The sequence below is a fragment of the Mesorhizobium sp. IMUNJ 23232 genome (assembly GCF_044326205.1).
Classification (GTDB): domain Bacteria; phylum Pseudomonadota; class Alphaproteobacteria; order Rhizobiales; family Rhizobiaceae; genus Kumtagia.
Window position 1 is genome coordinate 1 of record NZ_JBIRCY010000063.1, and the last position, 44,195, is coordinate 44,195.

At 57.5% G+C, this 44,195-nt stretch carries 32 protein-coding genes and 6 pseudogenes; 17 read left to right on the plus strand and 21 right to left on the minus strand.

Annotated elements, in window-relative coordinates; genetic code table 11:
• Nucleotides 1-409: 409 nt before the first annotated feature.
• Nucleotides 410-1,132: an SDR family oxidoreductase gene (locus ACH196_RS30825; RefSeq protein WP_396650673.1), complete on the minus strand. Its 723-nt coding sequence runs from the start codon at nucleotides 1,130-1,132 to the stop codon at nucleotides 410-412.
• Between the two features lie 693 nt (nucleotides 1,133-1,825).
• Here ACH196_RS30825 and ACH196_RS30830 point away from each other — a divergent pair.
• Entirely contained in the window at nucleotides 1,826-2,320 is a 495-nt protein-coding gene (locus tag ACH196_RS30830; protein WP_396650674.1) for a MarR family transcriptional regulator, read from the plus strand.
• 112 nt (nucleotides 2,321-2,432) lie between these two features.
• Here ACH196_RS30830 and ACH196_RS30835 read toward each other — a convergent pair whose 3' ends face one another.
• Entirely contained in the window at nucleotides 2,433-3,134 is a 702-nt protein-coding gene (locus ACH196_RS30835; protein WP_396650675.1) for a GntR family transcriptional regulator, read from the minus strand.
• Nucleotides 3,135-3,597: 463 nt separating this feature from the next.
• On the opposite strand from ACH196_RS30835, the gene ACH196_RS30840 reads away from it, so the two are divergent.
• The 5 genes from ACH196_RS30840 to ACH196_RS30860 all read left to right on the plus strand — a co-directional run bounded on the left by ACH196_RS30840 (nucleotide 3,598) and on the right by ACH196_RS30860 (nucleotide 10,853).
• The gene (locus ACH196_RS30840; RefSeq protein ID WP_396650676.1) at nucleotides 3,598-5,700 is read left to right on the plus strand and encodes a hydantoinase/oxoprolinase family protein; all 2,103 of its coding nucleotides are present in this window, start codon (nucleotides 3,598-3,600) and stop codon (nucleotides 5,698-5,700) included.
• A gap of 111 nt (nucleotides 5,701-5,811) precedes the next feature.
• The gene (locus ACH196_RS30845) at nucleotides 5,812-7,701 is read left to right on the plus strand and encodes a hydantoinase B/oxoprolinase family protein (protein WP_396650677.1); all 1,890 of its coding nucleotides are present in this window, start codon (nucleotides 5,812-5,814) and stop codon (nucleotides 7,699-7,701) included.
• A gap of 5 nt (nucleotides 7,702-7,706) precedes the next feature.
• Entirely contained in the window at nucleotides 7,707-7,997 is a 291-nt protein-coding gene (locus ACH196_RS30850; RefSeq protein WP_396650678.1) for a hypothetical protein, read from the plus strand.
• A 177-nt stretch (nucleotides 7,998-8,174) separates the two neighbouring features.
• Nucleotides 8,175-9,479, plus strand: a complete 1,305-nt coding sequence (gene argE, locus ACH196_RS30855; RefSeq protein ID WP_396650679.1) for an acetylornithine deacetylase — start codon at nucleotides 8,175-8,177, stop codon at nucleotides 9,477-9,479.
• Nucleotides 9,480-9,539: 60 nt separating this feature from the next.
• Nucleotides 9,540-10,853 (plus strand): MFS transporter, encoded by a 1,314-nt coding sequence (locus tag ACH196_RS30860; RefSeq protein ID WP_396650680.1) that lies wholly within the window; start codon nucleotides 9,540-9,542, stop codon nucleotides 10,851-10,853.
• A 434-nt stretch (nucleotides 10,854-11,287) separates the two neighbouring features.
• On the opposite strand, the gene ACH196_RS30865 is transcribed toward ACH196_RS30860, so the two are convergent.
• Nucleotides 11,288-11,740, minus strand: a complete 453-nt coding sequence (locus tag ACH196_RS30865) for a MarR family winged helix-turn-helix transcriptional regulator (RefSeq protein ID WP_396650681.1) — start codon at nucleotides 11,738-11,740, stop codon at nucleotides 11,288-11,290.
• A gap of 540 nt (nucleotides 11,741-12,280) precedes the next feature.
• Here ACH196_RS30865 and ACH196_RS30870 point away from each other — a divergent pair.
• Entirely contained in the window at nucleotides 12,281-13,423 is a 1,143-nt protein-coding gene (locus ACH196_RS30870; protein WP_396650682.1) for an aminotransferase class V-fold PLP-dependent enzyme, read from the plus strand.
• 124 nt (nucleotides 13,424-13,547) lie between these two features.
• Nucleotides 13,548-14,762 (plus strand): tryptophan synthase subunit beta, encoded by a 1,215-nt coding sequence (gene trpB / locus ACH196_RS30875; protein ID WP_396650683.1) that lies wholly within the window; start codon nucleotides 13,548-13,550, stop codon nucleotides 14,760-14,762.
• Nucleotides 14,763-15,060: 298 nt separating this feature from the next.
• Here the strand turns inward: trpB and ACH196_RS30880 are convergent.
• The 4 genes and pseudogenes from ACH196_RS30880 to ACH196_RS30895 all read right to left on the minus strand — a co-directional run.
• Nucleotides 15,061-15,235 (minus strand): annotated as a pseudogene (locus tag ACH196_RS30880) (LLM class flavin-dependent oxidoreductase); the annotation flags it as partial.
• A 570-nt stretch (nucleotides 15,236-15,805) separates the two neighbouring features.
• Nucleotides 15,806-16,006: pseudogene (locus tag ACH196_RS30885) on the minus strand (GntR family transcriptional regulator); the annotation flags it as partial.
• A 62-nt stretch (nucleotides 16,007-16,068) separates the two neighbouring features.
• Complete coding sequence (locus ACH196_RS30890; RefSeq protein WP_396650703.1) at nucleotides 16,069-17,136, minus strand: PLP-dependent aminotransferase family protein; 1,068 nt, start codon at nucleotides 17,134-17,136, stop codon at nucleotides 16,069-16,071.
• Between the two features lie 147 nt (nucleotides 17,137-17,283).
• Nucleotides 17,284-17,472 (minus strand): annotated as a pseudogene (locus ACH196_RS30895) (GntR family transcriptional regulator); the annotation flags it as partial.
• On the opposite strand from ACH196_RS30895, the gene ACH196_RS30900 reads away from it, so the two are divergent.
• From ACH196_RS30900 to ACH196_RS30910, 3 genes and pseudogenes are all read left to right on the plus strand, one after another.
• Nucleotides 17,471-18,736: an MFS transporter gene (locus tag ACH196_RS30900; protein WP_396650684.1), complete on the plus strand. Its 1,266-nt coding sequence runs from the start codon at nucleotides 17,471-17,473 to the stop codon at nucleotides 18,734-18,736. The pseudogene ACH196_RS30895 and the gene ACH196_RS30900 overlap by 2 nt on opposite strands.
• Nucleotides 18,737-19,231: 495 nt before the next feature.
• Nucleotides 19,232-19,520 (plus strand): annotated as a pseudogene (locus tag ACH196_RS30905) (IS6 family transposase); the annotation flags it as partial.
• Nucleotides 19,507-20,009: pseudogene (locus ACH196_RS30910) on the plus strand (bile acid:sodium symporter); the annotation flags it as partial. The pseudogenes ACH196_RS30905 and ACH196_RS30910, both read left to right, overlap by 14 nt.
• A 321-nt stretch (nucleotides 20,010-20,330) precedes the next feature.
• Here ACH196_RS30910 and ACH196_RS30915 read toward each other — a convergent pair.
• Together ACH196_RS30915 and ACH196_RS30920 are read right to left on the minus strand one after the other, a co-directional pair.
• Nucleotides 20,331-21,368, minus strand: coding sequence for a tyrosine-type recombinase/integrase (locus ACH196_RS30915; RefSeq protein ID WP_396650685.1), 1,038 nt, complete (start codon nucleotides 21,366-21,368; stop codon nucleotides 20,331-20,333).
• The gene (locus ACH196_RS30920) at nucleotides 21,365-21,580 is read right to left on the minus strand and encodes a hypothetical protein (protein ID WP_396650686.1); all 216 of its coding nucleotides are present in this window, start codon (nucleotides 21,578-21,580) and stop codon (nucleotides 21,365-21,367) included. Before ACH196_RS30920 ends, ACH196_RS30915 begins: the two co-directional genes overlap by 4 nt.
• A gap of 279 nt (nucleotides 21,581-21,859) precedes the next feature.
• On the opposite strand from ACH196_RS30920, the gene ACH196_RS30925 reads away from it, so the two are divergent.
• Complete coding sequence (locus tag ACH196_RS30925; protein WP_396650687.1) at nucleotides 21,860-22,186, plus strand: Arc family DNA-binding protein; 327 nt, start codon at nucleotides 21,860-21,862, stop codon at nucleotides 22,184-22,186.
• Nucleotides 22,187-22,211: 25 nt separating this feature from the next.
• Here ACH196_RS30925 and ACH196_RS30930 read toward each other — a convergent pair whose 3' ends face one another.
• A complete protein-coding gene (locus ACH196_RS30930; protein ID WP_396650688.1) occupies nucleotides 22,212-22,631 on the minus strand; it encodes a hypothetical protein in 420 nt (139 codons plus the stop codon).
• Between the two features lie 161 nt (nucleotides 22,632-22,792).
• On the opposite strand from ACH196_RS30930, the gene ACH196_RS30935 reads away from it, so the two are divergent.
• The 5 genes from ACH196_RS30935 (at nucleotide 22,793) to ACH196_RS30955 (ending at nucleotide 34,603) form a co-directional block, all read left to right on the plus strand.
• Entirely contained in the window at nucleotides 22,793-23,125 is a 333-nt protein-coding gene (locus ACH196_RS30935; protein ID WP_396650689.1) for a helix-turn-helix domain-containing protein, read from the plus strand.
• Between the two features lie 167 nt (nucleotides 23,126-23,292).
• Complete coding sequence (locus tag ACH196_RS30940) at nucleotides 23,293-24,618, plus strand: reverse transcriptase domain-containing protein (protein ID WP_396650690.1); 1,326 nt, start codon at nucleotides 23,293-23,295, stop codon at nucleotides 24,616-24,618.
• A gap of 236 nt (nucleotides 24,619-24,854) precedes the next feature.
• A complete protein-coding gene (locus tag ACH196_RS30945; RefSeq protein WP_396650691.1) occupies nucleotides 24,855-28,334 on the plus strand; it encodes a helicase-related protein in 3,480 nt (1,159 codons plus the stop codon).
• Nucleotides 28,331-31,282 carry a DUF1156 domain-containing protein gene (locus ACH196_RS30950; protein WP_396650692.1) on the plus strand — a complete coding sequence of 984 codons (2,952 nt, stop codon included), beginning with the start codon at nucleotides 28,331-28,333 and terminating at the stop codon, nucleotides 31,280-31,282. The genes ACH196_RS30945 and ACH196_RS30950 overlap by 4 nt, the downstream gene beginning before the upstream one ends.
• A 12-nt stretch (nucleotides 31,283-31,294) precedes the next feature.
• Nucleotides 31,295-34,603: a DUF499 domain-containing protein gene (locus ACH196_RS30955; RefSeq protein ID WP_396650693.1), complete on the plus strand. Its 3,309-nt coding sequence runs from the start codon at nucleotides 31,295-31,297 to the stop codon at nucleotides 34,601-34,603.
• Nucleotides 34,604-34,724: 121 nt separating this feature from the next.
• Here the strand turns inward: ACH196_RS30955 and ACH196_RS30960 are convergent, their stop codons facing one another.
• The 11 genes and pseudogenes from ACH196_RS30960 to ACH196_RS31010 form a co-directional block, all read right to left on the minus strand.
• Nucleotides 34,725-35,387 carry a protein NO VEIN domain-containing protein gene (locus tag ACH196_RS30960; RefSeq protein WP_396650704.1) on the minus strand — a complete coding sequence of 221 codons (663 nt, stop codon included), beginning with the start codon at nucleotides 35,385-35,387 and terminating at the stop codon, nucleotides 34,725-34,727.
• Between the two features lie 39 nt (nucleotides 35,388-35,426).
• A pseudogene (locus ACH196_RS30965) lies at nucleotides 35,427-35,750 on the minus strand (MrcB family domain-containing protein); the annotation flags it as partial.
• Nucleotides 35,751-35,894: 144 nt separating this feature from the next.
• On the minus strand, nucleotides 35,895-36,281 hold the full coding sequence (locus tag ACH196_RS30970; protein WP_396650694.1) for a GIY-YIG nuclease family protein: 387 nt from the start codon (nucleotides 36,279-36,281) through the stop codon (nucleotides 35,895-35,897).
• 524 nt (nucleotides 36,282-36,805) lie between these two features.
• A complete protein-coding gene (locus tag ACH196_RS30975) occupies nucleotides 36,806-37,468 on the minus strand; it encodes a DUF6946 family protein (protein WP_396650695.1) in 663 nt (220 codons plus the stop codon).
• 429 nt (nucleotides 37,469-37,897) lie between these two features.
• The gene (locus ACH196_RS30980) at nucleotides 37,898-39,310 is read right to left on the minus strand and encodes an ImmA/IrrE family metallo-endopeptidase (protein WP_396650696.1); all 1,413 of its coding nucleotides are present in this window, start codon (nucleotides 39,308-39,310) and stop codon (nucleotides 37,898-37,900) included.
• Entirely contained in the window at nucleotides 39,307-39,855 is a 549-nt protein-coding gene (locus tag ACH196_RS30985; RefSeq protein WP_396650697.1) for a hypothetical protein, read from the minus strand. Before ACH196_RS30985 ends, ACH196_RS30980 begins: the two co-directional genes overlap by 4 nt.
• A gap of 172 nt (nucleotides 39,856-40,027) precedes the next feature.
• On the minus strand, nucleotides 40,028-41,053 hold the full coding sequence (locus ACH196_RS30990; protein ID WP_396650698.1) for a site-specific integrase: 1,026 nt from the start codon (nucleotides 41,051-41,053) through the stop codon (nucleotides 40,028-40,030).
• Nucleotides 41,043-42,134, minus strand: a complete 1,092-nt coding sequence (locus ACH196_RS30995) for a hypothetical protein (RefSeq protein WP_396650699.1) — start codon at nucleotides 42,132-42,134, stop codon at nucleotides 41,043-41,045. Before ACH196_RS30995 ends, ACH196_RS30990 begins: the two co-directional genes overlap by 11 nt.
• A 398-nt stretch (nucleotides 42,135-42,532) precedes the next feature.
• The gene (locus ACH196_RS31000) at nucleotides 42,533-42,814 is read right to left on the minus strand and encodes a hypothetical protein (RefSeq protein ID WP_396650700.1); all 282 of its coding nucleotides are present in this window, start codon (nucleotides 42,812-42,814) and stop codon (nucleotides 42,533-42,535) included.
• Nucleotides 42,815-43,092: 278 nt separating this feature from the next.
• Nucleotides 43,093-43,350: a hypothetical protein gene (locus ACH196_RS31005; RefSeq protein WP_396650701.1), complete on the minus strand. Its 258-nt coding sequence runs from the start codon at nucleotides 43,348-43,350 to the stop codon at nucleotides 43,093-43,095.
• Nucleotides 43,351-43,644: 294 nt separating this feature from the next.
• Nucleotides 43,645-44,130 (minus strand): tyrosine-type recombinase/integrase, encoded by a 486-nt coding sequence (locus ACH196_RS31010; protein ID WP_396650702.1) that lies wholly within the window; start codon nucleotides 44,128-44,130, stop codon nucleotides 43,645-43,647.
• Nucleotides 44,131-44,195: the final 65 nt, after the last annotated feature.

A 44,195-nucleotide genomic window follows, 5' to 3' on the forward strand; every position in this document is an offset into this window, starting at 1 on the left:
GCCTCACTATAATCTGCCACGGCTCGTCCTCCTGTGATGAGGATCGGCTCGGCCCGTCCGAGCAACCCTCGGACGCGCAGTGTAGGGCGAGCCACCTCACCTACAGAGGCGGACATACGGTCTTACAATCAAGTGACAGACGCTTCTGGCTATCGGACAGTTGACCTCGGCGCGTTTCGTCCATGCGTATGGGCGTGGCGCCGGCGCTATCCCGCTCACCATGACTTTCACGGAGCGGGCGCTGCGGCCTCCAATGCCTGACCAATCCTGATCAGGTGCCTCCCACTGGATCAGTGATTATCGCCGCGCCGCTGAAAATTGCAGAGGGCAGCCTGGCTCGAGCGCTAGCCCTTGTGCCGCTAACCGTTCGTTTCTAACCCGAACTGGTCGATCTGCCAGCTAGATGATCCTAGAGCAGTCCGGATGCTAGCTCACGTTCGACTGCTTTTGCGTCGCTCGCAAGACGCTCTGCGAGGCTGCGCGCCATCTCGCCGACATAGATTTCCTCTTCCCCAGCCTCGAACCCATCAAGGATGCCCGCGGCAGCCTCGGCCGGCGTCATTTTCGGTATGTCAAGGTCCGCCGTCAAACGGGTGTCGATGGCGCCCGGCAGGGCCGCGACAACGCGAACGCCTTTCGGTGCGAGTTCAGCGCGCAGGCCTTGAGTGAGACTAAGAGCTGCCGCTTTGGATGCGCAATACGACCCCATAAGCGGAAAGTTGACTCTTGCCAGCAATGCCAAAACGTTGAGCACGGCGCCACGGTTTTTGATCAGAGCGGGTGCAAAGGCTCGGGTCATGCGTAGCGGTGCGAGATAATTGACTTCAATTTCCTCGCGCGCGATTTGCAGATTTGGGGTGCGCATGAAGGTCGCGTTGTGGTTTACACCGGCATTGTTGATTAATAGCGTGACGTCAGCGGCAATCGATGCGGCTTGGTCAACCTCTAAGTCGCTGGTGACATCTAGCCTAATCGGTATGACGCCAGGCGTGTTTGCCAGCGCGGAAACGTTGCGACCCGCAGCGTAGATTTTGGCCGCACCGCGCGTAGCTACGGCCGCGGTCAGCGCCTGCCCAACGCCCCCCGTAGCCCCCGTTATGAAGATGATGGATCCTTTGATGGGTAGCGTCATGCGACCGCCTCTAGCTTGAAAAATGACAACAACCTGACGACAGCGACCTACTCCGGCCCGAGGTCAGCTGGGAGAAACGCCGCGACCAGATGCTGCACCGGGGAGCATCGTGGGCGGAGATGTTGACATGCGGTATTCCACAAACATCTCCATACAGAATCAGCGTAAAGTGGTCGCAAAACATGTGGAGAGATCGCCTCGGACAATCCGACAACGAGACACACTCAAAGACTGACAGCAGATCCTGCGACGAACATCGGCACGAGCACTTGTGCCGAAATAACTTCAGCCGACTTCCAATTACCGAAAAGATGCTGAAGCACCAACACTCTCGGTGCAAAACCCACGGGCCTTTTTCGGCTTCCGAATCGGGGCTAGCAAGCCCCTTCCAGAGCCATGTGAGAACGAGCGACTAATCCATTCTTCTGTTATCCTGCCCCGCCAAACCGCTCATCCAACGAACCTATCCCCATTGCACGACAAATCCTCTTACGCATAGTGCGTTCCTCATTGAATTTTTTAATATAAGATCGATATCATGTAAATGGGAAGAGTCGGCAGTACCGTCATGCGCAACTGCGAATCGGGGAGATCCCTTTGAAACCAGTCCGAAACAGCGCTCCCAACGAAAGGGACGATTCTTTAGTGCAGCGAGAGCCGGCCCCCCTTGCCGCAAGGCCGGGAATTTCGCACTTGGCGAGCTCCGATGTCGAATCTCGGCTGTCCGATTTTGAGTTTAGGTTGGAGCGGCTAACTCAGGCGTATTATCGCTGGAAAGCCGCATGTTTTGCCGCGGTCTGCGAGGTGCCCCTTACTGGTGACGATGTCGCTCTCATTAACGTCGTCAACATCGGAAGCGAGCCGAAGCGGCTCTCGGAAGTTGGGCAGTTGCTTAACCGTGTCGACATTCCCAATCTTCAGTATGCCACGCGAAAGCTCGTACGGGCGGGCCTCATCGAGACTGAAGGCAGTTCATCTCGCAAGGAAACACGGTATAGGACAACCGCAAAGGGACAAGCCGCCGCCGCTGCGTATGCCGCCCTCCGTGGAGAGACGCTGCCTCCGATGCTTGACGCCCTCGATGAGTGGGTGGCCAATCTCGAAAAGACAGGCAAGCGCATGGATTTGCTCGCGAGCCTTTACGGTCAAGCAGCTCAAATTGCGATTAGTCGACGCCATCAATCTTGAACGATTGCGGTTGGCGAACGCAGGAAAACATTGGCGCGTGACAAGCCATGGGCGGCCAAGCAACAGCTAGGCGGACCGTCAATCGGCCACGCTATGTCCATGCCGGCTGCGGTTACAGCCTCCCGCTGGTTGCCACCTTTTTGAAAGTCCGTTCCAGATGCTGATCAATCAGCGGCGCGAGCGCTTGCATGTCGCGCCTGAGTGCCGCGGTTCGGATCTGATCGTGCTCCTGCTTGACGTTTCGCTCGACACTCTTGGTGGACAGGCAAATCCGGCGATACCGCTCGGCGCAAACATAAACCTGCTCGCGGAGCCGGAGAAGCCAGCTGGACGGGCAGGCAGAGACTAGGGCATCGTGATACGCCTTGTTCAGGGCTTCCCATTCAGTGATAGCTGTGGCGTCGCCGCGATCAATACGCTCCTGAACCCGTTCCAGCCGGTAAAGCGCGGCCACCAATGCCGCTTCCCATTTCTCGTCGCCATGTTTGAGCGACTGTTCGAGGGCCTGCTTTTCAAGCATTTTGCGCATGTCCGTAAGGTCGCGGAAATCCGCAAGCGACATCGGCACAACCATGAATCCGCGCCGGTCAAGGCTGACGACGAGGTTATCGGAGACCAGCCGCGAAAGCGCTTCGCGAAGAGGGCTTGGCCCGATCTTATACTTCCTGTTGAGCATCCCAATTCGCAACCGAGTCTGGGGCGCAAGCTCGCCGGACAATATGTCTTCGCGCAGGATCTGCCACGCGGCCACGGCCTGGGATGAGCCTTCATTCTCATCCTCAACGTCGACAATTGGTCTTTCGAGTTTGTTCATCTTCGTGACAGCCATTTTCCACGGTGTGTCATTGACGGCCTGAAAAATCAACGAGAAAGTCGGCTTTTACCGACATTTTTCACGAGAATGTGGTTTCTGACAAGGGGCACTGTCACAACCTCACTTTGGCATCCAACACATTCTCGGATCCAAAACGATCGAGTCGGACCGTGGGGTAAAACAAGCACGCACGAGCTGGCTCCGCCAAAGATGCCAAGGTCCGTTCGCGACGGATTGCCAATTGCACGGCGCCTCCTCCTCGCTCTGCGAGCGCCGATCTACATCAAGGTCATTTTTACCGATAAAATAATTGACATACGACAAAAACATCATTTATCGTCTGTTTTCTGAGGAGGATGCGGCCTTGCCGCAATCAGGCTCGATGTATCGATGACCATGCGAGCGGCGAGTACGCCCGCATGAGGGCATGTGTTTGTCCAAAGACATCGCAATGGGAGGTTCTATGGCATATGCAATCGGCGTAGATACGGGTGGCACCTTCACGGACGGATTTCTCGCCAGCACAGACGGCATGCTGGTGTCCGCAAAGGCCCACTCGACGCCCCCCGATTTCTCGCGCGGCTTCATCAATGTGCTGGTGGAGCTGGCGAACTCCATCGGGAGCAGCGTGGAAGAGTTGCTGTCGAAGACGGAATACATTGTCCACGGTACGACTTCGACGCTCAACGCCGTCATCACCGGCGATGTGGCGCGTGTGGGGTTCCTGACCACCCGCGGGCATGGCGATTCTATCCGGATCATGAATCTGGAGGGGCGCTATGCCGGCCTCGATCCGAGCGCCGTTCAGAATATCTCGCGCACGAACAAACCTGCACCGCTGGTGCCGCATCGGGATGTGATCGAGATTGACGAGCGTATCGACCACAAAGGAGCGGTCATCGTTCCCCTTGACGAGCAGGGCGTGCGCGCCGCAGTGAGAAAGCTCTACGATGACGGTGTTCGGGCGATTGCCGTTTCGCTGCTCTGGGCGTTTCGCAACCCGGTACACGAACGACGCATTCGCGAAATTGTCGAGGAAGAGGCGGCCGAGCTCTATGTAGCTCTCTCGCATGAGACGAGCCCCCGCATACGAGAATATACCCGCAGCGCCACGACCATCATCAACACGCAGATCGGACCGGTGTTGAAGGGATATCTAGCGCCGCTCGAAGAAGAATTGCGCGCCAAGAAATTCGACGGCTCGTTGTTGATCATGCAGGGCTCTGGCGGATGTGTACAGGCTGCCGACGCCTCGAAACACGCCGTCGGCACTCTGGGATCCGTTCTCACCGGTGGCGTTGTTGGCTGCCTGCGTCTAGCCGAGCGTCTCGGGCACAAGAATATCATTTCCACTGACATGGGTGGAACCACCTTCCTTGCGGGGTTGGTGCGCGATGGCAAACCGAGTACCACGACAACCACCGTGCTGCATCAGCATCAGATCAATACGGCGATGGTCGACGTTCGCACCATCGGCGCCGGCGGTGGTGCGATCGCCTGGATCGATGGGGGAGGTAATTTGCGCGTCGGACCGCGTAGCGCCGGAGCCCGTCCTGGTCCGGTCTGCTACGGCGAAGGCGGTCACGAACCAACTGTCACCGATGCTGACCTCGTCCTTGGCATCATCAACGGCGACAATTTTCTCGGCGGTCGCAAGAAGCTGTCCAAGGAACTCGCGGCCGAAGCGATCCGCACCCAAATCTCCGAGCCACTCGGCCTGACCGTGGAGCAGGGAGCGGCCGCGATCTACGCCATCCAAAATGCCCAGACAGCCGACCTGGTTCGCAGCGTCGTCGTCAATGGCGGACACGATCCGCGGGACTTCGTGCTCTATTCGTTCGGCGGAGCCGGTCCGGTCCATGCCGTCAATTACTCCGCCGATCTCGGGGTGTCCGAAGTGGTCGTTCCGCTCGGCTCGACCGCGGCGGTGTTCTCGGCCTACGGGCTCGCGTCCTCGGATATCGTGCTAACCGCGGAAATGTCCGACCCGAGCAACTTCCCCGTCGATCCAATCACGCTCAACGGCAACTTCGAGAAGCTTGAGGCCGAACTCGCCGAGCGCCTGATCCAGCAGAAGCTGCGCCTTGCAAACGTGGTCTTCGAGCGGGAAGCCGAACTGCGTTACACGATGCAGATGGCGGAAGTGACGACTCCTGTCCCGGGCGGCGCGCTTGAGGAAGCGGAGATTGCCGGCATTGGCGCCAGTTTCGAACAGCTCTACGAGCGCATCTACGGCAAGGGCGCGGGATTCAGCGACGCGGGCCTGCAGATCATCACGTACAGGGTGCGCGCTGTCGGCATCCTTCCAATCCGGCCCGATCTCGCCGCGCACGAGCGCGCGATTGCCGATCCGGTTCCATCATCGAGCCGCAAGGTTTTTCTCGACACACGCAAGGGATGGCAGGACACGGCGATCTACGATTACCGCGCCTTGGGCTCCGGGTCGAAGCTGTCTGGACCCGCTGTGATCGAGACGCCGACTACTACCGTCGCGCTGCCGGAAGGCTTCGCCGGCGTCGTGGACACCTACGGCAATCTCATCATTCGCGTCGCGAATTCGGCCTGAGGGGAGGAAAACATGCCGCTCATTCAAATCGCAGGATCGGAGCGTTTTGCATATCAGCCGAAACCGGCTGAGCAGACGAGGAAGCTCGCCTCCGGCGTCAGGTTGCACACCGTGTCCGACGGGGACATCGATATAATCGATCCGTTGACCTATGAGGTTATCCGCCACCGTCTTGCCGCGATCGCCGGAGAGATGGGGGACGGCCTGAAGCGCATGTCGGGTTCCGTCGTGGTGACGGACTGCAACGACTTCGGCGCGACCATTCTCGACGAATGTGGAGATTCGGTCGTCGTCGGCCTCTACAATACGCAGCTTGCAGCTTCGGTCGATATGGCCGTGAAGTGGACGCTGGAAAATCGCTCCAGACAAACCGGTTTCCAGGCCGGCGACATGTTCTTGTGCAACGATCCCTGGGTCGGCGGCGGGCTGCATCAGAACGACGTGACGGTCTTTGCGCCGCTCATTCATGATAGCGAGGTCTTCGCCTGGACCGCGGTCGTGTGCCATCAGGTCGATCTCGGAGGCGTTTCGCCGGGAAGCTGGTCGGTCGAGGGGCGCGACGTCTTCTGGGAGTCGACGCCGATCCCGCCTGTGAAAATCGTCGAGGCTGGCAGCATCCGGTCAGACATCGAAGACATGTATCTTCGCCGCTCCCGGGTGCCGCGTCTCATCGCGCTGGATCTTCGCGCCAAGATCGGCGCCAACAACATCGCCCAGGAGCGCCTGACCGCCCTGATCGCAAAATACAGTGCGCGAACTGTCAAGGCGGTCATGAAGCGGATGATGAACGATGCCGAGGCAAGACTTCGCGCCAAGCTGCAATCGCTCCCGGACGGGGTGTGGAGCGGGGTCGCCCATCAGGATTCGTTTCGCCACAGCGACCGCAATGTCTACAAGATCCTGCTCACCATGACGAAGCGCGGCGACAGTTTGAAGTTCGATTTCACCGGCACGGATAAGGAAACCGAAGGTTTTGCCAACTGTACCTTCGCCGGCTTGCGCGGTGGCATCATGCCCATAGTGCTGACCATGTTGTGTGGCGATATCCCGTGGTCACCGGGCGGCCTGTATCGGTGCCTCGACATCGTCAGCGAACCAGGCACGATCAATAACTGCAATTTCCCCGCCGGCATCGGCAAGGCCTCTGTTGCATCCGCCTGGGCGACCCAGAACGTGGTTTCGGAATGCGTCGCGGGCATGCTTGACGTTCATCCTGACCACCGAAAGTCGCTGATGTGCGTGTGCTGCGGTACCTGGGATCTCGCGGTCCTCGCCGGGCTCGACCAGCGCGGCAATCCCTTCGTCACGATGATCTGCGATTCCATGGCGGGCGGTCTGGGTGCACGCGTCGATCAGGACGGGGTCGATACCGGTGGTCTCAACTGTATCCCGATGGGTCGTGTCGCTGACGTCGAGATCAATGAATTCAGCTTCCCCATGCTCTATCTATGGCGGCGAGAGGAGATGGATTCGGGCGGCCCGGGCCGCTTCCGTGGTGGCATGGGTGGCTCGAGTTGCTTCATCCCGCACGATTCTCCGATCGGCGGCGTGCATCTCGTCGTCTCCGCGACCGGCAAGGCGTTGCCTCAGGCGACAGGCGTCAGCGGCGGCTACCCTGCCGGCACCCAGTATGATGTTCTCAAGCGCAATGCGCGTGTCGCTGAGCTTTTCGGGGCTGGACGTATCCCCTCCACCCTGGAAGAGGTTGGAGGCGCGGCCGACATTCTCGAGGCGCATCTGGAAACCCATCTCGGTGAGCAGGACGTCTACTATACTCACTGGCAGGGGGGTGGGGGGTACGGTGACCCGCTTCTTCGAGATCCAGTCCTCGTCGCCCGCGACGTGGGGGCTAGCAAGGTGTCCCTGAGGGCGGCTAACGACGTCTATGGCGTACTGCTGAACGCCGAGGGTAATGCGGACGAGACCGCTACACGCCGTCGCCGCACTCAAATCCGATGTGAGCGCGTCGGCGAACCCGTCTCGAACCAGGCAGCGGAGTGAGTGCCATGAAGATTGATGACAATGTTCGGCTGCAATCGGACGGAAATGTCGTCTGCAACCACTGCGACCATCAATTGGGAACGAGCGTTGGGAATCCCTTGGCCAATGCCATCCGTCGCGAGCGGCCTTCCCAGGATGCGGGGCCAGGGGTGCGCGCCCCGGCGTCACATTTCACTGAGCGGCCGATAGGCCTTCGCCAAGTCTTCTGTCCCGGTTGCTATGTCCTGCTCGCCACTGAGATCGCGCCGACGGATGAACCATCCTATCGGCATTGGGCTTTGCAAAGCGTCGACTGAGTCCAGGTCCACATGCATTTGACGGCGCACGTTGGACCAGGTTTCCCGATGCGCACCGCACTGAGCGACGGCGCATGTGGGAGGACAAGCATGTCGAATTCCTAAATGCGTGTTCGCGATCAATCAGCCTCGTATCCGGCAGCCTTGAAGAAGTTCCTTTAGCCAGTTGACAGCCAGTTGACGTGGTCAGAAAAACATCATAAAACATATGAAATTGAATGTAACTTTCCAAGACGGTCCGAGCATGGACTGGGAATTGGAGTCCTGCTCGGCCTGTCGGGCGGGGTAGCGTTGCGGCCCGCCGTTGAAAGGGCAATGCACATGCGGTCACCGTCATCAGATGTCATTAAGTGTATCGAACAGCTCATCGCATTCGATACGACGTCCCGCAATTCCAACCTGGCCCTGATCCATTGGGCAGCCGAGCGACTTGAGCACGCCGGTGCACGGCTGCGGTACAATTTCAATGCTGAAGGAACCAAAGCGAACCTTTTCGCCACTTTTGGCGATGGACCGGGCGGCGTCGTGCTTTCAGGTCATACCGACGTGGTGCCGGTAGACGGTCAAGCTTGGACCACGGATCCATTTCAGGCGGACGTCCGAGATGGTCGTCTCTACGGCCGCGGGTCGTGCGACATGAAAGGCTTTGTCGGGGTGGTTCTGGCGAATGTAGATCGGTTCAGCCAGGCTCGCCTGCGGGAGCCAATTCATTGCGCGCTGACCTACGACGAAGAGGTCGGCTGCTTGGGTGTGCCGGGGCTAGTCCAGGAGATCAAGAAAGCTGGCGTTTCGCCGATTGGCTGCATCGTCGGCGAGCCAACCGACATGCGCGTGATCTTAGCCCACAAGGGTGGTCGAATCTACCGTTGCCGCGTGACGGGGGTTTCCGCCCATTCCTCGTTGACGCCGATCGGAGTCAACTCGATCGAATACGCAGCGCGTCTCATCACCTTCATTCATCAACTTGCGGAAAAAGAAAGGCAGAGCGGCGCGCGGGAAGATGGCTACGACGTTCCCTTCTCCACGATGTCGGTCAACATGATCCAGGGAGGGACGTGGAACAATATCATCCCGGCGGTCTGCGAATTTTACTTCGAGTACCGCTTCCTTCCCAGTTTATCCGGCGACTACTTCATAGATGAGATCAAGCGTTTTGCATCTGAAGAATTGATTCCGAAGATGAAAGCCGTCGATTCCAGGGCGTCGATTGATTTCGAGCAGTTGCTTGCAAATCCCGGCCTCAATACCACGGATGGGGAAGATATATTCAGGCTTGCCTTGGACCTAACAGGCGACACTGAGCGCCGCAAGGTTGCCTATGGAACAGAAGCCCCCTTTTTCCAGCAGATCGGGATAGCCAGCGTGATTTGCGGGCCGGGCAGCATCAATCAGGCCCACCAGCCGGATGAATATGTGACTCTGGAGCAGTTGGCGGTTTGCGAGAACTTTGTTCACCGGTTGGTTGACAGGCTGTCGACATAGTTCGTGCCTGCAAAAATACCTCATGTGAGAAAATAGACGTTAGCAAATGGGAGATTTGCGATGGTAGCGATAGCTTCGGCGCCACGTGCTGTAAGCACCGACGTACTGGATAAACTCTTTAGAAAGATTACTTGGAAGATAATACCTTTACTCTTTGTCGGATATGTAATCGCTTATATTGATCGCGTTAATATCGGCTTTGCTAAGCTGCAGATGATGGACGATCTGCAGTTTAGTGCGGCGGCCTATGGCTTGGGAGCAGGCATTTTCTTCCTGGGCTTTATCGTTGTTGAGATTCCTAGCAATCTCATCCTGTATCGCATCGGCGCCCGGGCGTGGCTGGCGCGGATCATGATCACATGGGGGGTGATTACGATCCTCATGATGTTTGTGAAGACGCCAGCGTCGTTCTACCTTCTGCGCTTTCTGCTGGGCGTTGCCGAGGCGGGCTTTTTCCCGGGGGTGATCTATTATCTGACGCTCTGGTATCCTGAGAACCGACGGGGACGGGTTTTCTCAGTCTTCGCGGCCGGCTCAGCCATCGGTGGTTTCATCGTTGGGCCTCTTTCCGGCTGGATCATGTCTCATCTGAACGACGTCGCGCACCTTCGCGGTTGGCAGTGGCTGTTTCTCTTGCAGGGAATACCCGCCATCCTGCTGGGCGGACTTTTGTTCTTGCGTCTGAGCGACGGACCTTCCAGCGCAAAGTGGTTGAGTGCTGAAGAACGGGCGAAGCTGTCGGAACAGGTAGGCGCCAAAGCAGTTGCCGGGCACGCGCATTCGAGCGTTTGGACCGTTTTCCAAGATGGCAGAGTGTGGCTGCTCGGATTGATCTTGGGGGCGGCCAACCTGGGTATCTACCTTGGCGTGTTCTGGATGCCGACGATAATCCGGGACGCCGGTTTTCAAGACCTCCAAACCGTCGGGTTCCTTTCAAGCATTGCGTATCTAATCGCCGCAGCCGCCATGTACGCGCTAGGACGCAGCTCGGACTATGTTGGTGATCGTAAATGGCACATTGCCACAATCCTCGTCATCGGCGCTATCGCGCTCACCGTGAGTCCTCTCTTTCACCAAGTCGCATTTGTGGGAATGAGTGGAGTCATCATCGCAACCGCATTGCTCATTGGCATAACGCCTCTCCTGTGGGCGCATGCCTCTAGCTTCATTGACGGAAAAATCGCAGCGGCGGGTTTTGCGCTGATCAATGTTTGCGCAGGCGTCGCCGCATTCCTCGGGCCATACATAATGGGCCTTTCAGAGCAGTATCTGGGAAGCACTGACCTGGTATTTTATGGCATTGCGACCGCGTGCGTCATTGCCGCCGTGCTTCTGGTTGCCGCTCCCACTCTGTCCGCTGGCAGAGCAGCGTAAGGGTTGAGTGAGATGGATCAATCGGCCCTAATGTGAGATTGGAGCCAGCAAATGCGAAATGGTGGTCGCATTCGACGAGAAACGGTCTGGCGCCGTGGTCAAAAGTGGATCAGTGTCTTTCCACGCCGCCAGTTTCTCCGTCTCTCCGACAATTTCGACCATGGCAAAGACCTCTTCGGATATTCTGTCGCCGAGATGAGCGGCGCGGATTGAAACACGGATACCGGCCCGTGCCTCGCTACCGCTACCGAAGCGTTGGGGAACGCATGTTCCTATCTGAGTCCGCGGGTGCAGTTGATCGGTAAGGGCACCCAGTGGCCGGGCTCACTATTGGAGATGCGGATGTTGTCTGCCTTCACCGTCGTGCCGAAGCGGCGCTCGTGATAGCCGCCGGTCCAGCAGCGTTTCCCCATAAGGGGCTCGACTCAATCAGGTCACATGATGTTGTGCTCAATCTTGGACAGAAGCTTAACAAGTTCTGCCAATTCCTTGCGGCTGAGTCCGTCAACTGCCCTTTCCTGATGACGAAGTGCTGCCGGAACAATTTTCTTGAACGTCCCTTCGCCTCTGGCGGTCAGGCTTATTTCCGCAACGCGGGCATCGGCCGCAGACAGGCGGCGTGCAACATGGTCAGTCTCCTCAAGCTGACTTATGATGCGGCTTATAGTCGGTTGTTCCATGCATGTGAGTTCGCCAATCGCACTCATGGAAAGAGTCCCATAAGATTTCAGGACCGCCAGAACTCTCCACTGTGACGGATTTATTCCCTGACGACGAACAGTAGCAAGCATCATGGCATTTGACTTCATCGTTACTCGATAAAGCAGGTAGGGAAGAAAGGCGTCCAACCAATAGTCTCCCTTTTCCAGCTCTGACGTGATGTCCATTACTCACCTCTTCAACGGGCGGGTCGCGCAATGCCAACCTCTCGTTCGGCCCAGAGTTCGCTTGCTAGCAAAGTGGTAGCGCGGGTTGCCGTGATTTCAGCTGAACGCTCCTGGTTATGCACACGAGGAATCGCAAGCTGCCCCTTGGACAATCCCGCCTCAACCCGCTCGAACGGGTCAGCGTAGATTGATGGCTACGCCGGCCCATCAACGTCGGGAATGAACACCCCGTAGAAAGCGAAATTCGGACCTTCAATTCCAAGACAAATCACCGCATGGCTTGACTGTCAACACCTCAAGTGAAGGCCCTCGATGCAGCGGTCAGGGAGGCAATTTCCTATGATATTTAAAGGGCTTGAGGGTAGGTGTAAGATACGATCTCGGTCGTTTCAGCATCAAATAGGACTTTTACCGCCTTGCTCTAAAAAGCATTCTATTACATATGATTTCGACTTCTATTCGATGCGCGTAGTTGGTCGCGCGGCTCGCGACGGGTGCGATCGATGGATGAACTGCAGGCACGGTATGTTAGGAGGGAATATGGTCAACTTTGGTGCGTTACGGTCGCGGTTCCCAACTCTCTCGTACAAGGTCTATTTGAGCAGCGGCTCATACGGCCTGCTCTCCACCGATGTGGAACAGGCGTACCACGCCTACCTCGCCGACCGAGTAAAGTATGGCGCCGAGTGGGATGGATGGCTCGGCCGCTACGAGGCTGTCCGGAAAAGCATCGCTGATTTGATCAGCAGTTCGGCTGACGAGATCGCCCTGACCGCCTCCGTGTCGGCAGGGATCAATGCGATCGCGAGCGCACTCAACTTTGCCGATGGACGCGACAAGATCGTGCTGAGCAATTTCGAGTTTCCAACGAGCGCGCAGATTTGGCATGCGCAATCATTGCGTGGAGCTCGTATTGAACACGTGAAAGAAGGGCAGGACGGTTACATTCCAGCCGAGCACTTCGAAGAACTGATCGATGAGCGGACAAAGATCGTCTCGATATCTCACGTCTGCTATCGAAACGGTGCGAAGCTCGAGGTTGAGAAAATTGTAGAGATTGCCAGGCGATACGGGGCTCTCGTCATTCTCGACTGCTATCAGTCGGTCGGAACGGAAGAGGTCGATGTCAAGAAGCTCGGCGTCGATATCGCCGTTGGCGGAATGATGAAGTATCTCATCGGTAGCGCTGGTCTCGGTTTCCTCTATGTGCGGGAGGGCTTGATCAGGGAATTGTCGCCAACGGCTTCTGGTTGGTATGCACAAGCTGATTTTGGGGCGATGGACATCTTCGCCAACACGCCATCGACTACCGCCAAGCGATTTGAAGCCGGTACGCCAGCGGTTCCCGTTCTCTACGCCGCTGAGGCTGGACTCAATATCATCCAAGAGGTTGGACCTGCCGCGATCGGGTCCTATCTTTGCGACCTGACCGGACGCTGTATTGACCGGTTGTCCAGTGCTGGGTGGCAGATTGCGACCCCACGAGACGACCATCGGCGCGGTCCAATGGTGGCCATACGCTCTAAGGACGCCAACCGTTTGGTTGCTCAACTGACGGAGCGGAGTATTGTGACGTCCTGCCGGGATGGCAATGTCCGCGCAGGCTTCCATTTCTACAACAACAATGACGACGTAGATCGGCTACTGTCCGCCCTTGAGTCCAACAAGGATCTGCGGGTGTGACCCTTGTCTATCAAAGGCCTGGGTTTTGCTGAGGGCGGTAAGCCGTCACCCTGAGCCAAACGAGAGAAAATGCTCATAGCGCTACTGTCGCGGCGCAATATTTTTAACCGAACATGAGTTTAACATGTCCGTCATTCCGAACGATTTCGACAGCTATCCTGATTCCAAGGGTTATTTTGGTGACTACGGTGGCCGCTACATTCCCGAAACTCTGATGCCTTTGGTGTTGTCGCTCGACGCGGCATACGGAGAGGCGAAGGAAGATGACGAATTTCAAGCGGCTTTCCGTAGCTATCTACGCTATTTCGTTGGGCGTCCCAGTCCACTCTATTTCGCGGAGCGGCTGACAAGTCACTATGGTGGAGCCAAGATCTACCTGAAGCGTGAAGAACTCAATCATACCGGTTCCCATAAGATCAATAGTTGCATCGGCCAGATCTTGCTCGCCCGGCGAATGGGGAAAACACGCATTATAGCGGAGACTGGAGCTGGCCAGCATGGCGTTGCCACCGCAACGGTTTGCGCTCGGTTTGGACTTCCCTGCATCGTCTATATGGGCACGGTGGATATTGAGCGGCAAAAGCCCAATGTGTTTCGCATGAACCTGTTGGGCGCCGAGGTTCGGCCCGTCTCCGCAGGCTCAGCGACGCTCAAAGACGCCATGAATGAAGCTATTCGCGATTGGGTAACGAACGTTCACGACACCTACTATCTGATCGGTTCGGTGGCCGGACCCCATCCCTATCCTGCAATGGTTCGAGACTTTCAGTCAGTTATTGGCCGGGAAGCGCGCGAACAAATATTGGAATTGGAGAGGCGACTGCCGGATGCCATTGTCGCGTGTGTGGGCGGAGGCTCGAACGCGATGGGGCTCTTTCATCCATTCCTGAAAGATGAAGGCGTCCAGATCATTGGGGTTGAAGCCGCCGGCTCCGGGATCGAAACGGGCCGCCACGCGGCTGCCATCAATGGCGGACGTCCGGGAGTGCTGCACGGCAACAAGACCTATTTGCTGCAAGATGCCGACGGACAGATTCACGAGGCTCATTCGATCTCGGCCGGCCTAGACTATCCTGGAATCGGTCCTGAACATGCTTGGCTTCACGACATAGGCCGAGCCAGCTACGTCACCGCGACAGACAATGAAGCCCTGGCAGCCTTTCAGTTGCTTGCCGAACTTGAAGGCATCTTGCCGGCCATCGAATCGGCGCATGCACTGGCGCGCTTGCCGGAAATCGCTCGCGACTTTGGCCGAGACGGGATTGTTGTCGTGAATTTGTCGGGCCGCGGCGACAAAGACGTGCATTCCGTCGCCCGATATCTCGGGCGCGAGATATGAGCGGCTGACAATTTGGGTAACATGAGCACGCTCGTTGCCACTCCCCTGGCGCGGGACAGACTGAATTCGATGCCGATACCCGCTGACGAGGGGTACGCTGGTGACCCTCCCTGGACAGAACTCACTCATCGTTCTGCCGAGACCGGGTAGCGATTGGCCGGACTCCCTCGAATTGCATTCTCGAGCAAGTCATAAAGGAAGACGTTATCGTCGCAGGCGCAAGTGTTAAACCAGAGCTTGCGTATCGGGTGCACGAACGCCCAACCATGGGCGCGCGTCATCAGAACGCTGTCGGTGGTGTTCTCCAGCGGGTCGCCGCCAGTGACCACCTTGATGAGCAGGTGTCCGTCGGAGATGCGGTCGAGCGCCGCCGTCATACGCGCGGCGAGCGTCGGGGACTGCAGGCCGGGCTGCACCGCGACCAGGAATCGCAGCCGTTTCGCGAGGGGCGCCAGCGCCATTTCGGCAATCCAGAGCCTTCCACCACTCTGCCGCGCGACGTCGGCATCCAACATTAGGCCATCAAACTGTAGAGTTACTTCATTCCAAAAACGCGTCTGATTTTGGAAATTTCCTCAGGAACAACACGCGGCTCAGCATACGTAGGTGCCGTTGGTCGCGACCACGCTAACGTCAATTCAAGCCCTAGACTAAACGTCCGCTATTGGCAGTCGCGATCTACAACGTTGGTGCGGGCAACCGCGGTGTGGCATCCGCAATCACTGCCTTGACACCTGAACGGCGCCCAATCTTCGTAGGCCACGAGCTCACCGACGCACGAAAGAGCTGCTCAAGTCAGGGATCATGGCACTGTTATCGATCAAAACCCAGAATATCAGGCTCGCCTTGCCGTAGGGTTTGCTCTGGAGAAACTCGGCTTTGTCGGCGCGCCATGGATCACCTTGCCCCGACTTCCAAATGTGCTCATCACGCTGTACTGCCCTGAGAACCTTCCGGTCTAAGACTCAATTAGAAAAGCGCACAAAACCGCGCTGCCAAAGAGCAGGGTTTTCGCTCTTGGCGTGACTGCGCCATTCGATGCATTCGGCGGCGAGCACCTTGAGCGTCTCGCGCAGCGGTGTGCGCAAGGCACCGAACAGTTGGCAGGGCTCGGCTTCTGGAATGCGTGCGCCGTCGACTAGATTTCCCTCCACGATGTAGTTGCGCAGCCGAACCAGCACCTCGTCATACAAGCGACTGTGTTTTCGATGGAGGCAGACGTGATGTTTCGCTAAAGTCCCAATTCTGCGGCGCTGCAGAAGTCAGGCGCAAAAACGCGACAAAACTCGGGATTTTTGCGTCAGGTTTAGCTTTCTTTCCGGATCGCTCCCCCGAGACGCTTTGCCCCCTCGACGAGAGTAGCGGTCGTGCCGGCGAAGGTCAGCCGCAGGAAAGACCCGTCTGGATCGGCCGGGAACCACGCACGGCCAGGACCTACAACGACACCCCGCCGGGCCATTTCGGCGGCAAGCCCTGTATCGGAGATATGGTCCGGCAAGCGTATCCATAGGTGCATGCCACCTTGAGGAACCCGGAATGCAATCCTGTCCCCTAGCTCGGATTTCAGGGCTGAAACCAGCGTGTCGCGTCGTTCGACCAGGGCGGCGCGTGCCTTTTGGAGGTGACGCCTCCAAGCCGGTGCCGTGACCGCCGACAGGGCCGCCGCTTGCAAGGGGCCGGAGACGAAGAAATCGTCACATCCACGCATCGCCTTCAGCCTCGCCAGCGCCGCCCCGCGCGCCATCACAGCCGCAACCCGCAAGGCTGGCGCGGCCGACTTCGCCAGCGATCGGATATAGATGACATGCCCGTCCCGGTCGGTCGCGGCGAGCGGTTCGGGGGCCGCGTTGGCAAGGTCGAAGTCACGCGCCCAATCGTCCTCGATCACGAATGCGCGGGCTTCCTCGACGGCGGCCAAGATGGCGGCGCGGCGTGTTGCCGGCATCACCGCGCCACTGGGATTGGAAAATGTCGGCTGGCTGTAGAAGACTCGCGCACCCGTCCGCCGAAACGCATCGGCCAGCAGACCCGGCTGAGCGCCATGTTCGTCCATCGGGACCGGGATGAGTTCGAGGCCCGCCGCGCGTGCCGCCGAGATCGCGCCGGTATAGGTCGGCGTTTCAACCAGAACGGGGCGGCCGGGCGGTACGAGCGCCCGGAAGGTCGAGGCGATGGCCGCCTGTCCTCCGGGATAAATGATTACGTCATTCGGCGTGAAAACAGCGCCACGGCCGACCTCGCGCGCGAACCAGCCGCGCAGCGATTCCAGACCCTCGACCGGCAGGCGATCCCATAGTTCGGAGCGCGTTGCGGCTCGCCGCAAGGCGCTTGCGAGAAGGTCAGTGGGCTGAAGCTCAGGGGGCAGATAACCCATGCTAAGAACGAGGCTCCCGGCCGGGGGCAACGTGGTCAACGCTTGCATGATGCCGTCGCCGCCGCGCGCAGAGCCAAGGGCGGCCGATTGCCAGGAGAAATCGGCTTCCTTCGCTCTGTCGTCCGACGGCGGACGAACAAAGGTTCCCTGACCAGGGCGCGGCTCGATCAGTCCTTCACTCGCCAATTGGGCAAAAGCGCGCTCGACGGTCTTGGGGCTGACACGATGCTCGTGAAGCAGTTCGCGAACCGATGGAAGCCGGTCGCCAGGGCGGGCGACTGCGATGGCCTCGCGGAGCGATTGAATAACGACGGAAAGACTGTTATCTCTTTTCATGAGAGATACAGATAACACTTCTCAGTTAGCAGCGGAAACGCTTTCGCCGGTCTCAAACCCGGCCCTTCAGGTCATCACCGCCGACATGCTTGCCGACAGGTTGCCGGTGAGCGTTTTTGTCCCTTATCTCCTCGCCGCCTTCGTGCACTCAATGGCCTACGGGTCCAGTTTCCTGCTTTCCGACTTGCTGCAATCGGTCGGATATGAGGGTACGATGGCCGGTTCGGTAATCAGCGCCGGCATTCTCGCCACGCTGGTCGGCGCGTTGTTCGCCGGGCATATGGCGGAACGCGCAGGTATCATAGTCCTAGTGTCCGCTTCGGTAGCGGTCATGGCCGGGGCCATGACCTGCTTTGCCCTGACCGGCACCGGCGGTCTGCCCTTCGCCTATGCCGGAGGGCTGCTGCTTGGTTTGGGCTGGGCGCTGTTCTACATGCTCGCCCCGATCCAGCTCATCCATTGCCTGAAGCCAGCTTCGCGGCTGGAGGCACTGATGCTGCTGTCCGGATCGCAGATGCTCGGCCTCGGCATTGCCGCCCCGCTCGGCCGCTTCGTCGCTGGCCGCTTTGGCGGGCCAGGCGCCGCTTATGCCTGCTATGGCGTTCTTTGCGTCCTGGCGGCGGCGCTCGTGCTGTTCATCCGGCAGACGATCAAAAGCCAACCCCAGCTCCCGATGCACGCCGTTGCCCTTTCGCTCAAAGCAGTCTTCTCGATCCTGCGGGCCAGGACAGTCCTGCCGGTCATGATGATGGGCATTGCCGCCTGTATCTTCGCCGGCCTCTCTATATTCCAGAGCCTCTATGCCCAATCACGCGACCTCGCGCCGGATATTTTCTTCCTGACCTTCACCGTCACCACGGTCGCCTTACGCTTCTCGGGTGCATCGTTGATCGGCAAACTGCCGCTCGGTCCTCTCGCCCTTACGCTCTTTCTGGTGACCTTGGCAGGAATCGGACTTCTTACGGTGAACGGAGGAAACGTCACGCTCTACATCGCAGCCACCATCCTGTTCGCGACCGGGTATGGCCTCACCTATTCGACACTGAATGCGATGGTGGTCAATCTGGCCGGGGAACGGAACCTGTCGGTGCCGGTGGCCTCGCAGGTGTTCACGCTCGGCTATTTCGTCGGGCAGTTCGGGTTTCCCTATATCGGCGGGAGTCTCATTGCCGCGCGCGGCATTGACGCCGCATTGCTGGCAATGATCGGCCTGGTCGCTGTCAATATCGCGATCGCCAGTCTGATGCTGAAACGATCGGCGTGAGGCCGATGTGAAGTCGGTTAACTGTCGTATGATAGGCTCAACATTACGGCCTCGTGGCGGACTGGCTACGCAGAGGACTGCAAATTCCGATATCCTCGGTTCGAATCCCTACCGTGTCCAGGATTTTCCCTGAAAATTCAAGGGTGGTGTGTCTTGATACAAAAGTCAGGTAATTGCTCACCCCCCACCCAAGAATCGATCTGATGACGGTCTTTTGAGGGTGATGCAGCATTCTGCCGTCTCATCATGCTGGCCTTGTCCGCGGTTCGATTCGCAAGCGTTACGCCTTGTCGCCTCGGATGGTCTAAGATTGCTATCCAGATCGGCATCTGCGAGGCAGGGGGTGAGCAATTACAAAGTCAGCATTATTGCCTATAGGGAGGATGGCGCTTGTGACGCCCGATCCAACTGCCAACTCTGTGCATGGCTGTGTCGCAAACTTTTCGGTAAGCGGACCGTGGCATGGAACGCTCCTCAGCTTTGGAGGGGCACGCAATGTTCAAGGGTCGCCATTTCGAGCAGTCGGTGATCCTGCTGTGCGTGCGCTGGTACCTGGCCTACAAGCTGAGCCTGCGCGATCTGGAAGAGATGATGGCCGAACGCGGCTTGAGCGTTGATCATTCCACCGTGCATCGCTGGGTCGTTCGTTTCTCGCCAGAACTGCTGGAGCGCTTCAACAGGCGCAAGCGAACAGTTACCCGCAAATGGCATCTCGACGAAACCTACATCAAGGTCCGCGGCAAGTGGTTATCTCTATCGCGCCATCGACGGTGCTGGTGCAACTGCTCCTGCCCTTTGCGCTCGGACAGCTGCTGGAACCGCGGATCGGCAACTGGATACGCTCTCGCAAGACCCTGCTGATGCCTGTCGACCGCGGCTCGATCCTGATGGTCGTCTATCTGGCCTTCAGCACGGCCGTCGCCGAAGGGTTCTGACACATGTTCTCGCTGCGCGACATCGCCCTGGTCGTTGTCGCTGACATGGTGTTGCTCGGCTTGGTGCTTCCGTTGACGACCTATGGCAGCCGGTTTCTCGGCTTCGACAAGGCCGACCAGATCACGATCACCTTCTGCGGCTCGAAGAAGAGCCTGGCGAGCGGCGTCCCGATGGCCAACGTCATCTTGCCGGCCAGGGCGTCGGCGCGATCGTTCTGCCACTGATGCTCTTCCATCAGATACAGCTCATGGTCTGGGCCACGATCGCCCACAAATATGCCAGCGCGGCGCACCGGTCCGCCATGCCGCAAGCCGAGCCTACGGCTTCGGTGGCTTAGTTGGGTTTGCGTATATCGCAAGAAGCTCCGGCGCCGCAGGACGTTTTTCTGGTCTTCAATATTGCCGATCAATTCCGCTAGGGAGGCCGCCGCCGCCATCGTTCTGGCAAGCGCTGCCCTCACGGCTGCCGCGCGGAATAAGACGGAACGATACGGGAATATTTCTGATTCTAGCCCACGAAAAATCCAATGAAATCAACGTTCTTCGTACATCCTCCGGGCCCACCATCCTCATATTCGTCTCCAATGAAATCAAGGGTTTGCGTGCGCTTTTGACTAACCGGGTCATGCCGTTAGCCAAATTCTGTTCTTCGGGCGTTCTCACGATGCCCCGTAAGCCTTGGTAATGGCGGCCTGAGATTTCTTCTTTTGGTTGCCCGCCGCTATGTAGGTTTGGACTTCCTTGATGTCCCGATGGCCCGTAATGGCCATGATCTCGAACACATCGCACCCGGCATCGAACAGCCGTACACAAGTCGCCTTGCGCAAACCGTGCGGGGAACGATGCGGAGGAAGTCCAGCCTCCTTTGCTGCTTCTATGATCCAGTTCGTAAAAGCGAATTCTGATCGTGCTGCGCCGTAGGCCGTCGCGATGAAGACGAGGTGGTCATGAATGATTGTGTCGAGCACCGCCTGAAAGTCGGAGTGAATGGGGATCGAAAGCTGTGCCCCCGTTTTTCTGGCTGTGATAACGATCCTGCCGTCCCTTATGTGCTGGGGTCCCAGCCGAACGGCGTCACTGCGGCGTAATCCGGTGTAGAGGAGGATTTCCATGGCAATACGCTGTGGCGTCCCTACTTTCCAAAATGCACGGAACTTAGCGATGTCTTCTTCGTCCCACGTCTCATATCCCTTTGCCTTGTGCTGAACGCGCTCGGCATTCAACATTGGGTTGTCTTCGCGATACCCCCATTTTACCGCCAGCCGGAGTAGCGTGGTAAGGCGCTTTTTGAGCTTGTGCGCCTGAGCTGTGGACTTCTTCGCGATCTCGCCAAGGATTGCGTCAATGTGCTTAGTCTTGATCTCCCGCACAGGACCGTCGCCATGAAATTTACGGAAGGCTTCAAGCTGGTTGCGGTACGTCGATCGGGTTGTCGGAGCTTTCGACGTGAAAGCGCTCGACTGATAGTATTCTGCAATGAGTGCGTTAATGGTCCCGGACACGGACTTCGACGCGCCCGCGCTGGGTTTTTGCTCCGGGGTGCCTGCCAACGCCGCGTGATATGCCTTCCACCATGCTTCGGTATACATCGGCCACGGAAGCGAAGCCGTCTTCTGTCCGGCCCGGCGGAAGGTGTTGCGGGGCTTCCCTCGGCTATCGACGAATTGGTGAACGTATTTGGGTTTCTTCAACTTCATTTAGGCAGCACCTTGTCCCAGTAGTTGCCAGGGACGGCTGCCTTGCCATCTTTCGCAGTCTCGACGAAGAAAGAGCCATCCGGGTTGGCCTTAATCCCCGTGACTGCAAAACCCATGTTTTCTGCGCTCTTGATCACTTTTTTGATCGCGATAGGGCTGTGTTTAGAGGAGCCAACTGGTTTGAATTTGAGGAGAGTTTTTACAAATTCCATTGCGCTAGCCTTTGCTCATTCGGTCGTCTTTGCGGGCCTTGATGTTTCGTTCTCAGATTTGACCGCCTTTAAAATCTGGAGAATTTCGCCGGACATGCTCCGGCCCTGCTCAATCGCTCGGTCCTTGAGCCAAAGCCTAATTTCAGGGGTAAGCGGAACTAGGAGCGGCTTCCGCTGCGGCTCAGCAGTCATCGTCTGATCCTTCCTTATTGTGGATTTTGCTATCCAGATATATACATCGGATATGGCATCGTCAATATACAAAGGATATGGATGGATATGAAGCCTGGTATGGAACACGAGAAGCGCAAGCGTGAGGGGCAGCAACTGCTACTCCGCTTCCCAAATGGTTCTGACATGAGGGACCGTCTCAATGAGATAGCGAGGGGGAATGGGCGGTCCCTCTCAGCCGAGATTTTTCACCGCCTCGAATGGAGCCTGGAAGCTGAGGCAAAGGGCGAGTTTGCCAGCGGCTCCAACACCGGCCTCCAGTGGAAGACGGAACAGCTGGAGGCGACCGTGCGGCTTTTGGTGGACGCGCAGAACCAACTCCGCACCGACATCAATGCGTTGAAGGACAAGATTGAAGGGATCAGCCGGTGCTGATTTCCATCCGAACTTCGGTCAATACTTAAGGGCTCTCTACAAATTCCATTTTCGTGGACGTTGAGCATTCTGTCATTCCCGGACCGCATTTCCGCAGCACGGTGCGGTCGCGTTCGTTCAAAAAATAGGCACCCAACACCCACAACGTGATCGGTTCGCCCTCGTGCTCCCACACCACCTCTTTGAGGCTCCCCATCGTATCTATGTGTATGACTGAGGCTGGTGCGGGAAGGGTTATGCAGTCAAGGCGCTCTACGAGGTCGGGTCTCTTGGCTGCCATGAGATTTAACGCTTTTTCCAAAATCCTTGGCGTTGAACACCCGATCATTGGCTCTTCGCTAGACAGCAGGCGTGCGTTGTATTTCCGGACCTCAGTGTGAGCGCTAACCATCCCAATCGTTGTGGCAAGGGCAAATCCTAGAAGCCCCGCGGCAAGATTTTTCATCGGACTTTCTCCAAACGTCTGAACGGCCCAAAACCTGAGCCGTCGCACATTCTTCAATTTGTAAGCTCGTCATGCAAGTAAATTACGGAAATTCACAATTCCGTAATTAGCGTCGATGCCCTCCGGCGCGAACCTCGCCTACTGCACCAGCAGGAGGCGATATGGTCGATCTGCGGGAGAGGTTTGGCAACCTGGTGGCACTCCACCGAAAAGCGCACCGACTGACGCAGCAGGAGCTTGCGGAACAGGCTGGGGTGAGCGTCGATATGATCTCAAAGATCGAGACTGGAGCCACTGGCGCCCGGTTTGCCCTGATTGAGCGGCTCGCAACGGTCCTCAAAATTGATCCGGGGGAGCTGTTTACGATTGAAGGATCCAAAGAGGTCCTAAACCGGGAACCTTTGAATGGCCTCGTTACGAGACTTGCTGTGCTCGGTGACGCAGATTTGGAGTGGATTTCGGGAGTTGTGGATGCCGTGCTGAGACGACGATGACGGTCCTTCCCTGCGGTTCCTGTGCAATAATTGCACGAACGGCTGCCGTCGGATCGCCGGCTCTTTGCACACCCAAGCGAGGCAATCCTCGCTAAGAGGTTCAACAATGTTGGCAGTGGGGACCCACAGGTCACTGCTGGTAGGGCTTTTGAAGCATGCAGGACGGAATGAGCAAGGAGCCTCTTTGGATCGGAAATACCCACTTCCCGCACGGCTGGACGACGAACAAGACGATTGGGGATGTCTTGGCCACCGTGGTTAAGGCGGCCAAGCGTCGGGCCAAGCTCCGTATCAAGTTAAAGAAGGCTGGAAAGGGTTGGCAGACTTCGCAAGCCCAAGCTGCATACATCGGCGCATCTCTAGTCCGGCTCGATGCTATAATCCGGGCGGCCAAGAGGCTCAGCTACGAGAAGAAATTGGAGGTACCGCAATACGAGCAAATTGCGGCGGGGCTAAAATTACATAAGCCGATTGACGAGGCAGTTCGCGTATATCTCAAAAAGAAATCAAACGGCGGTTATCGGTACTTTTGTGACTTCGGCGTACGCCATCGAGCGGCGCAGGCGCTTGTCGCGGACATGATCAATGCCCAGGCGCAGTCGAAGCCATTCCAATACGACACAAAGGGACGAGGTATAGGCGACGCTATATTGAAAATCCGTCAGCTTCATGCCGCGGGATACACCTACACGGTGCGAATGGACATAAAACATTTCTTTGACAGTTTCGATCATCAGGCTATTATCCAAGCGTTGCCGATATCTAAGGACGTCACAAGGCACGTAGTGATAGGCACACATTACAAACTCCAAGGCCAGACGCTCACCCAGGAGGAGAAGCACCTACAGGACACACTCCACAATTATCTTACACTCATCGCCGAACGCGGCTTGCCGCAGGGTTCGGCCTGCTCGTCAGCAATAACGAACTTCTTCATGTCGAAGCTCGAACCGCAGTTGCCCAAGGGCGCCTGGTTCCTGAACTACGTGGACGACTTTCTCGTGTTGGCGCAGTCGCCTGAAAAGGGTTCAAAGGCTAAGAACGCCCTGACATCCTCACTCAAGGAGATGCCCGTCGGTCATTTCGAGCTGCTGGAGAAATCGAGCGGCTCGTTCCAATCAGGGGTGGAGTTTCTCGGCCATGCTTTCGCCGAGCAGCCAGACGGCACCCTAAAAGTGACGGTGTCTCAAGCCAACATTCACAAGATTATGGCTTGGACCGCCGAGGAACTTGATCGGATAGTCGACAAGTTCAATGTGGATCAAGGGAAACAATGGGTATCGCTCGACGCCATGACAGCTGCTGTTGGGCTTGCTCATCACATTCTTTCATGGCTCAGAACCTTTTCTCACGCGGATGACGCGACCGAGCACGAGCAGGAGCTAATGGAGCGCATCGAGACACTTGCGCTCGCTACAGGCCAGTCAGCTGCTCAGATCATAGCACTCGCGAAAAAAACACCGAACACCGACTGGGAACTCTACGCCTCATAGGCGAAGGTGTGGGGCAGTGTGTTAGGAGGTAGACCTTCACCGTCCCTTAATAGCCGGCAGGTCGATCTATTTTTGTAATTCCTGGGTATCAACGGACGTGGGCTGGCAACTTCACTCGCTGATAGCGCTCATGTGAAATAAGCAGCTTGCCTTGGCTTCGACGGGAGGTTCGCATTGTGGTCCGACTTGAGGAACTAAAGCGCGGGTTACACGTGGACGGTCTTTGGCCAGGCGGCGTGGCGGAGATCGTTTCCGTCGATTGGCTTAGTGATCAGCAATTGGAGGTGACCTACCGCACCGGGAAAGGCCTCGATCAGCGGATCGTCGCGAGGAATGATCAGGAGCGGCTGTTTTCGACTGCGGCGACGACACCATTTTCCTTCACAGGGAACGCTGAGAATTTCCGGCTCGCCGCTGAAGCTCATCGCATTTCGCTGGCCCATCTTTTTGATCCATATCTGGCTCTGACGAGTGCCGATATCGAGGCACTTCCGCACCAAATCACTGCCGTCTATGGCGAGATGCTTGAGCGCCAGCCCCTTCGATTTCTGCTTGCCGACGATCCGGGAGCCGGCAAGACGATCATGGCTGGCCTATTCATCAAGGAATTGATGATCCGAGGTGACCTCAAACGGTGCATGATTGTTGCGCCGGGGTCTCTCGTGGAACAATGGCAGGACGAACTGAAGGAGAAATTCGATCTCGACTTTAGGATCGTCGGGAGGGAGATGTTCCGGACCAGTTATGGCGGAAATCCGTTCAACGACGAGGATAGAATAATAGTGAGGCTCGATATGGCTTCGCGGTCCGAAGAAATACAAGCGCTGATTGGAAGCTCAAGCGACTTCGATCTGGTGATCTGTGACGAAGCGCACAGGATGTCAGCCAGCTATACGGGCGGTGAAGTTAAATATACCAAACGCTTTCAGCTTGGCCGACTGCTTGGCCGGAATACGCGCCACTTGCTCCTGATGACCGCGACACCTCACAATGGCAAGGACGAAGATTTCCAGCTGTTCATGTCGCTGCTCGACAACGACCGTTTCGAAGGGGCCTATCGCGAAGGCGTACGCACGGCCAATGCTTCGGACCTAATGCGCCGCCTTATCAAGGAGGAGCTCTACTGGTTCGACGGGAGACCGCTATTTCCAGAACGACGCGCCTACACCGTCAGCTACCCTCTTTCCGCTGCCGAAGCTGATCTCTACGCATCCGTCACCGAGTATGTCCGCGAAGAGATGAACCGTGCCGAACGGTTCGCGAACACCGACGAAAAGAAGCGCAACAATGTGGGGTTTGCGCTTCAGTCACTTCAGCGTCGTCTCGCGTCATCGCCACGGGCAATTTGGCGTTCGCTGAAACGCCGTCGCGACAGGCTACAGAAGCGGCTCGAAGAAGAGCTGCTCAAAGCCAGGGGTGGTGCTGCACCCTCCGCCACTTCATCAGCGCGCGCCATGGATGTGCCCGAAGACGATGACCTAGAAGAGCTGCCCGAAGAGGAACTTGAGGCCCTGGAAAACGAGGCGATCGACACAGCCTCGAATGCACGCACGCTGGAAGAGCTAAAGATCGAAATCGTTAGCCTCGGAGCGCTGGAGGAGAAGGCGTACTCGCTGTGTCGTTCTGGCGAGGATACCAAATGGACCCAACTAGCCGCGATCCTTGACCAGCCTCCCGTCTACGATCCCGCGTCGGGCCGCCAGAAGAAGTTGTTGCTGTTCACTGAACCGCGCGACACGCTCGAATATTTACAGGAGAAGATCGTGACGCGCCTCGGTGACCCCGAGGCGGTGAAGGTTATCCACGGAGGCGTACCACGCCAGCAGCGTCGCGCAGCCGTAGCGGGCTTCAACGACGATCCGAAAGTTCGCGTACTGATCGCCAACGACGCCGCGGGGGAAGGCGTCAACCTTCAGCGCGGCGCGCATTTAATGGTGAACTATGATCTGCCGTGGAACCCAAACCGGCTGGAACAGCGTTTCGGGCGCATTCACCGCATTGGCCAAACCGAGGTCTGCCACCTTTGGAATTTGGTCGCTGGCGAAACTCGTGAAGGTGCCGTCTACCAACGCCTTTTGGAGAAATTGGAGGAAGCCCGGAAGGCTCTCGGCGGTAAGGTTTATGATGTTCTTGGCGAGGCATTCGAGGATAAGAGCCTCAAAGACCTGCTTATGGAAGCGGTACGCTATGGCGACCGCGATGATGTCCGGGCGCGCTTGCAGCAGAGCATCGACTGCGCGGTTGATCAGTCGCACCTCAACGCTCTGACTAAGCGCGCTCAGCTTTCCCAGGAAACGCTCGATCCAGAGCGCGTCAAGGAACTAAGATTTGAGATGGATCGGGCGCACGCGCGCCGCCTGCAGCCTTTCTATATCCGTATGTTCTTCGAGGAAGCATTCCGGCGGTTGGGCGGCGAGATGGTTGCCCGCGAAACAGGGCGGTGGGAAATCACGCGCGTTCCGGCGCTTGTGCGAAGCCGCGATCACCTCACTGGACGGGGTGATCCGGTGCTGGAGCGGTATGGTCGTGTTTGTTTTGACAAGGCCTGCGTTCGCAGCAGCGAAGGGCAGCCCAATGCAGCGCTGATCGCACCGGGCCATCCGCTACTTGAGGCAGTGCTGGACCTCACTATCGAACACTTCGACGCCGCCCTGAAGCAGGGTGTCGTGCTTGTTTCGGAGGCTGACTTTGGAGAAGAGCCGCGCCTGCTTGTCGTGGCCGAGCACGAGGTCAAGGATGGTGTTTCAGCTCCGAATGGTCGGTCGCGGGTGGTTTCGACGCGGCTTCAATTCGTAAGTCTGGGGAGAGACGGTCATGCTCGCGACGAAGGTGCCGCACCCTATCTCGATCTTCGACCGCTGACTGCTGAGGAGCAAGACCTTTGCAGAGAAGCGCTGGAGGCCGACTGGCTGAAGCACGACCTCTTGGCACGCGCACGTGCTTATGCCAGCCAGCATCTCGCGACGGAACATCTAGAGGAGGTTCGCAACCGCCGCCTCGCACATATCCGCAAAGTGGAAGATGAAGTTCGCGTCCGGCTTAAGAAGGAGATTGCGTACTGGAACCGGCGCGCAGACCAGCACCGGCTGAATATCAGGGCGGGCAAGGATGAGCGTCTCGCCCTCGGTCAGGCGGAGGACCGCGCGTCTCGTATGGCCGATAGACTGGAATTGCGGCTGTTAGAGTTGAAAAAAGAGCGCGATATCTCCGCTGCATCGCCGGTCATTCGCGGGGGCGCGCTTGTAGTTCCCGCCGGGCTGCTTGCGAAACTCGGCGGCATCGTTGTCCACGACGGATTTGCCGAAGAGACGAAGGAAACTGAGCTTCTCGCCATGAATGCTGTTATGGAGGCGGAGCGCGCAGCCGGGCGCACGCCGAACGACGTTTCCATGCACAATCGCGGATGGGATATCGAGAGCGTTACGGGTGAGGGTGAGCTGCTATTTCTTGAAGTGAAGGGCCGTGTGGTCGGCGGACGGGAGATCATTGTGACGAAGAACGAAATGCTGAAGGCGAGGAATGCCGGTGAGCGTTATCATCTGGTTTATGTGCCGATAGATGCTGGTTTATCAGGCCAGCCCCACTACGTCTGCAATCCGTCGCGGCATCTGTGGGACGAAGGCGAGTTTCGAGATATCTGCCGGCACTACGCAGTGAAGGACGTAGTTGCGCTGGCAAAGTTCTCCCCGAAGGTCGCCGGCTTTATCGAGCGATGACTGGTCAATCCCGCCTCAAGCTCATCGAGCATTCCCTTCCGCTTGAAGCCATCAACGCAGCGTCGAGCCGCGAGAAGTCTGTTCGCCACGGCCATCCCTCCACCCTGCACTTGTGGTGGGCGCGCCGCCCCCTAGCGGCGTGCCGCGCGGTGTTGTTCGGCCAACTCGTTGACGATCCATCGGCCTGGCCTGACAGATACCCAACAGACGAGGATCAAGCCAAAGAGCGTCGGCGGCTGCACAAGATCATCGAGGATATGGTCGAGTGGCCAAAGTCGGAGGCCAAGGACCAAAAGCGGTTCGAGGCCGCTATCGAAGCTGCACGCTATGAAATTGCGCGGTCCGTTGCATGGGGAGTTGGAGAGGAGCCCCCGACCAGCCCACGGGCGGTGATCGACTTTCTGCAGGAGAAGGGACCGCCGGTCTATGATCCCTTCTGTGGCGGCGGGTCGATACCGCTTGAAGCGCAGCGGCTAGGTCTTCGCGCCTATGCGTCCGACCTGAACCCGGTTGCCGTACTCATCACCAAGGCTCTGATCGAGTTCCCTCCGAAATTTGCCGGCCTACCGCCTGTGCACCCTGATGTGAAGATGGAGCGCGATCTAGCGGGCCGTGAATGGAAGGGTGCGCAAGGTCTCGCCGAGGATGTGCTCCGCTATGGCCAGTGGATGCGCGACGAGGCGGAGAAGAAGATCGGTAGCCTCTATCCGCAGGCGACGGTGCCGGACGGCTCGGAGGCGACCGTCATCGCGTGGCTTTGGGCACGCACAGTCGCGTCGCCTGATCCCGCGCTTAAAGGAACGCATGTGCCGCTCGCCTCTTCTTTCGTGCTCTCTTCGAAGGCTGGCAAGGAGGCGATAGTCATCCCAGTCAAAGACCCTGCTGCCAAGGATAGCTGGCGCTTTACAGTCAAGTTCGCAGGTGTCACGACAGAAGAGTTGTCAGAAGCAGCAAAAGGTACCGTTTCGCGATCAGGAGGCGGTCGTTGCCTGCTTTCAAATGCGCCCATGCCATTTTCATACCTGCGCGCTCAGGCAAAGACAGGTCGATTTGGCGCTCGGCTGATGGCAGTTGTTGCCGACGGTGAACGAGGCCGCTGGTATTTGGCGCCGACACCGGAGCAAGAAACCTCGGCCAACGTTGAAGTATCGTCAAACCCGATAACTGGAAAGATCAGTCACTGGCCAGGTCGAACTAACGTTGTCGAGTATGGGATGACGGAGTTCTCCGATCTGTTCACGCCGCGCCAGCTCGCCGCGTTGGCAGCCTTCTCCGATTTGATCGGAAGTGTTCGGGAAAGGGCTTTGGGGGATGCGCGTCGTGCCCTCGTCTTTGCCAACCATCCCAACCCCGAGAGGCCCCTTGAGGATGGCGGCACGGGCCCCGCCGCCTACGCGGACGCAATAGTGACTTATTTGGCGTTCGCGATTGATAAACTGGCAGATCGTTGCACCTCGATATGTAGTTGGGACCCCGGAGCTGTGGGGAAGAACTCGCGAGGAGGTCCGGGACGTTCGGAAGGCATACGCAATACCTTTGGGCGCCAAGCAATACCGATGGTATGGGATTTTGCGGAAGTAAATCCGTTCAGTGAAGCGGTGGCAAATTTCGGCGGCAACCTTGATTGGATCAAGAAAGTTCTTGATCTACGATTAGTCGAAACACCCGGCTTTGCCCAAGTTATCGACGCGCCGAGGAACAGCTACCCTGTCCGCCCGACCTTAATTTCAACTGATCCGCCATACTACGACAACATAAGTTACGCTGATTTGTCCGACTTCTTTTACGTATGGCTGAGGCGCGCGCTGAAGGACATTCACCCGAACCTGTTCCGCCGTCTCGTTACGCCGAAAAACGAGGAACTTGTCGCCAATCCTTACCGATACGATGGCAAGATACAGGCCGAGCAGCATTTCATGGACGGCATGGGTGACGCTTTGAACGCCATGCGGAGGGCATCCGCAGATGCGCCACTTGCGATCTACTACGCCTTCAAGCAATCGGAAGTCAGCGACGACGGCATTCTGTCTCCGGGATGGGCGGCATTTCTGCAAGCGGTCGTTAATTCGGGTTTGCAGGTGGACGGCACATGGCCAATTCGGACTGAGCTTTCCAGCCGCATGATCGCATCGGGTACAAATGCTCTTGCTTCCTCTGTCGTCCTAGTCTGCCGAACGCGCCCGGAAAACGTGCGAGTGATCAGCGTTCGCGATTTCCAACGTGAACTAAAGCCAGCAATGAAACAGGCGATCATCGACCATCAGAAGGCTGGAGTACCGCTGCCCGACCGGCGGCAGGCGGCAATCGGTCCCGGCATCGGCATCTTCTCGAAGTACGCCTGGGTGCGCGAAGCCGACGACAGCAGGATGAAAGTTGCGAAAGCATTGGCACTCATCAACCGCGAGATTGACGAAGCCTTGAACGAGGGCACCGAGGCACTGGACCCCGAGAGCCGTTTTGCGCTCGAATGGTACGCGATCAATGGCTACAGGCCCGTCGCGGGAGGCGCGGGCACAGCGATCTCAATGCTAATGGGCTTTAATCTCGCCGAAGGACGCATGAATGCATCCGGCCTGTTCCGGTCACGCGGCGGCGATGCTAAGCTTCTGACGCGCACCGAAATGCACGAGGCCGATCCAAATTGGCGCTCTTCGCGCGACGAAATCTTCACAGTATGGGAGATGACCCAACAGCTCGCCCGTGTGTTCCACGCAGAGGATGGCGGCACAGACAAGGCAGGCCGCATTCTGGCCGAGAGCCGGCGAGCCGGGCCAGATGTGCTGCTGGTCGCCGAGCGTCTGTTTGAGATCGCCACCAACAAGGGCGACAATGAAGAGGCTCTAGTCTGGAACCAGCTCCAGATTGCCTGGCCCGAAATCGAACGCGCTGCCGACCGCGCCGAAGAAGCGGGCGCTAGCGCAGGACCTGTTCAGGGCTCATTGCTCTAGGAGAAGTCGGTTATGAACAATCGCGACCGTATTGCGCAGTTGCTAGCGCTTATCGAGCGCGGGTGCCTTCCCTTCGTTGAGAAAGCCCTGAAGTCCAGTTTTGGCGCTCAGTGGCGGCAGATGGCGCGCCTCCCGAAGTCGCTTTCGCCGATCTCCGATCTTGATGCGTATGCGCTGCTCTATACGATCATCCACAATTGGCGCGAGGTTTTTGAAAACGCACTCAAGCCTGAGATGCGCGACGCAGCTTCAGCTGCGCTCGCTGGCCGCAACAAATTCTCCCACTCATCAGGCGCGATTGACGACCGTTTAACGCTGCGCGCTCTCTCTGGAGGGGTCGACCTTCTTGATGCTGTCGGGGCGAAAGAAGAGACGGTAAAGGCTACCGCGCTGCTAAATGGGCTGCTTGGTTCGATGACGGCACCTACGGCTACTTCGACTGCCGAGCCCTCGGCTTCCGCGACAGTTGGCGACACACCTCGACGACCGACCCTATCGTTGACGCCGACACGCACAAAGGCCGAGGAGCCTCGACAGGAGGATTTCTTTGGAGGGGGCGAGGTGGAGGGGCTGACGCCATGGCGCATAGTCTCGCCTCCCCGCGAGGACGTTTTGACCGGCAGGCTCGACAAAGACAAGTTCGCCGCCAACCTCGCCGCAGCAGATCGGGAGGAAGGCGAGGATACTTACGCGGACCCAATCGAATTTTTTAACGCTACCTATCTGACCGCTGGGTTGCGGATGACTTTGGAGAACGCCGCGAAGCGCCTTATCGGCAGTGGCGGCCCGTCCACTATTGGCCTCCAAACCAACTTCGGCGGCGGGAAAACCCATACATTGCTGTCGTTGCTGCATATGGCGCGCCTAGGGGATATGAGCCGTGCCGACAATCTTGCTTCAATCGCAGCTGCTGTCGGTTCGACCGGCCTTGGCGAGGTAAACCTTGCTGTGTTCAGCGGCAGTGACAAAGGACCGGACGTTCCGCTGGCCAGCGCAGATGGGCATGCGATCCGCACACTGTGGGGCTATCTCGCATGGCGGATAGCGGGCCGGGAGGGCCTCTCTCTCGTGCAACCTTCCGAGGATGCCGGGACGAGCCCTGGCGGCGAAGTATTCCAGAAGGTGCTCCAGCTAACCGGCAGGCCATCTTTGATCCTGCTGGATGAGTTGGTGGTCTTCGTCCGCCAACTCTCTGGCGAACGTTACAATTCGCATCTCTCGTTTCTCCAATCGCTAACGGAAGCTGCCGCGCAAGTTCCGAACGCGCTGATCGTCGGTTCACTGCCAGAAAGTGATCTGGAGGCGGGCGGCACGGAAAAGGGCCGCGAAACTCTTCAGGCGCTGGAAAAGCTGTTCGGTCGTACACAGTCGGCGTGGCAGCCGGCGCAGGGGTCCGAAACCTACTCGGTAGTCCGGCGTCGACTTTTTCAAGAGCTGGACACTGAGGGTGAGAAGCAGCGGAAGCGGACCGTAGACCGCTTCATTAAGCTTTACCGCGACCACAAACAGGACTTTCCAAGCGGGACGGGCGAGCGCGAATACGCTGATAAAATGATGGGTGCCTACCCCATCCATCCGATGCTGTTCGACAAACTCTCTACCGAATGGGGGGCGCTTGAAAAATTCCAGCGCACTCGCGGCGTATTGGCGCTTCTGGCAAGGACGATTTTCGCCAGTTATCGGGAGCGCAGCGATGAACCCCTGATCTTGCCGAGTTCTCTACGCGTAGACGACCCCGCTGTCCGGGGCGCACTTCTAGAGCCGCTTCCTGGTCCAGTATGGGGTTCGATTGTCGAGGGCGAGGTGGATGGTGACACTTCGCTCCCAGCGGACATGGAAGCTCGACGGCAGCGATACCGCAACGACAATGTTGCTCGACGCGCCGCCCGCGCTGTTTTCGTCAGCACAGCTCCGGCAGGGGACGCGAGAGGGGGGATAACCGGCCCCGAGTTGAGGCTCGCCTGTGTAAAGCCGGGGGAGCAGATTTCGATCTTCGGCGACGCGCTTCGCGAGATCGCCGAGCGGTCTGCCCACCTCTACGAAACCGAGGGCCGCTATTGGTATGGGCCGCGCGCAACTCTAAATAAGCTCGCCGACAACCGGCTCCTCGATGTGGAGACGGATGCCGCTGATACGGAAGTTATCCGCCTGCTCAAGCTGGACGAGCGCTCAAAAGGTAGTTGGGGGCGTGTCCACACATCGCCGGACCGCGCGTCGGAGACCGAGGACCGCCCAACTTCTGGTCTAGTCATTTTGAGGCCAAGCTACCCCTATCAGGCTGGTGGCGGGTCGCGCGCCGAAATCGAGGCTCTGGACGGTCTGGAACGGCGGGCCGGCGGGCAGCGCAAATATCGCAATGCCATTGTCTTCCTCGCCGCCGATGATCGTGGCCTTGAGGACGCACGCCGCACGGTCAAGCGGATGATGGCTTGGAAAAGCATCGTCGATGACCGCAGTCTTGATCTAACCGACAGTCAAAAAGCCGACGCGCAGAACCGGCTTGCGCAGGCAGAAAAGGCGGCACGAGATACCGTCCGTAAGACTTGGTCTCATTTGCTTGTTCCCACGCCCTCCCCAACCGATCGAAGCGTGGTGCAGCTCGAACATTTCGCGATGCGACTATCAGGGCAACGCAGTCCAGCAGAGGCCGCATGGGACAAAGCGTCTGAAGCGGCGGTTATCGCCACCGTACTAGGCCGCCAGAGCTTCACTGAGCGGATGCTGGAGCTTTGGCCGAATGGCAGCCCTGATCTGGCCGTCGATAAAATCCGTGACTGGTACTTCGAGTTTCTTCACATGGAGCGACTTCGCGACGAGATCGTATTGGCGAACGCGATTTCTGACACAGTCGCAGATATGGACGCCGCAAAATTTGCGCTGGCAAACGACAAAATTGACGGCGAGTATCAGGGGTTGGTCCTAGCGAAAAACACGCCGGTTCGCTTCGGTGGAAAGATGCTGATCGTTCTCAAAGAGGTTGCGGAGGCCTCCAAAGCGCAAGTCCAGCCGGGGAACAGTGCAAACAGCGCTACGGCGGCATCAGGTGGCGCTACGACCGTTGGCAAGCTCGGAACGCAAAGCCAAGATGCACCACGGACACGCTTTTCTGGCGTCATCGAACTGGACAGCATCCGAGGCGCTATGAAGGTCTCTCAAGTCTTCGAAAACGTGATCGCGGAACTGGACCGCGCGGGAGGCACGACCTTTCGCCTCGTGCTGGAAATCCAGGCGGAGAGCATCGAAGGGTTTCCGAAGGACATTGAGGACGACGTCACAGCTAACGCGCAGGCGCTCGGCTTTACGCGGAAGCAGTTCGACTAAACATTTGAGTGACCCTATGGTAGGTCGCGATAAGTGAATGTTATCGGATGTTTGAAGGCCACAGTCGCCCATCGACATGCCGTAAACTATGGAGCAGGCCCGGTGTTTGACGCGGGCACCCCTATATTCTCCGATGTCGCGTGATGCGAAAAGCGGTCGGTTCATGAAACCACTCATCGATGTCCCAGCCGAGCTGCCACTCTACTTTGCCCCCGGAGCCGGAATAGACACCGTTTCTGTCGGCCAGGCGGATGCTCGAAACGATTATAAGGGCAGTGTTTCCCTTTTCTCTCCGATGGAGTTCGACTTCATTTGCCGTCATTAGAATGCCGTCGCCATGGTCGCTTGTGGTGCCCTTAACTTCAACCTTTATTCGTGTCCCGCCGAGCATTGCCTCAAAGTCAAAAGGGCTTGAGCTAGATGTGTCTCGAACTGCATAGCCATTAGCACGTAAGAACTCTGAAGCCACGTCCATCGCTCGCTGCTCGACAGCCTTCCTCGCTGGGGCCGATAGCCCATATCCCTGCCGACCAGCAGGTCGATTTAATGGGTTAAGAGCGGAGGAAATTTCTAGTTCGCGTTGATCGGCATCGGTTAGGTCGCGTCCGATTGCTTGAGCTGCGTAGATTGGCTGAAGGCGTCGCGCAGCCTGATCAAATAGTTCGCCAAAATCGGTGGCGCGGATGTCGGGATAAGCAACGCGATGAGAAATAGCGGTGGCTCGCTGGAATGAAAGCGGCAGCGGGCGCCTGGCACCGAATTCGGGGGTGTCCTCGAATGGCACCAAGCTCCCGAACTTCTCAATGACTACACGCCGCGCCCATTCAGTTTGTGCGTCCAGTTCATGATTAGGGAGGGGAACGGAGCTCCCTCTGTGAAAGCGAGACGACCCACACCCGACAGTTACGTGCACGGCTGACCCATCCGTCGAGAAATGGGTCACGCAATAAAAGCCTTCGGTCGGGTTCGGCGACATGTTGCGCGAGCAGAACCTTACCCAAGGAAGCTCTGTCTTTCGCCCGATCCCATCCGACGCTTCTACAAAGAGATCGCCGCCGAAAGGACCCAAAGCAACAGAAAGCCGAACGCGAAGCCCTTCAATCTCCGTCTTCAGATTGCCCCTTACCAACCGACCTCGTTCCTGCATTGCGGGTGTATTTTCTGCTGAGTATCGAGCTTGGAGCTGACATATACGTTCCAGCGTTTCGTGCACCGTTTCCCCATTTGCTTGTGAATTTCCTTAATATGGCCCGGAAGTCTTGATGCCTCGACGTCGAACGGCATACCCGCTTCAGAACTCGTAGTCCTTCCACAAAGGTGACTTCCAAAGCTCATGCGCTCCTTCGTCGCCGATAGCGGAGGCCATTGCTTTGATCGCTTTGGTGAAACTCGTTTTCAGCATTTCCCCGGCCTCCTGATCCGAGCCATCCTTGTTATAGGTCTGACGAACTCGATACGCCTGCAGTTGGCGGATGGCTTCTCGCTCGGTTTTTCCGCCGTTCTCGACCTTTGCAGTGAATAGCATCACCCAGTCGCGGATGCCGCCGTAAACTTGGTTTCGTAAATTGCGCGCACGTTGCTCTATGTCGATAGCCGTCCCGATCTTCAACAGCTTCGCGGAGCGCGAGCCGGCGATGTAGACGTAGCCAGGCGAGTTATGGCGCTTTTGGTAGGACAACTTGCTTGTGTCACATTGGACGCAATGGCCTGACCGGGTTCTAAGACGATGCCCGCCATTCTTACACGGTGTCCCCAAAACGATCCCTAAGCCGGCGGCGCGAACCCCAGATTTCCATGAAGCAGCCGACTGATTTCTGCCATCGTACACATCAGCCGTTGATAGCCCCTGAGATTTCAGGAAATCCACTTCCTTGTGTGTTAGCACGCCGCTCCTCCCGCGCACCGCATCCCGAACGTCTCATCAACTGCGCGGGTTCAGACACATCGTCCGACAACACCCACAGTGCTATCTAGCCCAAAATTTGAGCGCCATGCCGTAAACTTCTTCCGCACCTCGTCGATCCGAAAATACCGCTCTGACGATGTCTTGCTTGTCGCTTTATCTTTTCGAGCTTGGCTTTCGGCAATGACCCGAGGAATAAGGTAAATTTCCCTTTCGCAAACCTCATAGCCGAGATGACAAACTGTCGTGTCGAACGTCACCTAACGTAAAGATCCTCCGTGAACTGGTTGCCGCTCTTGTCAGGCCAAGAGGAAGCGTGCGTCGCCAGTCGCCCATCCCAATCGAAGCTTTAGCCCGTTTGGTAAGGTTGTCACCACGCCGGCGTTGGGCTCTGCCGTGAGGCCGAACAAATCGACAAACGCGGCAAAATCCTGAAACCACATCCGATCCGGCGAGAAGGAATGCACGATCATTGCTGCTTCGTCGGTTTTGAACCGCAGAGCCTCAATCACTGCCGACGCTGCCCTGTGGATAAGTTGGTATCTGACCTGCGGAAGATGCTGCTCGCTCAAGCCAAGCAGATTGCAGATATGGCTGATGCGCAATTTCTTCCCATCTGACGGGACATTCAACCATTCCGTTACGGTCTTATCGAACGGCTCGTTGACCTTGCCTTCGACCATCGCCGCACATGTCTGATCGGCGTGTCGAACGAGGGCAAATACGTCTGCCTGGCTCTGGGTACTCCCTCCCGGCAGCGGGACCTTGTATTCGGGCAACGCCAAAAGCAGTTCAGCGGGAGCATCGAACATGCGAGCGATTTCTGGAGGAAGCCCGCCCGCGCTTTCCCAGCAATATGCGAGGGTCTTAGCTGAATATCCAGTTCGCCAATGGAGTTCCGGCTTGGCGAGGAAAGCTTGCCACGCAGACGGGCCGCTGCTCGGAATATACACTCGCTTCATCCACACCTCCGTCTTTCCGACTTGGCGCTGTTGGGATCCCGCCTCAGAGAAGCATAGGCTCTCAAACGAACCAAATTTGGTGCTAAAAACACTACCGTCGCTGTGTAACGAGCATATCAAAACATCGAGAAGCAATTGTGCAATTATTGCACAGCATGGCCTTTAAGTACACGAGCATAGGAGCGCAGCACCACTCGTTTACCCGCTGTTGCAGGGTTCGGTGCGCCGCGGCTCTCATTGCACGCCTACGGAATACCAAGCGCCTAGCGGCGCTATACCCAGCCATCGTGAAACCGCGTTGACGTTGGTGTGGAGCGGTCCGTACAGAACAAAAACATTTTGCCTGCCGCCCAACACTTCCGCTTGCTGGGCAATCCAAACGTACAGGATGTCAGGCTTGGGGCAATCGGCGACGCCAGTTGGACTAAACTACTCCGCCAATAGCTCTACGATCTGAGTTTTCGCCGCACTGAAATCTTTGATAGAGGCCTTTAGCCACGTCGCAGCTGTCTCTCGAGAGATGAGCTTCCTTTCCTCCGCCAAAGTGACAAGATAGGCAAATAGCCCGCGACGTGAGATCGGCGTGGTGGTGATTGGGAAATAATCTATGGTCTGGTTCTCCCTTGCCAACCACTCGTCGTGCTCAACCACAATATCGGCGCTTGCGACTTGCGAGACCTCAACCTGGCAAATATTTCGGAGATGATATGTCGCTGCGGTGCGGCTGACGCCGTACTCGCCGATCACTCGGTTGAGGAGTTGCGCAGGGTCTGAGTGCCTTTCACTTAGCATCTGCATTGCTGCGGGAGGTGCCAGAAACGCAATCGCAAATCCATTTGCACGCATCTCAACGCGGTCTTTGACGGCTCTGGCATCGCTTTCAATGCCATCGTATTCGTCAACACGTAGGCGATTTAGTCGATCGTCTGGATCAGTGAGAAGATGACCCAACTCGTGCGCTAGCGTCATGCGGCGGACCCAGACATTGTGGTTCTTTCCGGCCTCATTCACAACAATACCCCGCGTACCACCATTGGCTATAGTCGCACCGGCGAAGCGCTCATCAAGGCTGTCTTGGACAAGAGGAATTCCAAGACGGCGCTCAATCAAGTTTCGCAGACTGGGAATGGGATCGACTGGAGAAAGTCCAATTTTTGCGCGGGCGAGGTCGGCGAGTTCATACCCACGCTGCCAGGCCGGGTAAGAATAATTCGTCGAAAAGAGCACCAGATCACCTGGACTGGTCCCCACGACACCAAGCAGGGCACTCAGCTCGCTCTGACGTGAAATTGTCCAGGCGCTCTCAGATAGCTTGAGAACGGAGGCTGCGGAAAACGTGAAGGTATCGCGCTGCTGCGCCATCTCACGAAGCCTGACACCGAGTTCATAGTCTCCTTTCGCAGCAGGCTCGTATCCGAGAATGCGCTCATCAAGAGCTAGTGCTTGCGCAATCGCTTCGAGATTGCGGATCGGATTTGCTCTTCCTGGCGTTTCTGCGGCGACGATGTCGGCCTCTCGTAGATTGGCGCTTTTTGCAACATCCTTCTGGCTAAGATTGAGTGCCTCGCGGCGGTTCCGCAGCGTGCGCGATGGCTCATCCCGATCCTCAACGAGGATAGCAGAATTTTCGCGTTCCACCATGATGAGGTTTTCAAGTCCGTAGGCAGCGAGAGCTTCTCGCGCACTAATTCGCCTCCCGGTGCCGCCGTCCTCAGCCCGCGCAATCTGCACTTGGCTTCGAACGAACTCTTTCGATGACGTGCGCGCACGCTGAACAGGTGTTTCACCCTGCGAGTTTTCGCCGAAAACGAGATCGAGCATTTCCTTGGGATTTTTGCTCACGTCGAAACTACCCAAAATGGATCTACGCTTCCGAAGCCATATGGCCGTCCCGCCTCGTCATCATAGCCGCAGGACCACACATAATATCCTGATTTTCTAAAAGCTTTCGCTACAGCTATCATCTCGTCAGCGCTTCGCGGTCCGTAGCGCCCAGAACGACCATTTAAGATAACTGTGGTCTCTTCGAGAAAGATCAATTCCCCGCCCGAGTATGCCTCCTCACCGCCGGTGAGATTTGTGTGCTTTATGACGCCTTTTTCCACATTCTTCCCGAACGGACTACGCTCCATGGCATGCACAACATCGTCAGTGCGAACGACCCAAAGATGCCTGCCGTCCATCTGGCCCGAGCTTAAGACTGGAGGTCCCCCTTGATCACTCACTTCGTCCGCAGCACTTCCATCCACCCAAATCCGCAGCCCATCAGAGGGGGCCATTTTCAAACACTCATTTTCGTGCTCAATGAGGCCCGCTGCCGGAGTGCGCGGTGCTGTTTTTGAACGAAATTCACTGAACGCCGCGTCACTCTTTGCACTCGAAGCCAATTCAGCCCTCCCCGGCCTCAAGCCTCACTTATCATATAGGCAGTTCGAGCAAAACCCCAGCACTGGTTGGCGAGACATGCGCAAGCGAACAGTCAGACCTCGAGCCAGAAAGGTGGCGCTCCGGACTGTGGTTAGGCACGTCGAAGTGAAGTGGCCTCCCAATAGCAGTCGCTTACAACACCTTTGCTGCCGCGTTGTCCGCAAAAAGATCACCGATCCTAACATAGCGGGCTAACATCGCATCCGAGGCGTGACCGGTCGTGCGTCTGATTGACAGCGTGCTAACGCCCGCGACTACCGCGCTGGTAGCCAAACCTGACCTAAGGCTGTGGCCGCTATACGCATCCGGGTGAAAGCCCGCTGCCTCTGTGCGTTTCTTCACAATAATTGAGACTGCCTCCCGGGAAAGGCGATGATCGGCAACGTGGCCGTGACGGTCGATGGCGCTGAAGATCGGGCCGTTTGCGTTTCCTCTAAAATCCAACCAGTCTGTCAGATGTCGGACAGGGCACCATCTAGTCCTCCCGAGGGGAATACCGATCTTGCGCCCGGCGCGGGACTGATCTGTCTTGGATCGTCTGAGCGTGACGACTACGCCGTGCCGGACATGCTCAATGTCGGTTACGTCGAGACCAACGAGCTCTGACCTCCGGAATGCTCCGGCAAAGCCAAGGAGCAGCAAGGCTTTGTCTCGGATGTCTTTCGGGCGATTTCCCATGCGCTCCAACACTTGAAAGAGGTCTTCTCGAAGGAGCGGTTTTGCCTCGCGTTGCGCTGTGCCGATCATTCGCTTTATCCCGCGAGCAGTGGCTTTCACGATCTCGGCTTTGCAGGGATCATCAACGCCGCGAGCACGGTGGGCCTTAGATAACGACGCGAGCCTTCGCGCTATGGTCGCGGCTTTGTGCGTATACGCCAAGGCGGCAAGATATTCGGCGATCCGCGCCGGGTGAGAGGGGATTGTCCCACCCCATCCCGCGTAGTGCCGTATATCCGCCTCGTAAGCGCGTTTTGTCGCTCCGCTGATGGAATTGGTGACAAAGTCGCGGACGATTGCTGGCGTGGCTGTAAGTGTCGAGAATTGGTCGCTCTGTTGATGATGGGACCGGGCGGTGCAGCTGACTGCGAACCCCTCGACTGCGGCCATCTGCCCACTGGTCTCGGTCAGGTGTGACCAGGCGGAAAGATCAGCGCTCATTTGCCGCGACCCGAACTTGGTTGAGGACGCCGATCTCAGACCGCAGCAACGACAGCAGGGTCGCTGCGTCCTCTTTCGAAAACGGCCAGGAATGACAGTCAGCTTGGTGCCGTAAGCTCTGGCCAATCGGCCAGATCACGCGATCCGCCACAAGGCCGCTCTCTACGCGGAACAGCGCGTGGCCCAAAATCCCAGCACGCTCCCCTGGCGCGACATGGGATCGAAGCCACCGCGCCGTGTCGCAATCCGTCTCAAGAAACACGCGGAGGGCCGCGCGGCCCCCGTGCGAAAACTTATCGTACGCCCAACCTGGTGTTTGCCCGATTAGGGTTTGGTCGGGAAACGTGTCGGACTTGCGATGAGCGAGGGTGGGATCGAACTCTACATGGAGTAACGGGAGAAAGGCTGAAATCGTCTCCCCTGTCTGCCGGTAAGCCTCCCGTGCCACCTCGACCAAGGTGTGGGGTTGGTCGATTTCGCACAAGTGGTCGAACATCGAGCGCACTTGGTGCTGACGCTCCGCGGATGGTCCCCCGTTTTGAGCCGCACCCAGAGCACAGCGTGTCGCAATAGCCCTCCGCTCGATTGGTCCACTACCGGCGATGATGTCGAGCGCCTCACCGAACGACATATGCGAAATCTCTAACGTATCGTCGCGCCAGCGGCTGCAATCGGCAATGGCGACGTATAGGTCATCGGATGCACGACATTTTGGCGTGGCAGCCAAAGTTGATACGACATGGGCCGCTAACGTCCAGCCACCGAGATGACGGGCAAGCTGACGGCGAGTGGCCGAGGCCGCGACCGCTTGGTACATAGCCGGCAGTCCTCCTAGCCCGACATCCTCGATGGCGATGATGACCAGTCGGCGCCATAGCCGGTCTGGCGAGTTGTCGAACAAGACGCTGGCGGCAATGAGTGCCAAATCGACCCGACCGCGTCTGATGCTCTTCTGCAGCAGAGCCGATGCAAGCCCCGTGGAAATTGGAGCCGCATTTTCAGATCGCTGCGGCGGATCGATACCGCGGAGTTGCTCTTCGAGCTCAGCTGCGATGGAGGACAAGATGTCTGGGGCGTTCACTGGGTTAGCTCCTTGATCGGGATCAGGGAGCCGAGACATTCAGACCCAAACCGACTTTGGCAGAGCTAGCAGCGGGGGCAATAGAGAAATATTGTGTTTTTGGACGCCCTAAAATGCAGACGGGCGATCACTCTCAAAGCCTTTTCCTGCATGGAAATGAATGGTTTCTGAAGGGCGGATTTCCGATGTCCCGGCGATTGTCCCAACTGCACTCCGGGACACGGGGCGGGACCCGCGAAGACACATATGAGACACGAGCAGGACATTGTCGAACACCTACGCGACGTGAAAAACAGCTTGGGAGCGTAGGCTTGGCAACTGATCGACCGACCTCATGCCCACCATGCCTATCCATCGCCAGGTGGTCCCGCAACGCTCGTTGGCTGGGTGACGAAGGATCACTGCGAATACCCCATACTTTGCGCACGTGCTGCTTTGTCACGGCACATCCGGTCTACGGTCTCCCAACGAACATAGTCGACCCGACCTTCCATCCGACGGCGCATCCAGCCCTTCTCGGCTGCGATTGGGTCAGCGGCTCGCCGCACGGCCTTGCATCCGGTGCGGCTGACCTCTCCGTAGATCGCTTGCGCGAGTTCGACTGCCGTGAAAATGCGATCCGGCTGAGCAACAAACAACGCCCGAATGATTGATTGCACATGTCCCTCACGCTTTGACATTTCGATCTCCTATGCAATTCGCGTACGAGGGACCCAATTGCTTGCTTTACGGATAACAGGTCTTCTCGCGTGCCGGCATTGGGAGCTTTGAGGCTTCGCCGACTGGCAAATACTCACCCAAGTGCTTGTATCTCGCTACAGCTCGCAGGGACATTTTAAGGGACCTCTTTGGTGTGGCTGGCGCAAACGAAAGAGCTTTCGCGATGATTTGCATAGGGGCATTTTTCCGGGTGGTATGACCCCGCATACCATTGGCGGGCGGACATGATTGCTCCGGCTCATTGCTTCATTTGCGCCGCTTTCCATTTTTCATAATGCGCGGGGTCGGCAACCAAATTGTCCCAATATGCATCGTCTTCCTCGGTCGAGCTGGACCAAATTGATTTCGATGGTTTGCTGCCATTCGCCGCATGCCAGTTCTCAACGTACTCCTCATACTTCGCGTACCGCTTTGCTTGCAGTGTTGGCGAATAGGAAACCCACTTGGGGTTCATGTCGTAGGGATGCTTCACGTAGGGCTCATGCTTGCCAGTCACCTCCGATATTCCTCCAGGCCCAGTCCCGTGCTAAGGGGGCTCACTCTTGGCCGGAAGGCGTTAGCCATAGCGCCGAAATGTCTTTTTTGATCAGTGTGTGGGTTTTGCCCCGTTAGCCAGTGTAAGCTACTGAAATCCCACAACTGTGACCCAACCTCCGGGCCCACCAAAACAATTGATTTTATTAGGAAAAAATAGCACTTGCCCACGCTTTACCCGCACGTTGCCCACAGTTCACGCTGGCAGCAAAAAAGCGCCCCAAGGCGCCTCCTTTAATCAGTTCGCGATTCCTTTTCACCGGACGATCCGCAAATTTGTCCGGCGCTTCATCTGATCGCGCTTTTCCTCGCGCTGGTTGATCGCTCTCGCGATGTCGACGGCGATCCGCTTCTTGTTAGCCTCGCGCACGTATTCGTCAGTCACCGTCATCGAGGAATGCCCCATAGCTTCCATAATGGCGCGCGCCTGGATGTTGCATTCGGCGAGGTAGGTGCCGAACGTACGGCGCAGGCCATGAAGCGTGTATCCGTCGGGAATGCCCGCCTGCCGGGTCCAGTGCTGCATCATGCCTGTCAGGCTCTTTTCCGAGAACGACGTGCCATATGCGTTCTTTAGGACGGTGCCGCCCTTTGAGCGGTCGAGCGGTTCTAAGGCAGCCGCTAGCTTGTCCACGACTGGAATGAACATCTCCCTCCCGCCATGACGGTTGCGGTTCTTCTGTTGATTTCCACTGAGAAGTGACCCAGTCGACGGAGGTTTTTCCATCGAGAATTGACCCATGTTTGAAGCTCCTCCCACACGGCACGTGTGGGGGACATCGGAGTGATCGACATGGGGTTATTGAG

What these genes read in the sequence shown, in the direction of transcription:
- ACH196_RS30825 (WP_396650673.1), bottom strand. Translation starts at nt 1,132, where the DNA reads ATGACGCTACCCATCAAAGGATCCATCATCTTCATAACGGGGGCTACG.
- ACH196_RS30835 (WP_396650675.1), bottom strand. Translation starts at nt 3,134, where the DNA reads ATGAACAAACTCGAAAGACCAATTGTCGACGTTGAGGATGAGAATGAA.
- ACH196_RS30840 (WP_396650676.1), top strand. Translation starts at nt 3,598, where the DNA reads ATGGCATATGCAATCGGCGTAGATACGGGTGGCACCTTCACGGACGGA.
- ACH196_RS30850 (WP_396650678.1), top strand. Translation starts at nt 7,707, where the DNA reads ATGAAGATTGATGACAATGTTCGGCTGCAATCGGACGGAAATGTCGTC.
- ACH196_RS30860 (WP_396650680.1), top strand. Translation starts at nt 9,540, where the DNA reads ATGGTAGCGATAGCTTCGGCGCCACGTGCTGTAAGCACCGACGTACTG.
- ACH196_RS30865 (WP_396650681.1), bottom strand. Translation starts at nt 11,740, where the DNA reads ATGGACATCACGTCAGAGCTGGAAAAGGGAGACTATTGGTTGGACGCC.
- ACH196_RS30870 (WP_396650682.1), top strand. Translation starts at nt 12,281, where the DNA reads ATGGTCAACTTTGGTGCGTTACGGTCGCGGTTCCCAACTCTCTCGTAC.
- trpB (WP_396650683.1), top strand. Translation starts at nt 13,548, where the DNA reads ATGTCCGTCATTCCGAACGATTTCGACAGCTATCCTGATTCCAAGGGT.
- ACH196_RS30890 (WP_396650703.1), bottom strand. Translation starts at nt 17,136, where the DNA reads ATGGGTTATCTGCCCCCTGAGCTTCAGCCCACTGACCTTCTCGCAAGC.
- ACH196_RS30900 (WP_396650684.1), top strand. Translation starts at nt 17,471, where the DNA reads ATGAGAGATACAGATAACACTTCTCAGTTAGCAGCGGAAACGCTTTCG.
- ACH196_RS30915 (WP_396650685.1), bottom strand. Translation starts at nt 21,368, where the DNA reads ATGAAGTTGAAGAAACCCAAATACGTTCACCAATTCGTCGATAGCCGA.
- ACH196_RS30920 (WP_396650686.1), bottom strand. Translation starts at nt 21,580, where the DNA reads ATGGAATTTGTAAAAACTCTCCTCAAATTCAAACCAGTTGGCTCCTCT.
- ACH196_RS30925 (WP_396650687.1), top strand. Translation starts at nt 21,860, where the DNA reads ATGAAGCCTGGTATGGAACACGAGAAGCGCAAGCGTGAGGGGCAGCAA.
- ACH196_RS30930 (WP_396650688.1), bottom strand. Translation starts at nt 22,631, where the DNA reads ATGAAAAATCTTGCCGCGGGGCTTCTAGGATTTGCCCTTGCCACAACG.
- ACH196_RS30935 (WP_396650689.1), top strand. Translation starts at nt 22,793, where the DNA reads ATGGTCGATCTGCGGGAGAGGTTTGGCAACCTGGTGGCACTCCACCGA.
- ACH196_RS30940 (WP_396650690.1), top strand. Translation starts at nt 23,293, where the DNA reads ATGAGCAAGGAGCCTCTTTGGATCGGAAATACCCACTTCCCGCACGGC.
- ACH196_RS30950 (WP_396650692.1), top strand. Translation starts at nt 28,331, where the DNA reads ATGACTGGTCAATCCCGCCTCAAGCTCATCGAGCATTCCCTTCCGCTT.
- ACH196_RS30955 (WP_396650693.1), top strand. Translation starts at nt 31,295, where the DNA reads ATGAACAATCGCGACCGTATTGCGCAGTTGCTAGCGCTTATCGAGCGC.
- ACH196_RS30975 (WP_396650695.1), bottom strand. Translation starts at nt 37,468, where the DNA reads ATGAAGCGAGTGTATATTCCGAGCAGCGGCCCGTCTGCGTGGCAAGCT.
- ACH196_RS30990 (WP_396650698.1), bottom strand. Translation starts at nt 41,053, where the DNA reads ATGAGCGCTGATCTTTCCGCCTGGTCACACCTGACCGAGACCAGTGGG.
- ACH196_RS31000 (WP_396650700.1), bottom strand. Translation starts at nt 42,814, where the DNA reads ATGTCAAAGCGTGAGGGACATGTGCAATCAATCATTCGGGCGTTGTTT.
- ACH196_RS31010 (WP_396650702.1), bottom strand. Translation starts at nt 44,130, where the DNA reads ATGGGTCAATTCTCGATGGAAAAACCTCCGTCGACTGGGTCACTTCTC.